A 57,392-nucleotide genomic window follows, 5' to 3' on the forward strand; every position below is an offset into this window, starting at 1 on the left:
GTCGGTGCCGGTACTGCTGTCAAGTGGCCAGTCGGCGTCGGCGGCAAGGGTAACGAAGGCGTCGCCGCCAACGTGCAAAAGATCAAGGGTTCGATCGGCTATGTTGAATACGCTTACGCCAAGAAAAACAAGCTGCAGCATACCCAGCTGAAAAACCGTGACGGTGGTTTCGTGCAGCCGGACGACGAAACTTTCAAGGCGGCGGCAGCTGGTGCCGACTGGGCTAAAACCCCAGGTTTTGCTGTGGATTTCACTGATGCAGCCGGCAAGACCAGCTGGCCTATCACCAGCGCTTCTTTCATCCTGATTCACAAAAGCCAGGCTGATGCCGCCAAGGGCAAGGAAGTGTTGAAGTTTTTTGACTGGGCATACAAGAACGGTGGCGCCTCCGCTACTGAGCTCGATTATGTAGCGATTCCTGCTTCCGTGGTCAAGCTGGTGGAAGAGTCCTGGAAATCCCAGATCAAGGACAACGCCGGTAAAGCGGTCTGGTAATCAATAGTTAGATAGTTGTACGCTGAGACGGAGTTGGGCTGGCTCAACCCGTCTCGCGAATGTTGGTTGTCGTAGATACGTAGATATACAGAGCGGACAATTGATCGGGAAGTGTCGAACAGTTGTCCGTATCGCTGAATATTCTTGATACATCTGATCTTCACGCGCAACATCTCCGGCACGTCGAGCGCGAGTCAAATGTGATTCGCTGCGCTGGAGTTCTCGCTGCCGCATGTTATTCTTCATCGGATATCGCTACTCATGAGTGCAAATATTCCTGTCATGGCACAATCGATCTCACCCCAGTCAATCAGCGCTGAAGAGGCGGGTTTATCGCATCAGAGCTTGCTAGCCACGATGCGTAAGCAACGCATCCAGGATTTCCTGTTCCACAAGGTCACGCTGATATTCTCGCTGCTCGTGCTGGCGGTCTTGCTCGGCATCATCGTCTGCCTGGCGATCGGCGCCTGGCCGGTATTCCGCGAGTTCGGGCCATCCTTCATTACCACCATCGAGTGGGACCCCGTCAACGACCATTATGGCGCGATGATCGCCATCGTCGGCACTCTGGTGACCTCGTTCATTGCCCTGGCGATCGCGTTTCCGGTGAGTTTCGGGATTGCCCTGTTCCTGACGGAAATCTGCCCGGCAAAATTGCGTCGCCCATTGGGTACCGCCGTGGAACTTCTGGCGGGCGTGCCGAGCATCATCTACGGCATGTGGGGTTTGTTTGTATTCGCACCTTTATTTGCCAAGTACGGCCAGCCTTTCCTGTCGAATACGCTCGGCCAGCTGCCGCTGATCGGCACCTTGTTCAGCGGTCCTAAAATGGGCATAGGCTTGCTGACTGCCGGCCTGATTCTGGCCGTAATGATCATTCCATTTATCTCATCCGTCATGCGCGACGTGTTTGAAGTCGTTCCTGCGGTGCTGAAAGAATCAGCTTACGGCTTGGGCTGCACGCGCTGGGAAGTGGTGCGTAAAGTGGTGCTGCCGTATGCTAAAACCGGCGTCGTCGGCGGCGTCATGCTGGGCCTGGGGCGTGCTTTAGGCGAAACCATGGCGGTCACTTTCGTGATCGGCAATGCGCAGCGGCTATCCTGGTCGCTGTTCGCCTCGGGCAACAGCATCGCTTCGACGCTGGCCAATGAAATCGCCGAAGCCTCCACCACGCTGCACGTATCGGCCTTGTTTGCGCTTGGCCTGATCCTGTTCGTGATTACCTTCATCGTGTTGTCGATCGCTAAAATCATGTTGATGGGCATGTCCCGTAAAGAAGGTGCCAAATGAAGAATTCTGCTGATATCCAGCCGGGCTTAGTGGTTAATCCGCGGGCCAACCCGGTTTATCGCAAACGCCTGCTGATGCATCGTTTCGGCATGATCTTGTCTTTCCTGGCGATGGCCATGGGCATCGCGGTGCTGGCCTGGATTCTGGCGACTTTGGTCATCAAAGGTTTTGGCGCGCTCAACCTTGGCATCCTGACGCAAAATACGCCCGCTCCCGGCTCAGGCGCCGGTGGCTTGCTGAATCCGATTATCGGCAGCCTGATGATGGTTGGCATGGCGACGGTAGTCAGTACCCCGATCGGCATCCTGGCCGGCATCTACCTGGCTGAGTATGGCGAGGAAAGCAAGCTGGCGCAGGTGACGCGCTTTGTTACCGACATCATGTTGTCGGCGCCATCGATCGTGATCGGCTTGTTTGTCTACGCCATCTATGTCGCCAAGGTCGGTCATTTCTCAGGCTGGGCCGGTACTTTTGCACTGTCCCTGATTGCCGTGCCGGTGATCGTGCGGACTACCGATAATATGCTGAAACTGGTGCCTGGCAGCCTGCGTGAAGCAGCATTTTCCCTGGGGGCGCCGCGCTGGAAAGTGGCGTTGCTGGTGCGTCTGCGTGCGGTCAAGGCTGGCGTAGTCACGGGTGTGTTGCTGGCGGTGGCGCGGATTGCAGGAGAAACGGCGCCGCTGTTGTTTACCGCATTGAATAACCAGTTCTTCAGCACCAACATGAACAAACCGATAGCGAATCTGCCGGTAGTCATCAGCCAGTTTGCGATGAGCCCGTTTGACAACTGGGTGCCGCTGGCTTGGGGCGGGGCCTTGTTGATCACCTTCAGCGTGCTGGCCTTGAACATCGTATCGCGTTCATTGTTCAGCCAGAAGATTCCGGGCTGACGCACTTGCCTGTAATCATTTAGATATTTAGATTGCCGTCCTTAATGATCACTTGCTGGTCACTCACTGGTCAATAACATGCAAACTTCTACCAAATTGAATCATCTCGATATGCAATCGATGCAGCCGATGCATGCGACTAAGCCGCCAACCATAGAAATCTCGCAGCTGGATTTTTTCTACGGCAATTTCCATGGCTTGAAGAATATCAACCTGCATATCAATGAAAAGAAAGTGACCGCGTTTATCGGGCCGTCCGGTTGCGGAAAATCAACCTTGCTGCGCACCTTGAACCGGATGTACGACCTGTACCCGGGCCAGCGCGCGGAAGGCAAGATCATGTACGCGGGCCGCAACATCCTGGAAGCAGGGCAGGATCTGAACATGCTGCGCGCCAAGGTTGGCATGGTGTTCCAGAAGCCGACGCCGTTTCCGATGTCAATTTACGACAACATCGCTTTCGGGATTCGCCTGTACGAAAACCTGCCTAAGGGCGAAATGGACGAGCGCGTCGAATGGGCGCTGTCGAAGGCTGCCTTGTGGGGTGAAGTCAAAGACAAATTGAACAAGAGCGGCCTGAGCTTGTCCGGCGGACAGCAACAACGCTTGTGCATCGCGCGCAGCGTTGCGGTGCGCCCCGATGTCTTGCTGCTGGACGAACCTACCTCGGCACTGGATCCGATTTCGACCGCCAAGGTGGAAGAGCTGATCAGCGAACTGAAGCAGGACTACACCATCGTCATCGTTACGCACAACATGCAGCAGGCTGCGCGCTGCTCCGATTACACCGCCTACATGTATCTGGGCGAACTGGTGGAATTCGGCGAGACCGATCAGATTTTCATGAATCCGGCGCGCAAGGAAACCCAGGATTACATTACCGGCCGCTTTGGTTAAGGGCAAATTTCTCGACGAAATTGCTGAAACGCATAAGCTGAAATACCTATACTGAATTGCAGAGAACGGAAAGAAATCAGATGACCGGCGAACATTCTTCTAAGCAGTACGACACGGATTTGGAAACCATACGTTCCAAAGTGTTGCTCATGGGTGGACTGGTTGAACGCCAGTTTCAGGAAGCGCTTAACGTTTTCCGCACCGGCAACCTGGATGCTGCGGAAAGAGTCATCAAGGATGACGATCAGGTCAATCGCCTGGAAGTCGAGCTGGATGATGCCTGCAGCCATCTGATCGTGCGCCGCCAGCCGACTGCCAACGATTTGCGGACCGTGATGGCGACCATCAAGGTGATTACCGATCTCGAGCGCATCGGCGATGAAGCGGCCAAGATCGCGCGCACGGCAATTCACTTGCACAAGCGCGGCGCCGGCACCATCGATCATACGGAAACCGTGCGCGTCATCGGCAGCGGCGCAGCTGACATGCTGCACGACGCGCTGGATGCGCTGGCGCGCCTGGATGAGAAACAGGCCACCAGGCTGATTGCGCAAGATGTGGTGATCGACCGCGATTTCCGTTCCATCATGCGCAACCTGATCACCTTCATGATGGAAGATCCGCGCACGATATCGGCCTCGATGGATACCTTATGGGTGGCCAAGGCGATCGAGCGCATCGGCGACCATGCCAAGAACATCGCCGAGTACGTGATTTACATTGTCGAGGGCAAGGATATCCGTCATACCGATTACGCTGCCAGTCAACTCGGTGATGATGCGTAATCGAAACGTAACATTAACCGCGTCTTAAAAAATGGCCGCCGATAAAACATCCATCCTGATTATCGAAGATGAGCCGGCGATTGCCGAATTGATTGGCTTCACGATTAAGGAAGCCGGCTGGAACCCGTCCATCGTGCATACCGCGGCCGACGGTTGGGAATTCGTCCAGCGCCGCACACCGCATCTGGTGCTGCTGGACTGGATGCTGCCGGACCAGAGCGGCCTGCGCTTGTTGTCGCAAATGCGTGCCGATCGCCAGCTGCAGTCGATGCTGATCATGATGCTGACCGCGAAAAGCATGGAAGAAGACAAGATCTCGGGTCTCGACAATGGCGCCGACGATTACATGACCAAGCCGTTTTCGCCGCGTGAACTGACCTCGCGCGTCAAGGCTTTATTGCGGCGCAAAGGCGCGGATGAGGTCCCCGGCATGATGTCGGCCGGCTCGGTGTCGCTCGATCCCGCCAGCTGCTCGGTATGCCTGGAAAACCAGAAAATCGATATTGGCCACGCCGAATATCGTTTGCTGAAATTCTTCATGGCCAACCCGGACCGGGTCTTTTCGCGCAGCCAGTTGCTGGACAAGGTGTGGGGCGACCATGTGGTCATCGAAGAGCGCACCGTGGATGTCCATGTGCTGCGCTTGCGCAAGGCGTTACGTGAATCGGAACACCTGATTCGTACTGTGCGTAGCGTCGGCTACATGCTTTCAGCAAAATAGTAAAATAATTTCAGGCGCGAACCGCCAGCCGGGGCTCGCAGCGGTGAACCTTGCCTCCTTCGCAAAATAGTGATTTATGAATCCACAGATGTTGTTCTGGATCCCGGCATTGCTGCGGATCTTGCTGATCTTTGTCATCTCCGGCATAGTCTGGGGGCTGTTTGGCGCGGTGCCTGGCCTGGCGCTGGGCCTGGTCTTGATGTCGATTGCCGTGGTGGTGCAACTGCACTACCTGTTCCGGCTGAGCGGCTGGCTGGACAATCCGCGCAGTGAAAAACTGCCCGACGGCTGGGGTGCGTGGACCGATATTTTTTCGCGCCTGTACCGCTTGCGGCGCGACGATGAAAAGCATCAGACCGAACTGAGCGAATGGCTGGCGCGCTTTCGCCAAGCCATGCATTTATTGCCGGACGGGGTCGTCATCATGGACGACGTCTTGTTCCTGGAGTGGTGCAACCCGGCCGCCGAGCGGCATCTGGGCCTGCAGCACGGGCGCGACAAGGGAATGCGGGTCACCAATCTGATTCGCACCCCGGATTTCATCGATTACATCATCCTCGGCCGCTACGATCAGCCGCTGACCTTGAGCTTGCGCGAACGTAAGCTTATCGTGCAAATCATCCCGTTTGAAAATCGCCGCCAGATCCTGGTGACCCACGACGCCACCGAATCCGAAAGAATCGACATGATGCGGCGTGATTTCATCGCCAATGCCTCGCACGAACTCCGCACGCCATTGACGGTGATCAACGGCTTTCTGGAGATCGCGCAGGCACAACCGGATCTTGACCGGCAGACCCGTGCCGCCCATCTGCAGTTGATGACGGAGCAGGGCCACCGCATGCAAAACCTGATCGGCGACATGCTTACCTTGACGCGCCTGGAGTCGATCGATTACCCATTGCGTCCCGAGCCGGTGGATATGCGAGCCATGCTGCACAGCTTGTTGCTGGAAGCTGAAGTGCTGTCCGCGGGAAAGCATACGTTTTCCCTGGCGGTCGACGGACCCGACGTCACCGGCAGCAAGGACGAGCTGCGCAGCGCATTCAGCAATCTGATTTCCAATGCGGTCCGTTACACGCCGGCTGGCGGAAAAATCCAGATTATTTGGCAAAATGGCAAATTGGGGCCGCAACTGGTGGTCAAGGATTCCGGCATCGGTATCAGCGGCGAACATATTTCGCGGCTGACCGAACGGTTTTACCGGGTCGATAAGAGCCGCTCACGAGAAACCCAGGGTACCGGTCTCGGCCTGGCCATCGTCAAACATGTATTGTTGCGCCACCATGGTACCTTGGGGGTTGAATCGCGGCCGGGCGAAGGTAGCGTATTTACCGTCAACTTGCCTGCAACTTCAATCGTTGCTGCAGCGAAAGCCTGAAACGGCTGAGCGTTGCCTGAGTATTCTGAAAGCGGCTGAAGTCTTCAACATCAGCTACAATTCTGCGGCGACGCCTTGTCGCCGGCCGCGCTCGTTGTCGATGATTGACAGCGCTCGCGTTTCCCATCCAAGCCCCCCATTGTCATGTCCTTTCCGCGCTTACTGCCTACTCTTACAATCAGTCTCGTTTTATGCGCTTTGCTGGCCGCCTGCGGCAGCAATCCGATTGCGCCGCAGATACCGCCAGTGGCAGTGGTTCCGGTCGCGCAGCCAAAAGTCGCCAGACCGATCAAGATCGGCCTCGCATTGGGTGGCGGCGCTGCTCGCGGTTTTGCCCATATCGGCGTGATCAAGGCGCTGGAATCGCAAGGGATAATGCCGGATATCGTGGTCGGCACCAGCGCCGGTAGTGTGGTCGGTGCAATGTATGCTGCCGGCAATAACGGCTTTGCGCTGCAAAAGATCGCGCTACAAATGGACGAGGCCGCTATTTCGGATTGGTCCGTACCGTTTTTTGCCAAGGTCAGCGGCGTGTTGAAGGGTGAGGCGATCCAGAACTACGTCAACAAGACCGTCCACAATGTGCAGATTGAGAAACTGAAAATCCCGTTTGGCGCGGTTGCCACTGATTTGCATAGCGGTGTCCCCATCCTGTTTCGCCGCGGTAACACTGGTGTGGCGGTGCGGGCGTCTTCGGCGGTGCCGGGTGTTTTCCAGTCGGTGAATGTCGGCGGCCGTCTGTATGTTGACGGCGGCCTGGTGTCGCCGGTGCCGGTGCGTTTCGCGCATGAAATGGGGGCGGATTTTGTGATTGCCGTGAATATTTCCGCCTCGCCGGAGGCCCAGGCCGCCTCAAGCTCGGTCGACGTATTGCTGCAAACCTTTGCCATCATGGGGCAAACTATCAACAGTTATGAGTTGAAAGACGCTGATATTGTCATCCGTCCGGAGCTGGGGGCGATGAAGGGTAACGATTTTGCCGCGCGTAATACCGCGATACTGGCCGGTGAACAGGCGGCAATGGCGCAGATGGCGCTCATCAAGAAGAAATTGAAGGAAAAGCGCGAAGAGTAAGTGCGGTAGGCGTTCCGTACCGGAATCACCTGCGATCTTCTATCTACAAGGAAGAAACTGGCGGCCTGCGAACTGGCAGGGGATAACAGCGCCGATTATTGATGGCTGTAGCTATCCGGTTCCGTATCATTGATGCGACGCGCACCATTGAAGCGCGATTTCCAATAAGCCAGATCCATGCTTTCGATACGCACTTGGCCACCGGCGGACGGGGCATGGATGAATTTATTGTCGCCCAGGTAAATACCCACGTGCGAGAAGCTGCGGCGCAACGTGTTATAGAACACCAGGTCGCCCGGCTTCAAATCCTGCTTGTCGACCTTTTCGCCGCTGCGGCTCAATTCCGCGGCGGTACGTGGGACGTTGACGCCCCAGGCATCCTTGAAGACATAGCGTACCAAACCGCTGCAGTCCAGGCCGTTTTCGGGGCTATTGCCACCATATTTATAATGAATGCCGATCATGCCCATCGCGCTCACGGCCAGGCCCGAGGCTCGATCGGTAAATTGCTGGAGTTTGCTGCGGGTGCTGCTTGCTATCGGCCGCGGATCGATATCGGTGATATCGGAAGCGCGCGCGGGTGTGTACAGCAACAGCGTGGCGATCAGCGCGAAGGCAAGTGCAAATGTCTGGAATAGGGGAAAGGCTTCTTTGATCGACATCGTTATGGGTAGGCTCTGGGACATTACGATCGCACGAATGTAAGTGAATAAGAGGTACCTGTCAAATTTGGCAGGCGGCTGAGCGGTACTGCGTCATGTCACTGTGATAATTAAAGTCGGATAAATCTTGAAAATCGCAGAAATTTTCTTGCAATTGAAGTTTCCGTAAAGCAAATATCAAGCCAGGGTGTCAAGTTGAAATATCGAGTCGGAGTATTAAGCCGGACCACTAAGCCAAAAATGCCGCGCCAGAAATAATCTGCCGGCAAAACGGTCGATGCGGATGCCTATTGCAGAGCACTAAAGTACAATAATCAGTTATTTCACAAGGAGCAAAAATGAAATCGAAACAAGTTTTGACACTCGACGATGTAAAGAAAATTGCGGCAGCTGCTGAGGCTGAGGCGCTCAAGAACCGTTGGGCTGTCACAATTTCGATCGTGGATGACGGCGGTCACCTGCTATGGTTGCAACGCATGGACGGCTGTGCGCCGATTTCGGCCCATATCGCCCCCGCCAAGGCCAAGACCGCGGCCCTGGGCCAGCGTGAATCGAAGATTTACGAAGACATGATCAACAATGGTCGTTTCTCGTTCATTACCGCCCCTAACCTGGAAGGCTTGCTGGAGGGCGGAGTGCCGATCCTGGTTGGCGGCGAATATCTGGGTGCAGTTGGCGTTTCCGGCGTGAAGTCGAGCGAAGATGTGCAAATCGCTAAGGCGGGTATTGCTGCCTTGGGCGCCGCTTAAGTCGGATGATGGAAATGCGGTTAGCCGCGCTGGCCGGCGCTGTTGGATGGTGCAGATCGGCGACGGCAACCGTGTTGTTCGCGCAGGGATTAAGGCAGCTTGCCGGTTCGGCATGCCGAACCGGCAAGCTGCCCATTATTGGCAGTTGGATTGATAACCAAGGCGCTGTTCGTCAGTATTGTTGACAATTAAATCATGGTCATTGATTTTTCATGATTTTTCGTAATTATTTATGCGAAAATCCTCGGCTTGGCGTCTGGCCGGATTGCCGGGCAGGGCGTTGTCGGCTATAATTGCAGGGTTTAGCCCAATTTACTCCGCCGTAGCGCATACCACCATCCATCTCGTCCCAAAAAGACTATAAAAGCCGCCAAATCGTCACTGTTTGGGGTTTCATAGCGGTCGTTTGGCGCAGCGCAGCGGCGGTAACAACATCAGGAGTTACCCCTTGCAGCCATTTTTTTCTGGCCTCACCGTACCGGCCATCCTTGCGCTAGCAGATGGGACGATTTTCAAAGGTATTTCAATTGGCGCCGTTGGTCATACGACTGGCGAAGTCGTATTCAATACCGCCATGACCGGCTACCAGGAAATCCTCACCGATCCAAGCTATAGCCGCCAGATCGTCACCCTCACTTATCCGCATATCGGCAATACCGGCGTCAATAAAGAGGATGTCGAGTCCTCCCGGATTCATGCCGCCGGCCTGATCATTCGCGATCTGCCGCGCCTGGTATCGAATTTCCGTTCCACCCAAACACTCGATGCCTACCTGCAAGAGTCGAATATCGTTGCCATCGCCGGCATCGATACGCGCAAGCTGACACGCATTTTGCGCGAAAAAGGTGCGCAGGGCGGCGCCATCGTCGCCGGCGAGCCGGACATCGCTGCGGCTACCGCAAAAGCGCTGGAACTGGCGCGCGGTTTCCCCGGCCTGGCCGGCATGGACCTGGCCAAGGTGGTGTCGACCGCCAAGGCCTACAGCTGGAGCGAGACTGAGTGGCGTCTCGGCCGCGGCTACGATCAGCAAATCACGCCCAAGTATCATGTGGTGGCGTTTGACTACGGCGTCAAATTCAACATCCTGCGCATGCTGGCGCAACGCGGCTGCAAGATTACCGTATTGCCGGCGCAAGCTTCCGCTGCCGATGCGCTGGCGCTCAATCCGGACGGCATTTTCCTGTCTAACGGCCCTGGCGACCCGGAGCCGTGCGATTACGCGATTGCCGCCGTCAAGGAATTGATCGAGCGCGCGATTCCGACTTTCGGCATCTGCCTCGGCCACCAGATCATGGCGCTGGCATCCGGCGCCAAGACGCTCAAGATGAAGTTCGGCCACCATGGCGCCAATCATCCGGTGCAGGACCTGGATAGCAAGCAAGTGCTGATCACATCGCAAAACCACGGTTTCGCAGTGGATGGCGCAACCCTGCCGGCCAATTGCCGCGTGACGCACGTATCGCTGTTCGACGGTTCGCTGCAGGGCTTCGCCCGCACCGACAAGCCGGCATTCTGCTTCCAGGGCCACCCGGAAGCGTCGCCTGGCCCGCATGACATCGCCCCCTTGTTCGATCGTTTCATTCAGCTGATGAGTCAAACGATGTTGGAGAAAAATAAAAATGCCTAAGCGTAGTGATATAAAAAACATCCTGATTATCGGCGCTGGCCCGATCATCATCGGTCAGGCTTGCGAGTTCGACTACTCCGGCGCCCAGGCCTGCAAGGCGCTGCGCGAAGAGGGTTACAAAGTGATCCTGGTCAACAGCAATCCGGCCACCATCATGACCGATCCGGAAATGGCCGACGTTACCTACATCGAGCCGATCACCTGGCAAGCGGTGGAACGCATCATCGCCAAGGAAAAGCCGGACGCGATCCTGCCGACCATGGGCGGCCAGACCGCGCTCAACTGCGCGCTGGATTTGCATCGCCACGGCATCCTGGAAAAATACAATGTCGAATTGATCGGCGCTTCGCCTGAAGCGATCGACAAGGCCGAAGACCGCTCCAAGTTCAAGGAAGCGATGACCAAGATCGGCCTCGGTTCGGCCCGTTCCGGCGTCGCCCACACCATGGATGAATCCTGGAGTGTGCAGAAGGAACTCGGCTTCCCGGTCATCATCCGTCCTTCGTTCACCATGGGCGGCACCGGCGGCGGCATTGCATACAACGCCGAAGAATTCGAAACCATCTGCCGCCGCGGCCTGGAAGCATCGCCGACCAAGGAATTGCTGATTGAGGAATCGCTGATCGGCTGGAAAGAGTATGAGATGGAAGTGGTGCGCGACAAGGCGGACAACTGCATCATCGTTTGCTCGATCGAAAACCTGGATCCGATGGGTGTGCATACCGGCGACTCGATCACGGTCGCGCCGGCCCAGACCCTGACCGACAAGGAATACCAGATCATGCGTAACGCCTCGCTGGCGGTATTGCGCGAGATCGGCGTCGATACCGGCGGCTCCAACGTGCAGTTCTCGGTCAATCCGGCCGATGGCCGCATGATCGTGATCGAAATGAATCCACGCGTATCGCGCTCTTCGGCGCTGGCCTCCAAAGCCACCGGTTTCCCGATCGCCAAGATCGCGGCGAAGCTGGCGGTGGGCTTTACGCTGGACGAGTTGCGCAATGAAATTACCGGCGGCGCGACACCGGCATCGTTCGAACCTTCGATCGATTACGTGGTCACCAAGATTCCGCGTTTTGCATTTGAAAAATTCCCGACTGCCGACGATCATCTGACGACGCAGATGAAATCGGTGGGCGAGGTGATGGCGATCGGCCGCACCTTCCAGGAGTCGTTCCAGAAAGCCTTGCGCGGCCTTGAAGTCGGCGTCGACGGCATGAACGAAAAGACGCAGGACCGCGAAGTTATCGAAGAAGAACTCGGCGAGCCGGGTCCGGACCGTATCTGGTATGTCGGCGATGCGTTCGCCCAAGGCTTCACGCTGGAAGAAGTGCATCAGCTGACCCACATCGATCCATGGTTCCTGTCGCAAATCAAGGAAATCGTCGATATCGAGCTGTGGCTGGAAAAGAGCCAGACGCTGGAAGCGCTGGACCGCGACACGCTGTTCCGCCTCAAGCAAAAGGGCTTCGGCGATCGCCGCCTGGCCAAGCTGCTGAAGACTACCGATACTGCAGTGCGCAAGAAGCGCCTGGCCTTGAATATCCGCCCGGTCTACAAGCGGGTGGATACCTGCGCCGGCGAATTTTCGACCGATACGGCGTACATGTACTCGACCTACGAGGAAGAGTGCGAATCGAATCCGACCGATAAAAAGAAGATCATGGTGCTGGGCGGCGGTCCTAACCGTATCGGCCAGGGTATCGAATTCGATTATTGCTGCGTCCATGCGGCGCTGGCGATGCGTGAAGACGGCTACGAGACCATCATGGTCAACTGCAATCCGGAAACCGTATCGACCGACTACGACACCTCGGATCGCCTGTATTTCGAACCGGTGACGCTGGAAGACGTGCTGGAAATCGTCGACAAGGAAAAGCCATACGGCGTGATCGTGCAGTACGGCGGCCAGACGCCGCTGAAGCTGGCGCTGGATCTGGAAGCCAACGGCGTGCCTATCGTCGGCACTTCGCCGGACATGATCGACGCCGCCGAAGACCGCGAGCGTTTCCAGAAGCTGCTGCACGACCTGAGCTTGCGGCAACCGCCAAACCGTACCGCGCGTACTGAAGAAGACGCATTGCGCCTGGCGCAGGAAATCGGCTATCCGCTGGTGGTGCGTCCATCCTACGTTTTGGGCGGCCGCGCGATGGAAATCGTCCACGAGCAACGCGACCTTGAGCGCTACATGCGCGAAGCGGTCAAGGTCTCGCACGATTCACCGGTATTGCTGGACCGCTTCCTGAACGACGCTATCGAAGTCGACGTTGACTGCCTGTCCGACGGCGAGCGCACCTTTATCGGCGGCGTCATGGAGCATATCGAACAGGCCGGCGTGCACTCCGGCGATTCGGCTTGTTCGCTGCCGCCTTACTCGCTGTCGCCGGCAACCATCGAAGAGATCAAGCGGCAGACATCGCTGATGGCCAAGGGCTTGAACGTGGTCGGTTTGATGAACGTGCAGTTTGCGATTCAGCAGATCGATGGCAAGGACGTGGTGTTTGTGCTGGAGGTCAATCCGCGCGCCTCGCGTACCGTGCCGTTCGTGTCCAAGGCTACCGGTTTGCAGCTGGCCAAGATTGCCGCCCGCTGCATGGTCGGCCAGTCGCTCGACAGCCAGGGCATCAAGGAAGAGGTCTTGCCGAAATACTTCAGCGTCAAGGAAGCGGTATTCCCGTTCGTCAAGTTCCCGGGCGTCGACACCATTCTCGGTCCGGAAATGAAATCCACCGGTGAAGTAATGGGCGTTGGTAAAACTTTCGGCGAGGCGTTCGTCAAGTCGCAGCTCGGCGCCGGCGTCAAGCTGCCGAGTTCCGGCAAGGTATTCCTCAGCGTCAAGGGCAGCGACAAGCCGCGAGCAGTGCAGGTCGCCAAGGATCTGGTGGCGCTCGGCTTCACGGTGGTGGCGACCAAGGGTACCGCAGCGGCTATCAGCGCTGCCGGGATTCCTGTGGGAACCGTCAACAAGGTGGTCGAAGGACGCCCGCACGTGGTCGACATGATCAAGAACAATGAGATTTCATTGGTGATCAACACGGTCGAAGAAAAGCGTAGCGCGATTGTCGATTCGCGGGCGATCCGTATCTCGGCCCTGGCGGCACGCGCCACGACCTATACCACGATTGCCGGCGCAGAGGCGGCGGTCGAGGGCATGCGTCATCTGGACGAGTTGCATGTCTATGATTTACAAGGGCTGCATAAAACCTTACACTAAGGTCAGATCAGGATGCGCCTAGGCGCATCCTGAATCGCTTCCGGGCTGCATTGGCGTCTGGAAGCCGCCGAAACGTACAATTTAGCTACAGAAGTTCCTGCGGAGGTCATGAGCGCACCCTTTTTTCGGTACGTTTTTGACCTCCGCGACCTTTTATTGCGTGCGTGATAATCCCATTTAAATTTTTTTGAATACCATCCCTATGAGCTCAGTACCTCTTACCAAGCATGGCGCACAATTGTTGAAAGATGAATTACATCATTTGAAAACGAAGGAGCGTCAAGCTGTCATCAAAGCCATCGCAGAAGCACGCGCACATGGCGATCTTTCGGAAAACGCGGATTATGATGCGGCGAAAGAGCGGCAAGGTTTCGTCGAGGGCCGGATTGCCGACCTGGAGGGGAAGCTGGGAGCCGCGCAGGTTATTGATCCGGCAACCCTGGATGCGGACGGGCGCGTGGTGTTTGCCTCTACGGTCGATCTGGAAGACCTGGAATCGGGCGATAAGGTAACTTATCAAATCGTCGGCACCGATGAAGCCGACATCAAGTCGGCCAAGGTTTCCGTGACCTCGCCGATCGCACGTGCGCTGATCGGCAAGACCGCCGGCGACGTGGTCGGCGTGCAAGCGCCATCCGGCATCCGCGAATATGAAATTCTGGAAGTCCGCTACATCTAAAGCTGGTGCGTCGGGCAGCGTCGCATGCGGCTGAAGCCTTGAGAATGCTTTGAGTGTAATTAGAGCGGCTTGATCAGAAACCCGGGAGTGGCAATGCTTGTAGTAAGACTCAGATTGTTAATCGCCACCTTATGGGTGGGTAGTCTGTGGACGGTTGGTTATCTGGTCGCGCCGGCGTTGTTCGCCACCTTGCCCGACCGCGCGCTGGCCGGCACCATCGCCGGCAGCCTGTTCCGGATCGAGGCTTGGTTGACGATAGCCTGCGGCGTAGCCTTGATCCTGTTGTTCAGCTACAGAACCTATGACGATGCAGCACCGTTGCGCAAGACATTGCTGAAGCTGACGCTGGCGATGCTGATTTGTACCCTGGTCGGTTATTTCGGTATCCAGCCATTCATGGCCAGCTTGCGTGAAGCGTCTGCGGCAACCGGCGGTGTGATGAGCGACGGCGCCAGGACGCAGTTCGGGATTCTGCACGGCGTTGCCAGCGGCATCTTCCTGATCCAGAGTTTGTTGGGAGTGGGGCTGATTCTGCGCTTACGCAGTTTGCGCTAGAGCGCCGTCATGGTTGCCGCAGTCGCTGCAGCAACCATAAACGTCAGCATTAACGGCCCAATGCCGATTTCTTGCCGCTTTTCTGACGCGGTTTGGCGCGCTTGATGTTGCCGCCCTGGGTCACGCGTTCATTGCCCTTTACCATGACCTTGGTCACCGATGGCCGCTTGGTGCCGCTGGGGCTTGGTTTGACGATGGTCACTTCGCGCATGCCTCTGCCGCGCGTTTCGCTACGTTCTTTGGCCGCATCTTTTTGCGGGCGGTACAGGACCAGCAGTTTGCCGATGTGTTGTACCGGCGCTGCATTGAGTTTTTCGCAAATAGTTTCGTAGATGGCAATCCGTGCCTCGCGATCATCACCGAATACACGCACTTTAATCAGGCCATGGGCGTTCAGGCTGGCATCGATCTCTTTCATCAGGGATGGTTTTAAGCCATCATCGCTGATCAGGACCACCGGATCCAGTCCGTGGGCTTGGGAACGGAGCTCGCTACGCTCGGCGGATGTAAGTTTCAACATAAAAATTCCTTAAAAACGGTATTCTACGCGAATGGCAAAGAAGAAATTAAACAAAAACTGGTTGCACGACCACATTAACGATCCTTACGTGAAGCTGGCGCAGAAAGAAGGCTATCGTGCGCGGGCGGCTTACAAGCTAAAAGAAATCGACGAAATGGACAAGCTGATCAAGCCTGGCCAGATCATTGTCGACCTCGGGTCCACCCCGGGCAGCTGGTCGCAATACGCTCGCAACAAGCTGGCCGGTCAGGACGGCGGCGGCATCCATGGCATGATCATCGGCCTGGACATCTTGCCGATGGAGCCGATTGCCGACGTGTATTTCATCCAGGGTGATTTCCGCGAAGCGGACAGCTTGCGCCAGCTGGAGCGTTTGCTGGAAGGGCGTAAGGTGGATTTGGTATTGTCCGACATGGCGCCCAACCTGTCCGGCATCGCTATCTCGGATGCGGCCCGGGTCGAGGAAATTATCGATTTGGCAATTGAATTCGCGCAGCAACACATGAAACCAGGCGGAGCCTTGCTGGCAAAATGTTTTAACGGCACCGGTTACAATGAAGTATTGATGAAATTCCGCCAGGAATTCAAAACCGTGGCCTCCAGAAAGCCGAAAGCCAGCCGCGATAAATCGTCAGAAATCTTCTTGCTTGGAAAGATATTGAAGAATCCGCGGTAATTAACAAGTTTTCCTTGATTTATCATGGGTGCGGCCGCATATCCAAACTAGCAAGCCGTACCCATTCCGAGTAAAATCTAAGGAATACCTCGAAGCTGTACCTATGTCAGGCGCGCAGCGCGTCCAAGGAGTTCTAGTGAACAACATGTTTTCCAAAGCCGCCATATGGGTGGTCATCGCCCTGGTGCTTTTCACCGTATTCAAGCAGTTCGACGGGCGCGGACTGGCTAGCGGCGCCGGACCGATCGCCTATTCCGACCTCATCAGCGAAATACGGTCAGGCCATATCACCGATGCCACGATTGAAGATCGCAGCATTGTTGCCACTACTTCGGACGGTAAAAAAGTCAAGACCGCCATCACGTCGCTGGATCGCGGCCTGATCGGCGACCTGGTTAACAATAACGTCAAATTCGAGATCAAGCAGCCGGAAGAACCATCATTCCTGCAGCAGATCTTCATCTCATGGTTCCCGATGATCCTGTTGCTGGGGGTCTGGATTTTCTTCATGCGTCAAATGCAGGGCGGCGGCAAGGGCGGGGCGTTCTCGTTCGGTAAGTCGAAGGCCCGCATGCTGGATGAAAATAGCAATACCGTTACTTTTGGCGATGTTGCCGGTTGCGATGAGGCCAAGGAAGAAGTGTCCGAACTGGTCGATTTTCTGCGTGACCCGACCAAGTTCCAGAAACTCGGCGGCCGCATTCCGCACGGCGTTCTGCTGGTCGGCCCACCAGGTACCGGTAAGACTTTGCTGGCCCGTGCGATTGCCGGTGAAGCGAAAGTGCCGTTCTTTACCATTTCCGGTTCCGACTTCGTCGAAATGTTTGTCGGTGTCGGCGCATCGCGGGTACGCGACATGTTCGAAAACGCAAAAAAACATGCTCCCTGCATTATTTTCATTGATGAAATCGATGCAGTCGGCCGCCATCGCGGCGCCGGCATGGGCGGCGGCAATGACGAACGCGAACAAACGCTGAACCAGATGCTGGTTGAGATGGATGGCTTCGAAGCCAATTCCGGCGTGATCGTGATCGCTGCCACCAACCGTTCCGATGTGCTCGACAAAGCGTTGCTGCGTCCGGGTCGTTTCGATCGTCAGGTGGTGGTTGGCTTGCCGGATATCCGCGGCCGCGAACAGATTCTGAACGTCCACATGCGCAAGGTGCCGATTTCCACCGACGTCAAAGCCGACATCCTGGCGCGCGGTACGCCTGGCTTCTCAGGCGCCGACCTGGCCAATCTGGTCAATGAAGCTGCCCTGTTTGCTGCCCGTCGCGCCAAGCGTCTGGTCGAGATGCAGGATTTCGAGGATGCCAAGGACAAGATCGTCATGGGCCCTGAGCGCAAGTCTGCAGTGATGCGTGAAGAAGAACGCCGCAATACGGCCTATCACGAATCCGGCCATGCGGTGGTAGCCAAGCTGCTGCCGAAAGCCGATCCGGTGCACAAGGTCACCATCATGCCGCGTGGCTTTGCCCTTGGTCTGACCTGGCAATTGCCGGAACACGACCGCGTCAACATGTACAAGGACAAGATGCTGGAAGAAATCGCCATCCTGTTCGGCGGCCGTATTTCAGAAGAGATTTTCATGCACCAGATGTCGACGGGCGCCTCGAACGACTTTGAACGCGCCACCAAGCTGGCGCGGGCGATGGTTACGCGTTACGGCATGTCTGAGACCCTGGGCACCATGGTCTACGAAGATACCGAGCAGGACGCCTACTTCGGCCGCTCGTCCTCGAAAACAGTATCGGAAGCGACCCAGCAAAAGGTCGACGCCGAGATTCGCAGCATTCTCGATCAGCAATATGCCTTGTCGCGCCGCCTGCTGGAGGAAAACAAGGACAAGGTTGAAGCGATGACCAAGGCCCTGCTGGATTGGGAAACCATCGATGCCGATCAGATCAACGACATCATGGAAGGTCTCGATCCACGCCTGCCGAAGGCCGGCAGTTCGGTCCGGAAAGCGCCTAGCGACAATTCATCCGGCGGCGTCTCGCCGACTGCTACCGCACCGGCCTGATCCGGTCCGGCGCGCCTGCCAGGTCAACAGGCCCTGGACGCAGCTTGTGAAATCGTATAAGCAAGGGTGAGGAGCAATCCTCGCCCTTTTTATTTATCTTCGCACGCTTAAAATCCATTCTTTAGATCCATTCCATTTTTCAATATGCAAGAATATTTCCAATGCGGCCGTTACCGGCTCCCGGTCAATACCCCGCAAGCGCGGCCGCTGGTGATGGGTATCCTCAACATCACGCCCGATTCATTTTCCGACGGCGGACAATTTCAGTCACTTGAATTCGCCTTGTCACATGCCGAGCAGATGATTGCGGACGGCGTCGATATCATCGACATAGGCGGCGAGTCGAGCCGCCCTGGCAGTCCGGCGCTATCGCTGGAAGAAGAACTGGACCGGGTCATGCCGGCCATTTACGCTCTGCGCGATTGCGGCAAACCGCTTTCCATCGATACCTATAAGCCGGCCGTAATGCGCGAAGCGCTTGCCGCCGGCGTCGACCTGATCAATGACATTAACGGCTTGCGTGCTCCCGGCGCCTTGGAGGCGGTACGCGACAGTGATTGCGGCTTGTGCATCATGCACATGCAGGCAGATCCGCAAACCATGCAAATCAAGCCGGAATACCAGGATGTCGTGGCAGAAGTCAGCGCTTTCTTGCTGGAGCGGGTGGCGGTGCTGGAACTGGCAGGGATAGCGCGAAATCGTATCAGCATCGATCCGGGCTTTGGCTTTGGCAAGACCTTGGCGCATAATGTTGCCTTGTTGCAAAGCATGGGAGATATTCAACGTGCGCTGGATTTGCCTTTGCTGGCGGGAATCTCGCGCAAAACCATGCTGGGGGAGTTGACCGGCAAACCGGTGGAGCGGCGCCTTGCGGGTAGTCTTGCGGCGGCTTTGGCGGCGGTTTCACAGGGTGCTAAGATGGTCCGGGTGCATGACGTGGCGGAGACGGTAGACGCGCTCAAGGTATGGCAGGCGGCGCAGCGGAAATAAGTAAGCTGTAATACCCAAGCCGCAATATGGCAGTGATTGACTAGAGAATTTGAATGAAGGCTGAGATGACAAGAAAATATTTTGGTACCGATGGCGTGCGCGGTCGTGTCGGCGTAGCGCCGATTACACCGGATTTTGTGATGAGACTGGGTTACGCCGCCGGCAAAGTGCTGGCGCAGGAAAAATCGGGCGCCGCCAGGCCGACGGTGCTGATCGGCAAAGATACCCGGGTCTCGGGCTATATGCTGGAAGCTGCATTGGAAGCCGGTTTTGCCGCCGCCGGCGTCGACGTGATGCTGGCCGGGCCGATGCCGACGCCGGCGATTGCCTACCTGACGCGCGCGCTGCGTTTGTCGGCTGGCGTGGTGATTTCGGCATCGCATAATCCGTATGAAGATAACGGTATCAAGTTCTTTTCGGCGCAGGGCAACAAATTGCCGGACGCAGTGGAAACCGCGATCGAGGCTGCTCTGGAGTTGCCGATGGAGTGCGTGGCCTCCGACAAGCTGGGCAAGGCAAGGCGCCTGGATGACGCTGCCGGACGTTATATCGAATTTTGCAAAAGCACTTTCCCCAACGAACTCGACTTGCGCGGGTTGGCCATCGTGGTCGATAGCGCCCATGGAGCGGCGTATCATATTGCGTCGCACGTATTCCATGAGCTGGGAGCTGAAGTCATTTCCATCGGCAACCAGCCGAACGGTTTCAACATCAATGCCGGCTTTGGCGCCACTGCGCCGGACGCGCTGGCGCTGGCGGTGCGCTCCAACCGCGCGGATATCGGAATTGCGCTGGACGGCGACGCCGATCGCCTGGTGATGGTGGATGACAGCGGCCGCATTTATAATGGCGACGAGCTGCTGTATGTGATGGTGAAGGACCGCTTGAAGATCGGCCCGGTAAAAGGTGCTGTCGGCACCTTGATGACGAATATGGCGCTGGAAGTGGCGTTCCGCAAAATGGGTGTTGAGTTCGCCCGCGCCAACGTCGGCGATCGCTATGTGCTGGAAGTGATGAAAGAGCGCGGCTGGATCCTCGGCGGCGAGGGCTCAGGCCATCTTCTGTGCCTGGATAAGCATACTACCGGCGACGGCATCATATCGGCCTTGCAGGTCTTGTCGGCACTAAAGCGCAACGGGGAAACGCTAGCGCAATTGACCGCCGATATCGCACTTTATCCGCAAACCTTGATCAATAAGAAGGTCGGCGCGGGCTTCGACTGGAAGAACAGCCCGGCGATGGTGGCAGAGAAAGAAGCTGTTGAGCAGGAGCTCGGCGATGACGGACGCGTGTTGATCCGGGCTTCCGGCACCGAACCGCTGATACGCGTCATGGTTGAAGCCAAGGATGCAGATCTGGCGCAAACGATGGCGCGCCGGATTGCCGATAAGGTGTCTACCTGAGTGTCCGCTTAATTATCGACTGCCTACTGAATAGAGTTAATTGCCGATGTCGAAATTTCAAACCCACATTTTGATTGTCGAAGATGAACCCGGCATCGCCGAGCTATTGCGCTTCACGCTCGATGACGCCGGCTTTTCCTGCGAGATTGCGTATAGCGCCAATGAGGCGCGGCAAGCGATCACCGGCATCTTGCCCAAGGCCGTGCTGCTGGACTGGATGCTGCCCGACACCTCCGGCCTGGCGTTATTGCAGGAATGGCGCAGCCAGCCGCGTAGCGCTACCTTGCCGGTCATCATGCTGACCGCCAAGGGCATGGATGAGGACAAGGTGCGCGGACTCAATGCGGGCGCCGACGATTACGTTACCAAACCGTTTTCACCCAAGGAGTTGATTGCACGGATTCAAGCGCTGTTAAGGCGCAAGATACCGGAGCTCGGGCAAAGTCTGCTTAGCCACGGTTTGATTCAGATCGATACCGATCGTTATCAGGTCACCGTCGATAGCCAGGAAATCGAACTGGATCAGGCCGAGTTCAAATTGCTGCGTTTCCTGGTGGCGCATCCGGACCGTATTTTTTCGCGTGCGCAACTGCTCGATAAAGTCTGGGGCGATCATACGTTCATCGAAGAACGCACGGTCGACGTGCACATCATGCGCCTGCGTAAATCGCTTGGCCTCGCCGCCGATTACGTCAAAACCGTGCGCGGCGTCGGCTACAAACTCAACGCCGAGCCCGCAGCGTGACAAGAGCTGCGGCCAGTAGCCGCAACGCGCGCGCATTCTGGGTGCCGGCGCTGCTCTGGTTTGGTTTGCTGGCGCTGGTTGCGGCGGCGGTAGCGGCCATTTACGGCGCCATCATCGGACTGGTGTTCTTTAGTTTGTCGCTGGCGGCATTATTGTTCCTGCAGATGTGGTCGCTATATCAAATCGAATGCTGGCTGGATGCTCCTGTCGGCGCCCGGCGGCCGAAAACCTGGGGCTTATGGGCGCATGCATTCACCGCGCTGGAAGATATCCGGCTGGAGGATGAGCGCTCGCGCAGCGAGATGGCGGAGTGGCTGGCGCGTTTTCGGCAAGCCATGAGTTTGCTGCCGGACGGGGTGGTGATCGTCGACGGCGTGATGCATCTGGAGTGGTGCAACCCGGCGGCGCAAAGCCACCTGGGCCTGGATCTGAAGCGCGACGAAGGGCGTTTGCTGACCAACCTGATACGCTCTCCTGATTTCGTCGATTACATGTTGTCAGGCCGCTTCGAGCAGCCATTGCCCTTCATGCATCACGATAGAAAAATTCTGGTGCAACTGATTTCCTTCGAAAGCCGGCGCCAGATTCTGGTCACTCACGATGTGACGCAAAATGAAAAAACGGATACCATGCGGCGCGATTTCATCGCCAATGCATCGCATGAGCTGCGTACTCCGCTGACGGTCATCAACGGCTTTCTAGAACACGCGCTGAGCAGCGAAATGAGCGAGGAAACCCGCCAGCGCCAGCTGCATCTGATGGCCGAGCAGGGACAGCGCATGCAACGGCTGGTGGCCGATATGCTGACCTTGACCAGGCTGGAGTCCCTGCTGCAGCCGCCGTCCAGCGACGCGGTGCGCATCAAGCCGCTGCTGAACCGCATAGTGGAGGAGGCCAGGGCCTTATCCGGCGGCAAGCACCATATCACCTTGCAAGCGCAGGAAATCGATCTCAAGGGCAATCATGACGAGCTGGAAAGCGCGTTTGCCAATCTGCTCTCGAATGCGGTTCGTTATACGCCAGACGGTGGACGCATCGATGTTAGCTGGGGCATGGAAAACGACTGCGCAAGTTTGACCGTGGTCGATGACGGCATCGGCATCGCAGCGGAACATCTGAGCCGGCTTACCGAGCGTTTCTACCGCGTCGACAAAACGCGCTCGCGCGCTACGCAAGGAACCGGCCTCGGCCTGGCGATCGTGAAACATGTTTTACTGCGCCATCGCGGTCGCCTTGAAATCACTTCGGAATATGGCAAGGGCAGTCGTTTTAAAGTAAGTTTTCAGCGTGCGCAATTAGCGTTGCGGCAGGATTGATTGGGTTTGCAAATTAGTTTGTAAATAATTTCGTAAATAATTTCGTAAATGATTTTGAAGCAGTGATTTGGATAATGCATCGCGTTTTTTCATTGTTTTGCTGATGTTTTAAGCAGAAGTAAAAGAAGAGATAAATTTTTAATGAAATATGCGATTTTCTCTCGCATATTTTTCTAAATTCTGGTCTAATTCGTCTCTCAAGTTTTTCAGCAGATAAGCTTTTGGCGGTGCCGTTATTGGGTTGGTTTTTGCAGCAAAATTTCAAAATTTTCCTGTATAAAAATTTGACAAAAATCGGAATACTGTTTATTATCTTGCTTCTCGGAGTGTAGCGCAGCCCGGTAGCGCACCTGGTTTGGGACCAGGGGGTCCAAGGTTCGAATCCTTGTACTCCGACCAAAAAATAAGCGGGTTGTCTTCGGACAGCCCGTTTTTCATTTGTGGTTGATGAAAATCAATCACGGCACTTGAAGATCTCGCGATCGGAATCAAAGCATCACTTGGCGCATGAATCCGGCCGTAGCTCAACTGGATAGAGCATTCGGCTTCTACCCGAAATGTTGGGGGTTCGATTCCCTCCGGCCGGACCAGTTTTCTGCCTATCCTCACCGCACTATCCTGTAGTCAAATTCCATATTTGCAATATTTCGTCTGCGACATAAACATGTTCGCGGATTTCTTCTGTCCGTTTTGCTTTTCTGAAATTCTCTCTCATTCAAGTCAGGCGCACGCTTATTGGCTGATTTGTCCGGCCAATCTCGTGCTGTGTTGCTGGTATTTTTATGACGCGCCTGAGCCTCGCTGCAGGCCGTAGCGCAGATAACCCCATCTCGACCTGAGCAGAGCGTATGACTGAATCCGGGAGAGTTGCATGACGTCTAAATCCGCTGCGGATCGCGTTCATGTCAGGGAAATGCTGGTGTGGCGAATTTGCTGGATGGCATGTCGATGAGAACGCTTTTCTTGGCCTCATCGATATGCGCTATTTGTTACGCGGGGTATTCGGCGATGCCGCTTGATGCGGCATCGCACTGGTTTTAGCGCGGATTGGTTTGCTTAGTCAGGCTTAGCGACCGCGTCCGCCCGAGCGGCGCGGAGCCGCGGGACGTGCTTGGGTTCCACTAGCGCCGCCATGGCCGCGGGAAGGGCCCTGGGCTGGTTTAGCGCCGGGTGCCGCGCCTTGCGAACGTCCGCGTCCGCCGCCACCGCCGGCGCCACGATTGCCGCCGCCACCGCTACGCAGTTGTATCGGCTGGGCACGTGCGTTAGGATCCGGTTCAAAACCGGCAACCACTTCTTTCGGCAACTCGCGCTTGATCAGTTTCTCGATGTCTTTCAACATCTGGTGCTCATCCACGCACACCAGCGATACCGCTTCACCGGTGGCGCCGGCGCGGCCGGTACGGCCGATCCGGTGGACGTAGTCTTCCGGCACGTTAGGCAGGTCATAGTTGACCACGTGCGGCAGTTGATCGATGTCGATGCCGCGCGCGGCGATATCGGTTGCTACCAGCACCTGCAGGCTGCCATCCTTGAACTCGGCCAGCGCGCGGGTGCGTGCCGACTGGCTCTTGTTGCCGTGGATCGCCATGCCGCTGATGCCGTCTTTTTCCAGTTGCTCGACCAGTTTGTTGGCGCCGTGCTTGGTGCGGGTAAATACCAGCACTTGCGACCATTGATGGGTCTTGATCAAATGCGCCAGCAGCGGGTGCTTGCGGTCGCGATCGACCGGGTGAATCTTTTGCTGGATCACTTCCACCGTGGAATTGCGGCGCGCTACTTCGATCATGGCCGGCGAGTTCAGCAAATTGTCGGCGAGGATCTTGATTTCGTCCGAGAAGGTGGCGGAGAACAGCAGGTTCTGGCGCTTCTTCGGCAGTACCGCAAGAATCTTCTTGATGTCGCGGATAAAGCCCATGTCCAGCATGCGGTCAGCTTCGTCCAGGATCAGGATTTCCACGTGGTTCAGATTGACGGTGCCTTGCTGCATATGATCCAGCAGGCGGCCCGGAGTGCATACCAGGATATCAACGCCATGCTTGAGCACCTTGATTTGCGGATTGATGCCGACGCCGCCAAAAATGACGGCCGAGGTCAGCTTCAGATACTTGCCGTAGAGGCGAACGCTCTCTTCGACTTGTGCCGCCAGTTCGCGCGTCGGCGTCAGCACCAGCGCACGGATCGGACGTTGGCTGCCGGTCGGGTTGGTAGCCGAGGTCGACAGGCGATGCAGCACGGGCAGGGTAAAGCCGGCGGTCTTGCCGGTGCCGGTCTGGGCGCCGGCCAGCAAATCGCCGCCCGCCAATACCGCAGGAATGGCCTGGGTCTGGATCGGGGTAGGGGTGGTGTATCCATGTTCGGTTACGGCACGAACGATGGCTTCGGACAAGCCGAGTTCAGAAAAAGACATGACAACTCAATAGAATAATATCGGCCTGTCGCCTTTTATAAGGCGCCAGTCGCAGGCAAACGGGATTAGAGGAGATTGGAGTCGTTTCGACTCCCGGGAGGCTGTCAGCCTCCTTAACAGCAGCATTTGACTGGAGAATGTGCTGTGTCGCCGGAGAGTATAACAACGGCGCGCTACAGGCAAGCAATTCCGGCGTGTTATCCACTATCGCGGGGCTATGCGGGCTGTACGCCATGAAATCCGGGTTGGCGATCCGCTTGGGATGTAAGGCGGATCGCCATTTGATGAATGCGTGCCAGGCAAACGCCGGTTGGTCGGATTATTTCATGGCGGCAGCGGCGCGCTCGCGTATTTCTTCTTCCGAGTAGTCGGCGATATGCGTGCTTACGGTCCAGACGTGGCCGAATGGATCTTTCAGGGTGCCGGAGCGGTCGCCATAAAACTGGTCCTGCAGTGGCCGCAACTCAGTGCCGCCGGCTGCGATTGCCTGCGGGTAAAGTACATTCGCATTGTCTACGTACAGCACAATGCTGACGCCGGCTCCGCCCAGCGTTTTCGGGCTGCGGATTTCCATCTCCGGGCATTCGTCGGCCAGCATGATGTGGGAGTCTCCGATTTTAATTTCTGCGTGCCCGATTCTTTTATCGGGGCCTTCCATGCGCAGTACTTCCACAGCGTTGAAAGCTTTTTGATAAAACGCGATGGCCTTGGCGGCGCCGTCTACAACAAGATAGGGGGTGACGGATGTGTAACCGTCCGGAATTGGTTTGACTGCCATATTGTTCTCCTGCGTGAGATCGTTGTTGAGAGTGTCCAATTACGCTGATGCGCATGAATTGTAGTCTCTGGCCTACGCAGTTGAAATGACAAAAAGCGGAGTTTTTATTGCTCGCAGCAAGGGAAGTTTCCCCTTGTGCTGGCAATTAACTGACAACTAGTTTATTTTTTGGCAAACGGCGACAGTAAACCAACCATTTGCGCAAACACCTTCGGGCTGCCCGCTAGCACGTCACCCTTGTACAAATAATCGGATTCGCCGGTGAAATCGCCGACGATCCCGCCCGATTCGCTGATCAGCAACGAGCCGGCAGCGATATCCCAAGGCTTCAGGCCTTTTTCAAAGAAGCCGTCAAGGCGGCCGGCGGCGACATACGCCAGGTCGAGGGCGGCAGCGCCGGGGCGGCGCAGGCCGGCGCAGCTTTGCGTCATGATGCGGAACATTTTCATGTACTCGTCCATCGCCGGACCTTCGGTTTCACGGAACGGGAAGCCGGTGCCGATCAGGGCGTCGGCAATCTTGTCGCGCTTGCCGACGCGAATCCGTTTTTCGTTCAGATAAGCGCCGGAACCCTTGGTGGCGGTGAACAAGTCGTTGCGGGTCGGGTCGTAGACCACGGCTTGGGTGATCTGGCCGCGGTGTTGCAATGCGATCGACACGCAGTATTGCGGGAAGCCGTGGATAAAATTGGTCGTGCCATCGAGCGGATCAATGATCCAGACGTTTTCGTTGTCGTCGTGCAGATTGGCGGAAGCGCCGGATTCTTCGGCCAGGATGGCGTGGTCCGGGTAGGCATTCTTCAATACATCAATGATCGCTGCTTCAGCAGCCTGGTCGACTTCGGTAACAAAATCGTTATGCTGTTTTTTTGTTACTTTCAGCAAATCGAGGTCGAAAGAAGCGCGCGAGATAACCTTGGCGCCGTTACGGGCGGCCTTGATGGCCGTATTGAGCATTGGATGCATGGTCGGGTTCCGTTAAAATGGCGGCACTGTGCCAACCGGGAACAGGACCACCTATATGAATGAGAATGAACGAAGCGGACGTTTCAGGTGAGTATTTTGATAAATAAACAACTTTTTGTAAAGAAAGTCCACGTAATGGCGCTATTTTAAATGAAGCTGGCAAAAATCGACACGTCTCTTTTCAAGCGCCTGCGCTTTGTGCTGGTTGAAACCAGCAGCCCCGGCAATGTCGGCGCGGCTGCGCGCGCTATCAAAACCATGGGGTTTTCCGAGCTGATCCTGGTGAATCCACGTTTTCCCGATGTGTTACAGCGTGACGAAGCCATTGCATTTGCCAGTGGCGCGCAAGACGTTCTGGCGGCAGCACGGATTGTCGATAGCGTGGAACAGGCGCTGGAAGGCTGCAATTTCGCTGCGGCGCTGAGTGCACGTTTGCGCGAATTTTCTCCGCCGTTGACTGGACCGCGCGCCTTGGCGGCCCAGCTTGCGGGCGATGCCAGCCTGAACGCGGCAGTCATATTCGGTAGCGAACGTTATGGCTTGCCCAACGAGGTCGTCGAGAAATGCAACGTGCTGTTGAGCATTCCCGCCAATCCGGAATACTCGTCGTTGAATCTGGCGCAGGCGGTACAAGTGCTGGCCTATGAATGCCGGGTCGCGGCGAGCGAAGAGTTGCCGCCGGTAGCTGGCGCGGAAATCGGTTTTCAGGGAAATACGGCCAGTCTGGCCGATATCGACGGCATGTTTGCTCATCTCGAAAAGGCCTTGATAGAAATCGAATTTCTCGACCCGGCCAGCCCGAAAAAATTGATGCCGCGCTTGAAACGATTGTTTTCGCGTACTCAGCTGGAAACTGAAGAGGTCAATATCCTGCGCGGCATCGCCAGTCAGATCCTGACCAAGCGCCGCCGCCTCGATCGCTCCTGAATCTGGCGCACTGCGTCCGCATCCAATTCAATTCATCAGGCCCAGCTGCGCAGCAGGCCCACTGCAAGTCCTTCCAGCACGAAATCCTCCTGCTTGGATGTCACGATAATCGGCTCAAAATCAGGATTTTCCGGGAGCAGCTGGATCACGGAGCCGGATTTTTGATAGCGCTTGACCGTGACGTCGTCGCCCAGGCGAGCCACGACGATCTGGCCGTTGCGGGCGCTGTCGGCTTTTTTTACTGCCAGCAAGTCGCCATCGAGGATGCCGGCGTCACGCATCGACATGCCGCGCACCTTCAATAAATAATCCGGCTTGGCGCTGAACAAGGCGGGGTCGACGTTATAGCTGGCCTGGATGTGTTCCTGGGCCAGGATCGGCGACCCGGCGGCGACTCTTCCAACCAGCGGCAGGCTGAGTTGCATCAGGGCCGGGTGCGGCAGCGCAAGCTGCGTGCCCTGGTTGCGGTGGGCGCTTTCGGTAAGCCGGATTCCGCGCGAGGTGCCGGGAGCGATCACAATGGCGCCCTTGCGCGCCAGAGCCTGCAGATGTTCTTCTGCCGCATTGGCCGAGCGAAAACCCAGCTCGGTAGCGATTTCAGCGCGCGTCGGCGGGAAGCCGGTATTGTCGATGGCGTCCTTGATCAGATCGAGGATTTGTTGCTGACGGGCGGTCAATTTGATCATGGCGTGTATTTGGCGTAGAAAGTACTGGAAAGCGCTAGAAAAAACAGCAGGGCCGCGCTGCTGCGGCTGGTCAATGCTGTGCATAACAACAGTCTGTATTTTTGTACAGTATTTGTGCAAATGCAAGATAATTTGCTGCATTTAGCCCACTTCTTAGCTATTCCTTACCCGTCCTTTAGCCACATTTTTGACCTGACTCGGGCCTAAGCACCTGAAAGCGTTGAGTTTTGTTGCAATTGCGAGTACTATTGCTGGTTTTCCTCTTCCCACACTCGTCTTGACGCCGAGGTGGGCGATTCTTCAATCCGTCCAAAAGGAGCTTACATGCGTCATTATGAAATCGTATTTATCGTCCATCCAGATCAAAGCGAGCAAGTGCCTGCAATGATCGAACGCTACAAAGGTATCGTCACCACTCGTGGCGGCACCGTACATCGCGTGGAAGACTGGGGCCGCCGTCAACTGGCATACCTGATCCAGAAACTGGCTAAAGCACATTACGTCTGCCTCAACATCGAGTGCGACAGCGAAACTCTGGCTGAAATCGAAACCGGCTTCAAGTTCAATGATGCAGTGTTGCGTCATCTGACCGTCAAGCTGAAGAAGGCCGAAACCGGTCCTTCGCCAATGATGAAGGCCGTGCAGAAGGAAGATGCTGCCAAGAGCCATCGTACTGAAGCGCCGGCTGCCTGATTTACCAGCTAGCTACCAGCATTCATTGCATAACCATTGAGTTCATCGGGAGTGGATCAACCCAATAACGTGTTTCAACTGGTTGCCGACGTTGCCGAACGTGAAGTCATACGCTACACCCCGGCAGGCATCCCGATCGTATCTGCGATATTGCAGCATCGCTCGGAACCGATTGAAGCAGGTATCAAACGTTTGATTGAATTCGAAATTGCCGCGCTGGCCGTAGGCGAGATTTCGGGAAGGTTCAGCAAAGCGCCATTGGGCAACACGTTCTGGTTCACGGGATTCATGGCACGCAAGAGTCGCAACGGTAGAAGCCTGGTATTTCACATCACGGATTTCGCTGCAATAGAAGCAAATGCTTCCTCGGGAAACAAAGCTGAAATTGCAGATTAATTATTAAGCAAAATTTGAATACAGGAGCCAAAAATGGCATTCGGTAAAAAGTTCGATAAAAGCAAACTGAAAAACAAGCGTCAACAACAAAATCCGCTGTTCAAGCGTAAGAAATTCTGCCGTTTCACCGCAGCTCACGTAGCTAGCGTTGATTACAAAGATGTCGACACGCTGAAGGATTTTGTTCAAGAAAACGGCAAGATCATGCCAGCACGTCTGACCGGCACCAAGGCAATCTATCAACGTCAAGTGGACACTGCGATCAAGCGCGCGCGTTTCCTGGCGCTGCTGCCATACACCGATCTGCACAACGCTTAATTGACGACTTGAAATAGGAGAAAAACATGCAAGTCATTCTGTTGGAAAAAGTCGTTAATCTCGGCAATCTGGGTGAAGTTGTTCGCGTCAAGGACGGTTACGCACGTAACTTCCTGATTCCGCAACGTATGGCACGTCGTGCTACAACTACTGCTATCGCTGAATTCGAAGCGAAGCGCGCTGATCTGGAAACTGCAGCAGCTGCCAAGCTGGCAGTGGCTCAGGGCCAGGGCGAAAAACTGAGCGGCCTGACCGTGCAGATTTCGCAAAAATCGGGTGTTGACGGCCGTTTGTTCGGTTCCGTGACCAACTTCGATATCGCTGAAGCGTTGTCCAAGCAAGGTTTCGCAGTTGAAAAATCGCAAGTGCGTCTGCCTAACGGCCCGCTGAAGATTACTGGCGAGCACGCTGTTGCTGTTGCCTTGCATACCGATGTCGTGGTTGACATCGTTATCGCGGTGATCGGCGAGCACGTCTAAGCAGGTTTGGCGCACTGCTGGTAAATAGTTGTTGTTGTATTAAAAAGCCGGGTTTTCCCGGCTTTTTTTATGTCCTTTTTTTGGGAGGCAGGGGCAAGACGGATAGTAGAAGCAGGTATAATTCGCGCCATGAAAGCACCTTCCAAAGCACCGTCCGATCCGCAGTTAGATTCCCTCCGCGTACCACCCCATTCAATCGAAGCAGAGCAGTCCGTTTTAGGTGGATTACTGCTGGATAATGCGGCCTGGGACAAGATCGCCGACTTTGTGAACGCCGACGATTTCTATCGTTACGACCATCGCATCATTTTCCAGCACATGGTCAAGCTGATCAACGGCAGCAAACCGGCTGACGTGATCACTGTCTATGAGTCGCTAAGCGGCACCGGCAAGGCTGAAGAAGTCGGCGGCCTCAGCTATCTCAACGCACTCGCTCAAAACACGCCGTCCGCCGCCAATATCCGCCGCTACGCAGAAATCGTGCGCGACCGCGGCGTATTGCGCAAACTGATTACCGTTGCCGATGAAATTTCCGGCCAGGCTTTCAGCCCGCAGGGCAAGGAAGTCAAGCAGATGCTGGACGAGGCCGAATCCAAGATTTTTGCGATTGCCGAGGAAGGTGCGCGCGGCGCCCAGGGTTTCCAGGAAATCCAGCCTTTGCTGACGCAAGTGGTGGAGCGCATCGACGAGCTTTACAATCGCGACAACCAAAGCGACATCACCGGCGTATCGACCGGCTTCATCGATCTCGACAAGATGACCTCCGGCCTGCAGAAGGGCGATCTGGTCATCGTCGCGGGACGGCCGTCCATGGGTAAGACGGCGTTCTCGGTGAATATCGGTGAAAACGTCGCGATCGACAGCGGTTTGCCGGTAGCAATTTTTTCGATGGAAATGGGCGGCACCCAGCTCGCCATGCGTATGCTGGGTTCGGTCGGCAAGCTCGATCAGCACCGTTTACGCACCGGCCGCCTGAACGACGAAGACTGGCCGCGCCTGACGCATGCGATCCAGAAGATGAACGATGCCCAGCTATTCATCGACGAAACCCCGGCCCTGAGTTCGATCGAGTTGCGCGCGCGGGCGCGCCGCCTGTCGCGCCAGTGCGGCACGCTCGGTTTGATCATCATCGACTATTTGCAGCTGATGTCGGCCAATAACGCTGGTGAGAACCGGGCTACCGAAATTTCTGAGATCTCGCGTAACCTGAAGGGCCTGGCGAAAGAGCTGCAGTGCCCGGTGATCGCGTTATCGCAGTTGAATCGTTCGCTGGAACAGCGCCCCAACAAACGTCCCGTGATGTCCGATTTGCGCGAATCCGGCGCTATCGAGCAGGATGCCGACGTGATCCTGTTTATTTATCGCGACGAGGTGTATAACCCCGACTCTCAGGAAAAGGGCACCGCCGAGATCATCATCGGCAAACAACGTAACGGCCCGATCGGCAGCGTGCGGCTAAGCTTCCTCGGTCAATACACTAAATTCGACAATTACGTTGGTAATTTGGACGCGCCGTACGGCGGCGATTAAAGTCGTTGTAATCCTTGCTGCCATTTTGTTGCAATAACGCAAAACCTGTAAAACCTGTTTAGCGACCTTAAGGCGAGCCTGATATATTTCAGTCTCGTGACATTTGTTTGCTTTAAATTAAGAAGTACCGTAAGTAGATTCAGCTTAACCCTCAGAAGAGAGAATAAACATGTTTGGACGATTGATGCCCACCGAGGGCAAATTCTTTGAGCTCTTTAACCAGCACGCAGAGCTATGCGTCAAGGGCGCCAAGGAAATGGTGGCGTTGATGACTAATTTCGACGATCTGGAAATTCGCGTGCATGCGATAGAAGGCATAGAAAAGCAGGCCGATCAGGTCACGCATCATGCTATCGACATGTTGCACAAGACTTTCATTACACCTATCGATCGCGATGACATCCATCAGCTGATCACGCGCATGGATGACATTCTGGACCTGCTGGAAGATGCAGCGCAGACCATTTCCCTGTACGACATCAAGGCGATCACGCCAGAAGCAAAACGCCTGGCCGAGCTGTGCCTGGGTTGCGCTGAGAAGGTCAAGGCCGCGGTAGGCCTGCTGCACAATATGGATAACTCGCGTGAAATCCTGGCGATCTGCGTCGAGATCGACCGCCTGGAATCGGATGCCGATCATGTGATGCGCGCCGCCATGTCGAAGCTGTTCCGCGACGAGCCCGATGTACGTACCTTGATCAAGCTGAAAGCCATTTACGAACTGCTGGAAACGGTCACCGACCGTTGTGAAGATGTGGCCAACATCATCGAAGGCATTATCGTAGAAAACGCCTGATCCATGCACACTCTTCAAATCAGTATCTACGTTCTTGTTTTCCTCATTGCACTGGCGCTGGTATTCGATTTCATGAACGGCTTCCATGATGCCGCCAATGCTATCGCTACCGTGGTCTCCACCGGCGTCCTGAAGCCGCAACAGGCGGTCGCCATGGCGGCGCTGTTCAATTTCATCGCGATTGCGGTGTTCCAGCTGCACGTTGCCGCGACGGTGGGCAAGGGCACTATCGATCCCAATGTGGTCGATCATTACGTCGTCTTCGGCGCATTGGTCGGTGCTATCTGCTGGAACATCCTGACCTGGTATTACGGCATCCCGTCGTCATCCTCGCACGCCTTGATCGGCGGCCTGGTCGGCGCTGCTGTGGCCAAGGCCGGCACCGGTTCGCTGATCTCGGCTGGCCTGATCAAGACGATTGCATTTATCGTGCTGTCGCCGCTGCTGGGTTTCGTATTCGGCTCCATCATGATGGTGCTGGTTTCCTGGATTTTCGTACGTTCGACGCCGCGCAAGGTCGATAAATGGTTCCGCCGTTTGCAACTGCTGTCGGCCTCCATGTATAGCCTGGGGCACGGCGGCAACGATGCGCAGAAGACCATCGGCATCATCTGGATGCTGTTGATTGCGACCGGATTTTCACAGGCGAGCGACAGCTTGCCGCCATGGTGGGTAATTATTTCCTGCTATAGCGCGATCAGCCTGGGTACCTTGTTCGGCGGCTGGCGCATCGTCAAGACCATGGGCCAGAAAATCACCAAGCTGAAACCGGTGGGCGGCTTTTGCGCTGAAACCGGCGGCGCCATCACCTTGTTCCTGGCTACCATGCTGGGCGTGCCGGTCTCGACTACCCACACCATCACCGGCGCCATCGTCGGTGTCGGTGCGGCGCGCCGGGTCTCCGCGGTGCGCTGGGGCGTGGCGGGGAATATCGTTTGGGCTTGGGTTCTGACGATTCCGGCCTCGGCCTTCATGGCAGCGATAGCCTGGTGGATCGGCAAGCATATTCTGTAGACGGATCTGTCGCAAAGCAAACGGGCGATACATAATCAAATATGTATCGCCCGTTTTTATTTTACGATCTGTTTTCTTCCGTCTTACTACGTATCTATTACTTCTTATTTCTTGTCCCCAGCCTGATCGCCGATATTCAATCCTAGTGCGCGCCGCCGGCATCGACCGGCACGCTGGAACGTGAGGGCTTGGTCAGCCATACCAGCGCAATCAATATCATGAACAATACCGCCGAGATCCAGAAAATATCGGTGGCGCCCTGCGTGGCGGCTTTCACTGTAATCAGGCGCTCGATAGTGGCCCAGGCGGCCGGTTCCGGCATGCCTTGGGCCGTCAGGCTATGTACCGCCTCGTTGAATGCCGGGCTATGCGGGCCGCTGAATTCAGTCAGTTGCGAGTGATGCAGGGATGTGCGCCGGTCCCATAAGGTACTGGTGATCGAAGTGCCCATACCGCCGAACATGATACGCACGAAATTGGACAAGCCGGCCGCCGACGGGATTTTTTCCGGCGGCTGGCCAGACAGGATGATCGAGGTCAGCGGGATAAAGAACATGGCCATCGCCGCACCCTGGATGATGGTGGGAATCATCAGAGTGAAGGTGTCGACGTTTTCGGTGAATTGCGAGCGCATGTAAAACACCACCGCAAAGACCAGGAACGCGGTGCTGGCAACCCAGCGGGCATCGACCTTGGGCAGGATTTTGCCGATGAACGGCGACAGGAGGATGGCAAAGATCCCGACCGGCGCCATCACTTCACCCGCCAGCGTCGCGGTATAGCCAAGCGTGGTTTGCAGCCACAGCGGCAGGATCACCAGGCCGCCGAACATCAGCCCGTAGCCGACCGAGATCGCAATCACGCCGCCGCTGAAGTTGCGGCCTTTGAACAAGGTCAGGTCGACTACCGGGTGATCGTCGCCGAGTTCCCAGATGACGAAGTAGATAAAGGCAACCAGCGCGATCGCGCCCAATATCACAATGGTCGAGGAATTGAACCAGTCGAGCTCCTTGCCCTTGTCCAGCATGATCTGCAACGAGCCGACCCAGATCACCAGCAAGCCAAGGCCGATTTTATCGATCGGCAGCTTGTATGTCGCCGACTCGCGCTTATGATAGATCGACCAGGTGGCCCAGGCAGCAAACACGCCAACCGGGATATTGATGTAGAAAATCCATGGCCAGGTGTAATTGTCCGAAATCCAGCCCCCCAGCAACGGCCCCATGACCGGCGCCACCAGCGTGGTCATGCCCCAGAACGCCAGGGCCATGCCGCTCTTGGCGGGAGTGTAGCTGGAGAGCAGCAGCGATTGCGACAAGGGAATCATCGGTCCCGCGACCGCGCCTTGCAGCACTCGCGCCGCAATCAGCACTTCCATGCTGGGAGCCAGCCCGCACAGGATGGAGGACAGCACGAACAGGATGATCGATGTGATAAACAGGCGGACCTGGCCGAAGCGCTGGGTCAGCCAGCCGGTCAGCGGCACCGAGATCGCGTTGGCGACCGCAAACGAAGTGATGACCCAGGTGCCTTGTTGCGGCGATACACCCAGATCGCCCGAGATGGCCGGGATGGAAACGTTGGCAATCGACGAATCGAGTACGTTCATGAACACCGCTAGCGAGAGTGCTACCGTGCCCATGATTAGCTTGCCGCCGGTCAGCGGCGGCAGTGGTTGCGATGGCGGCCGCGCTGGCGTCGCCGGTTTTGGGGAACTCATGAAGGCATTCCGGTAAAGGTTCGCGTAGCGGATGCTGTCGCGACGACAGCATCCGGCAGAGTGGACAGCGTGGCAGGCCGCAGAAGCTTAGTGTGCTGCAGCTGCATTGTTATTGGCGGCGATGATGCTGGCGATACGCGCATCGGCTTCCTGGCCGCTCTTGTCGAAGACGTCGGTGGTATAGGCCGGCGCAGTACGCGCGGTGCCTGCGGTCAGCGAAGTGCCTTCGGTCTGGGCCACGTCGACAGTGACATCCATCGATACGCCGATACGCAGCGGATGGGTTTCCAGATCTTTCGGATCCAGCGAAATACGCACGGGAATCCGCTGCACGATCTTGATCCAGTTGCCGCTGGCGTTTTGCGCCGGCAGCAGCGCGAAAGCCGAGCCGGTGCCGGCCGCCAGGCCGACCACCTTGCCGTGGTACTCGATCTTGGAGCCGTACAAGTCGGATTTCAAGGTCACCGGCTGGCCGATCCGCATATTGTTGATCTGCACTTCCTTGAAGTTGGCGTCAACCCACAGCGCGTTCAGCGGCACGATCGACAGCAGCGGGGTGCCGGCAGCAACGCGCTGGCCGACCTGCACCGAACGCTTGGCGACATAACCGGTGGTTGGCGCCAGCAAGGTGGTGCGGGCCAGATTGATATAGGCATTGCGTAGCTGGGCAGCGGCGTTGAGCACATTCGGATGCTGGTCGACCGTAGTGCGGTCAGTCAATACCTTGTTCGACGCCAGTTGCTCGCGGGTGGCCTGCAACGCGGCTTCCGCGCCTTGTACTGCCACTTTAGCGTGTTCCAGTTCTTCCTTGGATACGGCGCCGGTGCTGATCAGTTGCGAGCGGCGCGCCAGATCCGAGCGCGCCCGTTCCAGTTCCGAAGTGCGGGCGATGACATTCGAAGCCAGGGCATTGTTGTTGACAAACAGCGTGCGCACCTGGCGCACAGTTTGCGCCAGCTGGGCTTCGGCTGAAGCCAATGCTACCTTGGCGTCGGCCTGGTCCAGTTCCACCAGCGGTTTGCCGGCCTGCACCAGCTCGGTATCGTCGGTGTTGATGGCCAATACCGTGCCGCCAACCTGCGGCGTGACCTGGACCACGTTGCCGCCGACATAAGCGTCGTCGGTGCCTTCGTAGTGGCGGGCATAGATGAACCACCAGATGCCATAGGCGATCAGGACAATGATAAGCGCGATAGTGACGCCGATCAGCAGGCCGCGGCGTTTGCCGTTGCCGGCGACAGGTGCCGGCGCAGCGGCGGATGGTTCTTGTGGAGTTTGATTTGGTGTTGTCATGATGCGGGTTTCGCAATAAGTGAACGGTTTATTTAGTGGATCAGTCAGCAGTTATCAGTTTGCCGTGCTTGCCTGAGGGCTGGCAGAGCTTGCCGCGGTGCTGGCATTAGCGGCGGCAGGATTGAGCCCCTCGGCCGTAGCATCAAAGCCGCCACCCAGCGACCTGATCAGGTTGACGCGCAAATCGGCTCTTCGGGCGCGCACGTCAAGTTCGGTTTTACGCTGCGCCAGCCAGCCGATTTGAGTGCTTACCACTTGCAGCATGTTGCCGGTGCCGACCTGTTGCCGTTGCTCAGCCAGTTTCATGCCGCGTTCGGCTGCATCGACTGCCGCCTGTTGATTCTTGTCCTGCATTTCAGCGGCATGCAGCGATTGCACGCTATCCGCTACTTCATGGAAAGCGTCATTCAGCGCCTGGTTATAAGTTGCCACCGCGCCGTCATAGGCTGCGACCCGGCCCTTGAGCTGGGCGCGCAATGCGCCGCCTTCGAAGATCGGCAAATGGATCGCCGGACCGATGCCGACTACCTTGCTGCCCTGAGTCAGGAACTGTGAAAAACCGAGGCTGGAAAAACCGGCCATGGCTGACAGGTTGATGTTCGGGTAGAACTCGGTCTTGGCGACCTTGATATCGCTTTGCGCGGCCTCGACTTGCCAGCGTGCGGCGACCACGTCAGGGCGCCGTCCCAGCAACCCCAGCGGCAACTGGTCAGGCAGGGCAATGCTGCTATCCGCAGGCAGCGTCGGCACCGGGATTTTCAAACCGCGATCGGGACCTTGTCCCATCAGCGCTGCGATCTGGTTGCGGGTCAGCGCGATCGCTTCCTGCCATTGCGACTGCTCTGCACGCAAATTAGCCACCTGTTGCCGGCTCTGTTGATTATCGGTTTGCGTATCGAGACCGGCGGCGAAGCGCTGCTGCGTCAGCTTGTCCAGCTTGTCGCGCAATGCCAGCTGTTGATTGCTCAGGTCCAGTTGCGCATACTGGCGTCCCAGTTGCAGCCAGGCTTTCGAGATGCCCGCAGTCAGCGCCAGGCGTGCCGCGTAGTGTTCGGCTTCCGCGGCTTTGCTTTGCGATATCGCGGAGCTTAGCTGCGCGCTGTGCTTGCCCCAGAAATCCAGGTCGTAAGAAAAATTCAGCGCGGTTTCATAATCCGTCACATACATGCCGCCGAATGGCGGCGGGTAAATGCTGTTCTCGGTGAAGCGCTGGCGGGTTGCCGACAGACTGGCGCCGACCTGCGGTTTACTGCTTGCGCCAGCCGCTTCCACCATGGCGCGCGATGCTGCTATGCGGGCGGCGGCGGCTTGCAGATTGGGATTGCCTGCCAGCGCTTCGTCGACCAACTGTTGTAGCTGGCTGCCGCCTATGCTGCTGACCCAGGAGCTGGCTGGCCACATGCCGCCTTGTCCAGGCAAGGATGATGTCGATGCATAGTCGTCCGGATTGTTGGAGTGGGCAGTACTGTGGATGCCGCTGAAATTGGCGCAAGCGGCCAGCAGTAGAGCGGCGGCGCTGATGGCAAGGCGCTGGGTGCCGAGTTTTGGCAAGCGGCGTCGGGCTGGAGATGGATGAGAGTTCATGTCGATGTTGATGTGACTGGTTGGTTTAGCGGCCATGGATAGAGCGACTACGAATAACACCAAGAAGGCCGTTTGCTTAAAAGTAATATTGAATAAATTAATCTTGCATAGTCAATGTGTTTTGTCTGGTGGCGCATTAGAAACATTGCTCGCCAACAAGCGCCTTAGCATCGATTTCAAAAAGCCGATTTCTTCCGCGCTAAACTCTGAAAAATGTTTGTTCAGTACGCCGCAAAATGCCTGCGGCATCAATTTCGACAACGCCACGCCATCTGCAGTCAGATGCAATTTCATCAAACGCCTGTCGTGCGCACATGGCTCACGCTTGATCAGGTCGCGCGCTACCAGGCGGTCGATCATGCGCTTGGTAGAGGCTGCATCGGTATACGTCTCACGCGCCAGATCGGCTGCAGTTGAATATTTTCCCGTTGATAACATCAGGAGAATGGCGCCTTGTGCATGGGTTATCCCGTATTGCGCCAGGGATTCATCCGAGCTTTTGACCAGCATGGCACGCGAGCGGGCCAATAAATAGCCTATGCTTTCCTCAATCTGATAGGTATCCAGAGTGAATAGTGGTGGTGGATTGCTCACGATGTCTTCAACTTTTTTCAACTTGGTGCTTACTTTAAAGCATTAATATTCATTGCCTAGGCAAGAATATACTGCAAAATAAAATTCCTTGCTGACGACACTCTAGAATTGTTGTTCAAATCTTGCCGGCGGCTTCTTCGTCCGGGGCAGTTGCAATGGCGGGCAATTGCAGCAATACGGCCAGGCCGCGCTGCTGCTCGCCGGCGGCCAGCGTTACCGTGCCTTGTGCTGCGATCACAATTTCCTTAACGATGGCGAGGCCGAGGCCGGTGCCATCCTGGCCTGGCGCCGCGTTACGGAAAAAGCGCTCGAACACGCGGTTGCGCACCTCGGCCGGAATGCCCGGGCCGTTGTCGCTGACGGTGATGTCGACTTGCTCGTGACTGGCCGCGATGGCTACGGTGACCTTGCCGTTGACGGGGGTATAGCGGATGGCGTTGTCGACCAGGTTCATCATCATGGCGGTGAACAAGGCCTCGTTTCCCATCACCCAGGCGTGCTGTATTTTGGTCTCAAGTCCAAGGTCGATATTCTTGCGCTGGGCCAGGTCGACAATCTCTTCCAGCACAGCTGCCGAGACCGCCATCAAATCTACCGGCTGCCTGAGGAATGCCGTGGTATTGGAGGCTTCGGCCTGCGACAACAGCAGCAACTTGTTGGTCAGCTCGGTCATGTTGCGGCTGCTTTCCTGCATCGCTTGCAGCACTTCGCTGCGCCGGTTTTCATCGTTCAGGCGTCGGGCAAACTGGATCTGCGAATCGAGCAAGGTCAGAGGCGTGCGCAATTGATGGGCGGCGTCCGTGATGAAGCGCTTTTGTGCCGCTACCTGTGTGTTCAGGCGCTGGATGGTCTGGTTGATGGCTTCGACGATAGGCCGCAGTTCCAGTTGCAACTGGCCAGCCTTGATCGGCGACACAGAAGTTGAATCGCGAGAAGCCAGCTGATCTTTCAAGTGCATCAACGGCCGCAGCTCCATGCTCAGGCCAAGCACTACCAGTAGCGCTGCCAATAACAACATGGCGATCTGACGGTGCAGGGAAGGGCGCCACAGGTCCGCCAGCATCTGGTCATGGGCGCGGGTGGTCTGGCCCACCAGGACGGCAATCTTGTGCAGCTGGCCCGCGTTGTACAGCGTGCGTACCTGGCTGACCACGCGCAGCACCTGGCCATGGTAGTCAATCGTGCGGAATGCCGGCGTGCTCAGCGGAAAGCGCAGCGCCTGCGGAAAATCGGGGCGGCCGGCCAGCAAGCTGTCGTGGTCGGTAATCACCTGGTAATACACCTGGTCCTGTTCCGGCGAGACCAGCGATTCCAGCGCCGCCGGCGGTATGCTGGCATGCGGTACGCCGTCCAGCCATTGGATCTCGCCGGCAATCACCTGCGCCGACGCCAGCAACGCATGGTCTTGAACCAGATCCGCGGTCTGCCGCGCGCTGCGATACGACAGCGCGGCGCTGATGGCGACAAACAAGGTCAGCGGAATCAGCAACCACAACAGTAAGCGCAGGCGCAGGCTGATGATCAATTGAGGTCTTTCTTTTTAAGTAAATAACCGAGTCCGCGCAAGGTCATGATGGCGGCCTGGCAGTGTTCCAGTTTCTTGCGTAAGCGGTGGATATAGATTTCAATCGCGTCGGCGCTGGGTTCGTCATCGAGTCCGAATACGCCATCCATCAAGGCGCTCTTGGAGACGGTCTTGCCTTGTTTTAGCATCAGGATTTCGAGTACGTCATGCTCGCGTCCGGGCAGCGCCAGCAACTGGCCGGCAATCGAAAATTGCCGCGTGTTGCTGTCATAGCGCAGGTCGGCGCAATGCATTTCTGCTGCCTTGTCGGGCGTTTGACGGCGGATCAGGGCCTTGATCCTGGCCACCAGTTCGCGCACCTCGAACGGCTTGACCAGATAGTCGTCGGCGCCGGCGCCGAGGCAATCGACTTTCTCGTCAATCGAGCCGCTGGCGGTGAGAATCATGACCGGTACGTTGTTATGCCGCTCGCGCAAGCGGCGCAAGACGCTTTTGCCGCTCATTTTCGGCAACTGCAGGTCGAGCAAGACCACATCGTAGTTTTCGCTTTGCAGCAGGCGGTCGGCGGCTTCGCCATCGGTGGCGACATCGATGGTGAACTTGTCTTCCTTGAGTATCTTGCTTAGCCATAGCGCAAGCGGCGGATTATCTTCGATCAGGAGTAATTTCATGGGAGCATGGGTAAATTTGTTATGTTGCACTGCAAGTTAAATAACACGAATTTGGAAAGCTGGATGAAAGTTAGCGCACTCTAGAATACGCTCAAGACTGGAACAATGGCACCCGCCACATGTATCCGGTCATTATCCCAAAAATAAATGGAGACAACACAATGCATACCCTCATCCGTGGATCACTGATTTCCGCTTTGCTCGTCGCTGCCGGTGTGGTTGGCGCAAGCCAGGCAATGGCAGCCGATTCAGGAAAAATCACTATCATGGTCGGCGGCATCACCAAGATGATCTACCTGCCGGCCAAGCTCACCGAGCAGCTGGGGTATTTCAAGGAAGAGGGACTGGATGTCGAGCTGCAGTCGCAGCCGGCTGGCGTGGATGCCGAGAATGAGTTGCTGGCTGGCGCAGTTCAGGCGGTAGTCGGCTTTTATGACCATTCCATCGACTTGCAAAGCAAGGGCAAGGAAGTTACCGCGATCGTGGTTTTCGGCCAGGTTCCCGGCGAAGCCGAAATGGTGGCGACCAAATCCGCCGATTCCATCAAGAGCATGGCAGACGTCAAAGGCAAGACGTTGGGGGTGACCGGACTCGGTTCATCGACCAATTTCCTGACACAGTATCTGGCTGCCAAGCAAGGCATTACTTCCAGCCAATATTCGGTGTTGCCTGTGGGGGCCGACAATACTTTCATCGTGGCGATCAAACAGGGCCGTATCGACGCCGGGATGACTACCGAACCGACCATTTCGCAGCTGCTGAAGACTGGCGAAGCAAAGGTTCTGGTCGACATGCGTACGGTCGAAGGCACAGTCAAGGCGCTGGGCGGCATGTATCCTGCATCCAGCCTGTACGTTCAACGTCCATGGCTGAATACGCATAAGGTGGAAGCCGCCAAGCTGGCGCGCGCCTTCGTCAAGACGCTCAAATTCATCAATACTCATAGCGCTACGGAAATCGCGGACAAGATGCCTAAGGATTACTACGGTAATGACAAGGCTATGTATGTACAGGCCCTGCAGAATTCCCTGCCGATGTTTTCAGCGGACGGCAAAATGCCTGCCGGCGGCCCGGAAACAGTACTGTCGGTTCTGTCCGGGTTCAATCCGAACGTCAAGGGCAAGCATATCGATCTTGCTAAAACCTATACCAACGAGTTTGTCGGTCAAGCCAAGTAAGGCTGATAGCGCACAAGCTTAACAACTAAGAGCTTAGCAACAATCAAGTGAGTGGACCGGGGTCGCGTAGCGGCTCCGGTGACGAGACTCGCGCCAACCGAACACTTCGGGTTGGCTCCGATGTAGACAAGAAGGAAATTCAAATGACTCAAGCAACGATTCAGGCAACATCGGCAACAAACACGCAAGCTGCGGCATCGTCGTCAGCGCCCCAGGTTTTACGGGATACGCCCGCCATCGAATTACGCAACGTTTCCTGCCGCTTCATCTCCCCCGACGGCAAGGCCACGGTGGCCTTGCGTGATTTCACCATGAGCGTGGCGCGCGGCGAGTTCGTCGCTATCGTAGGGCCAACCGGCTGCGGTAAATCGACGACGCTGAGCATGATCACCGGGTTGCTCAAGCCGACCGTGGGCGAGGTGCGCATCATGGGCGAACCGGTCAGCGGCATCGATCCGCGGATTGGTTTTGTATTCCAGAACGATGCGGTATTCCCTTGGCGCAGCGTGCTGCACAACGTAGCAGCCGGACCGCTGTTTCGTGGCAAGCCGAAAGACGCTGCTTATGCCCTGGCCGAAGAATGGATACGCCGTGTCGGCCTCGACAAGTTCGCCAATCACTACCCGCATCAATTGTCCGGCGGCATGCGCAAGCGCGTCGCCCTGGCGCAGACGTTTATCAACAGCCCTGAGATCCTGTTGATGGACGAACCTTTCAGCGCGCTCGACATGCAGACCCGCACCCTGATGCAAGACGAGCTGCTGCAATTGTGGTCGTCGCAAGCCGGCTCGGTGGTATTCGTCACCCATGATCTGGAAGAGGCGATTGCGCTGGCGGACAAGGTCTATGTCCTGACCGCGCGTCCCGCGACCTTGAAGAGTGTTTACGAGATCGATCTGCCGCGCCCGCGGGTGATGTCGGAAGTGCGCTATGAACAGCGTTTCATCGATATCTCGCGCAAGATCTGGGCCGATCTGCGGGAAGAAGTGCACATCAGCTAATCCTTGGCTCTATCCATTTACATACCGTCGCCTGGGTTGCGATCGATAGCAATAGCAATCCAGGCGGAAGCAAAAAGGCAATTATCATGAATCAAGTACAAGCAATCGACAAGCTCAGCGCTGCCAGCCTGGCCGCAGTCGAACAAGAGGCGCAACGAAAAATCAAGCAACGCTATTGGCTGGTGACGTCGCTGCGCATCGCCATCCTGGTGTTTACGCTGGGCGGCTGGGAGCTGGCGGCAAGACTGCACTGGATAGATCCATTTTTCTTTTCACAACCTTCGCTGATCGTGGTGCAAATCTATGACTGGATCATGGAAGGCACCTCGCAAGGTCCGTTATGGACCCAGGTGCTGGTGACCCTGGAAGAAACCGTGCTGGGATTCCTGATCGGTGCAGTGGCCGGCGTTATTTGCGGTATTTTGCTAGGCCGTAACAAATTGTTATCCGATGTCTTCAGCATTTATATCCAGGTTGCCAATTCGATTCCACGGGTTGTGCTGGGCTCGATTTTCGTCATCGCGCTGGGTCTGGGGATGGCCTCCAAAGTTGCGCTGGCGGTGGTGATGGTGTTCTTTGTGGTGTTCGGCAATGCCTTCCAAGGTGTGCGTGAAGCGGACCGTTACATGATTGCCAATGCGCAGATTCTCGGCGCGTCGCCGCGCCAGGTCACGATGTCGGTGGTGATTCCTTCCGCATTGAGCTGGATCCTGGCGAGTCTGCACGTGAGTTTCGGTTTTGCTCTGGTGGGCGCGGTGGTGGGTGAATTCCTCGGCTCCAAGCAAGGTATCGGTCTGTTGATATCAACAGCACAAGGCGCTTTCAATGCCAGCGGCGTGTTTGCAGCGATGATCGTGCTGGCGGTGGTGGCTCTGGCTGCGGATTATTTGCTGACGACCCTGGAAAAACGTTTGCTTAAATGGCGTCCTGTGGCATTCTGAGTTCTAGCAGTGTCTTAAGGTTGCGGCGCATCGTGTTCGATGCGCCGTTTTTTTTTGCCCTCGATTTTGCTCAGAGTCTTGCTCAGATTCTTCCTGTCGACAGCCATCTCGCCCAGTCGCTGCTGCCGTTCCTCAGCGCCGTGGCGGCTGCCTTGTGGTGGTCGTAGCTGATATTGAGATGCCTGACATTCCAGCCATGAGCGGTTTTTTCGCAAATGGCATAACGGGCATGCGGGCTGCCGTTCTCTATGGTGTGGAAGTAGGGCTGGTCGTCGTCGTAGGCTTGCAAGCCGACACTGCCGGGGTTGACCACCAGGCGTTCGCCGGAGATCGCATGGGCGCGTGGCTTGTGCGTATGCCCACAGATGATCAGGCTATGCGTGATGCCCGCGGCACGACTCTCGATATCAGCAGCGGCGGCCATGCGGCAGCCATGCTGGTCGACCTGCTCAAGGAAGTAAATCAAATCGCCGGCCGGCGTGCCGTGGCACATGAAAACGTCGTCGGAAATAACCAGTGTGCCTGGCAAACCTTTGAGCCAGTCGCGGTGCGCCTGCGTCGTGTGTTCAAACGCAAACTGATCGCTGGGATGGCCGGCTTGCTGTTCGCAGGCGAGCAACTGGCGCTCGTGGTTGCCGCGAATGGTCGGCAACTGCAGCGGCATCAGTAAATCTGCGGTCGCAGCCGGTTCCAGCGGTCCCGAGAGGATGTCGCCGGCGTTGACGATCAAATCCACCCCTTGCTTCTTGATGTCGGCCAGAACGGCTTCCAGGGCCCAGATGTTGGCATGAATGTCGGAAAGAATGGCGAGTTTCATGGCGTGATTCTTCATGGAAGATGGCGGGATATCACATCATCAAATAAAAACGGGTGCAATTCAACCGAAATTGAATTGCACCCGTTCAGCCATCCGGCCAGCGCATCGCTGCGCTAGCTGTCAGCTGCTCTTACAACACTTTTTACAATACATCGCTGGCATGATCCGCCAGACGCGAGCGTTCGCCGCGCGCCAGCGTCACATGGCCGCTATGCGACCAGCCCTTGAAGCGATCGACGACGTACGTCAGGCCGCTGGAGCCTTCGGTCAGGTAAGGCGTATCGATCTGGGCAATATTGCCGAGGCAGATGATCTTGGTGCCCGGACCGGCGCGCGTGACCAGCGTTTTGATTTGCTTCGGCGTCAGGTTTTGCGCTTCGTCGATGATCAGGAACTTGTTGACGAAAGTGCGGCCGCGCATGAAGTTGAGCGACTTGATCTTGATGCGCGAACGAATCAGATCCTGAGTGGCGGCGCGACCCCATTCGCCGGCATCCGAATCGGATTTGTTGAGCACTTCCAGGTTGTCGTCGAAGGCGCCCATCCATGGCCCCATCTTCTCTTCTTCGGTACCTGGCAGGAAACCGATATCCTCACCGACCGGCACCGTGACGCGGGTCACGATGATTTCGTTGTAAGTTTTGGTTTCCAGCACCTGGGCCAGCCCGGCTGCCAGCGCCAGCAAGGTTTTGCCGGTGCCGGCCTGACCCAGCAAGGTGACGAAGTCGCAGTCCGGATTCATCAGCAGGTTCAACGCAAAATTCTGCTCACGGTTGCGCGCGGTGATGCCCCACACACTGTTCTTGGCGTGGCCGTAATCGCGCAGGGTTTGCAGCACCGCCGTCTTGCCGTTGATCTGTGTGACTTGTCCGTAGAACGCGGGTTCGCCGTTTTTCGGTTCAATGAAGACGAACTGATTGACCAGCAACGACGGCACCAGCGGCCCACTCAGACGATAGTAGGTATAGCCGCTGCCATGCTTGTTTTCCTGCCAGGACTCGATACCCTTGCCGTGCTTGATCCAGAAATCGTCCGGCAATTGCTGAATGCCCGAATACAGCAGATCGGTGTCTTCCAGCACATGGTCGTTGAAGTAATCTTCCGCCGGCAACCCCATGGCCCGCGCCTTGATGCGCATGTTGATGTCTTTCGACACCAGCACCACGGCACGGCCGGGTGACTCGGCTTCCAGTCCGCGCACCACGCCGAGAATCTGGTTGTCGGCTTTACCAACCGGCAAACCTTCAGGCAGGTCGGCATTTTGCAGCTTGGTCTGGAAGAACAGGCGGCCCTTGGCGTCCTTGTTGCCGAGTTTCGACAATAGAATGCCATGGTCGATCTGATCGTCGACCACGTCGCCCACCAGCGCATCCAGCGAGCGCGATACCTGGCGTGCGTTACGTGCAACTTCCGACATGCCTTTCTTGTGATTGTCGAGTTCCTCCAGCGTCACCATCGGCAGATAGATGTCATGTTCTTCAAACCGGAACAGGGACGTTGGATCGTGCATCAGCACGTTGGTGTCCAGCACGAACAATTTGGTCACGCCGGTTTTATCGGCTGCGCGGCTGGTGCTTGACTTCGGGCGGAGGTGGCCGTCAGCCGGTTTCGTGGATTTGTCGGCCACGGCACGCGAATTTTCCGCGGGGGCCTTGTCGGTTTTGCGGTTTTCTACTGTTTTGTTGCGCGCTTGCGGAGCAGCTTCTTTATTACGGGTAATCGGTTCAACAACGGCGATACGTGGTTTGACGGCTTTGCCGGCTTCCGCTTTTGGATAATCTTGAACGGACAGTAAAGCAGCGGGTTTGGTCGGTAATTTTGGTAAGGGCATCAGAACCTCGCTTTAAAGATGAAAAAAGTGTTCGCTTTGGTGATAACACGAACCGGACCAAACGGGTGAAGCTACTGCACTACAACTAAAAACAACAAAAATATATTTAGAAAACATCAATGGATAACAGGCTCGGATAGGAATTTACAAATTAAAAAGCAAAAAAGCCGTTTGGGAAGGCCCTCAGGCCTTGTCCGCAAACGGCTTCCAGAAATAATTTTTTTTGAATTCAATGACTTACAAACTCCAATACTTCCTCAACATGCGATGGCACCTTCACTCCACGCCATTCTTTCACCAATGTGCCGGCGGCGTCAATCACAAACGTACTGCGCTCGATGCCGCGCACCTGCTTGCCGTACATATTTTTCATTTTCATGACATTGAACATGGCGCATAGGGTTTCGTCGGGATCGGCAATCAGGTCGAACGGCAGCCCCAATTTCCCCTTGAAACCTTCGTGAGAGCGAATGCTGTCGCGGCTGACGCCGAATATCAGGGTGTTGTTGCGCTGGAATTCCGCGTACAGGTCGCGGAACTGGATGGCCTCGGTGGTGCAGCCTGGGGTATTGTCCTTGGGATAAAAATACAACACTATTTTTTGACCGTGATAGTTCGACAACTTGAATGCCTGTTCGCCGGTCATGGCTGCAGAGAAGTCGGGCACCGTCATGTTGATGATGGAAGGATTGTCAGCCACTGTATCGTCCTGTTCATTAAGTTTTGATGAATCGGTTGCCAATCAGGGTCTTGGGCCTCGCCTTGCACTGATCAGCTGTTGCTTGCCTGTGGCTGCATGATCATCTCACCCGATCGTCCCGGCAACTCCGCCCATGTGAGAGGGACAGCGGGCAACTCCTGGTCTTTGACGTGTCGATAATAATCCTCCATCGCAACCAGATCATAGCCCTGCGCTTGCCAGCCCTGCAGCAATTGTTCAAATATGGGGGCGAGTTTTTGGCCTTCAAGCTCCGCATGCAGAGTAAATACATGATCGCGCGGCGTTGCGGTCAAGGCCAGGATATGGGCGGCGATATTTGCCGGCGTAAGCTCAACGCCGTTGACGCTTCTGCCCAACAATTCATCCAGTGTCGGCAGGGTGGTTGGCAATTGTATGCATGCCAGCGTCTTGCCATTCACCTGCAAGCGATGCGGTCCGGCCGCCGCGTCGGCCAGGGCGCCGTCATCATTGAGCATGGCGCGGCCATCGGAGGAATAGGCGATGCCGAATTTTTCCAGTTGCTCGAAGGCGTAGGGATTCATTTGCCAGCCGGCGGCGCCGTGGGTTTTCGGCGCTTTGCCGAAAATCTGCGTGAAGCGATCGAACGAGCGCTGCATCTGCCCGCTGGTCCAGTCGGCGCCGCGCTGCCGCACATGGTCTTGCCACACACGGTGATCCCAGGTGTGGACGCCGCATTCGAAGCCGGCGTCGCGTACCGCTTGCATGTAAGTCGCACAAGTCTTGCCGATATCCGGAGCCGGCAGCAGCACGCCGTACATCAGGGTCTTGAGGCCGTAATGTTCGACCACCGAAGTGCGCGACACCTTTTGGAAAAAACCAGGGCGTAGCACTTGTTTCAATGCCCAGCCGGTATGGTCGTACCCTAGCGAAAACAGAAAAGTGGCGCGAGCCTGGTATTTGCCCAGCAGGCGCACCAGGTTCGGTACCCCTTCACGGGTGCCGCGATAGGTGTCGGCGTCGATTTTTAAGGTGAGGAGGGGCAAGTTGTTTGGGCTAGTAGCAAGGATTGGAACACGTGCGCCGAGTCATTTAACCCCTTGTCATCCCCGCACGCGCGGGGACGACGCAAGAGGTACTGGAGATAAGGTTTAATCCATCAAGGCGCGAGCTTCGGCCACCTGGCCGCGATACGCATCAAAAATATTGCGCAAGGTGTCGGCCATGGTGGTGGTCGGCTGCCAGTTCAGTTCATCGCATGTGTTGGTGATTTTCGGCACGCGATTTTGCACGTCTTGATAACCTTTGCCGTAATACGCAGCTGAAGTGGTCTCGATCAGCTTGACCTTCTTCGCCGAGTCGGCGTATTCAGGATATTCGGCAGCCAGTTTCAACATCATGTCGGCCAGGTCGCGGATCGAGTAGTTGTTGACCGGATTGCCGATGTTGTAGATCTTGCCGCTGGCAATGCCATCCTTGTTGGCGATGATCTTGATCAGGGCGTCGATGCCGTCATCGATGTAAGTGAACGCACGTTTTTGCTGGCCGCCATCGACCAGGGAGATATTCTCGCCGCGCACGATATGGCCGAAGAACTGCGTGACTACGCGTGAGCTGCCTTCCTTCGGCGTATGGATCGAATCGAGGCCGGCGCCGATCCAGTTGAACGGACGGAACAGCGTGAAATTCAAGCCTTCTTCCATGCCATAGCCCCAGATCACGCGATCCATCAATTGCTTGGCGCAGGAGTAGATCCAGCGCGGCTTGTTGATCGGGCCGCAGATCAGTTCGGATTGCTCCGGATCGAATTCCTCGTCATGGCACATGCCATACACTTCCGAAGTCGACGGGAATACCAGGTGCTTGCCGTACTTGGCAGCCGAACGCACGATAGGCAGGTTGGCTTCAAAGTCCAGTTCGAATACGCGCAGCGGCTGCTTGACATAAGTGGATGGCGTGGCGATCGCCACCAGCGGCAGGATCACATCGCATTTCTTGACATGGTACTCAACCCATTCCTTGTTGATGGTGATGTCACCCTCGAAGAAATGCATGCGCGACTTATAGGCATCGTTGTCCAGCAGATCGCGGATGCGGTCGGTCATCATGTCCATGCCGTAGACGTGCCAGTCGGTGGTTTCCAGGATACGCTTGGACAGGTGGTGGCCGATGAAACCGTTGACGCCGAGGATGAGGACTTTTTTCATAGTGATCTATTGTTGTTGGATTGGAATTCCGCGAGGCGGAATTTCAAACGCCGCAGTTCTTGGCGGGCAGCTTGCCCGCAGAATCATGCAGCCGGTTTTATAACAGGATGTTTTGTAATGCTTCTGGCGTAACGGTCCGACCATCCGCCAGCAATTCGTTAATCAACAGCGCGCGGCCATCGCCGCAAACGCCAACAATGCGATTATCCACTACCGCCAAGCCGCGCGGCAAATTTGCAGGCAGATTTTCGGTCAAGTTGGCTGGTAATTGTGCCTTTCCGATAATAAAAGTGCGCTCTTTGACAATAGTCCATGCGCCGGGGTAGGGCGGCGCAACCGCGCGATACAGGTTGTAGACTTCATGCGCAGGCTGGTTCCAGTCGATTTTGCCGTCTTCCGGTTTGCGGCCGCCGAAATAACTGCCTTGCGACAGGTCGTTCGGCAATGTGGGGATGTTCCCTGCCAACATGGCAGGCAGCACGTTCCACAGTGTCTGTTCGGCGGCAACCACGACCTTGCCGAATACTTCGTAGGCGGTGTCGTCGGGAAGAATCGGCACCGAGGTTTGCGCGACAATTGCGCCGGCGTCGGGCTTGGCGGCCATTTCATGCAGCGTGGCGCCGGTTTCGGTTGCGCCATGCAAGACCGCCCAATTGATGGGCACCCGGCCGCGATATTTCGGCAGCAGCGAGCCATGCATATTGTAAGCACCGTGTTTGGCCAGCGCCAGCAAGGCGACCGGCAGCATATGGCGGTAATAGAAACTGAAGATGAAATCCGGTTGCAAGGCAGCAACCCGGGCCAGCAATTCAGGCGCGGCAGGATCGCTCGGGGCGATCGCTGGAATCCCGTGTTGCTTGCACAATTCAGAGACCGATTCGAACCAGATGGTTTCCTGCGGATTGTCCTCGTGGGTGACGACCAGCGCGATGTCGACGCCGCGCGCCAGCAAGACTTTCAGGCAGCGCACACCGACATTGTGATAGGCGAAAACGACTGCTCTCATGATGTCTCTTTATCCTCGGCCGAGGATTGCTCCAGCATGGCTTGCACCACAAAACGCGGCCGTGCCCGCACTTGCTGATAAATACGGCCGACGTATTCGCCGACCAGGCCGATGCCGAACAGGATCATGCCCATCAGGAAGAAGGCAAACGCGAACAGCGTAAACACGCCTTGCACCTCGGCGCCGAACAGGAAGCGACGCATCACCAGAACCGCAAACAGCGCCGCGGAAGCGAACGAGAGGATGATCCCGATCAGCGAAAACAGCTGCAAGGGCACAATCGAAAAGCCGGTCACCAGATCGAAATTCAGGCGGATCAGGCTATACAGCGAGTACTTCGATTCGCCGGCCGAGCGCTCTTCGTGCTCGACCACGATTTCGGTGTCCTTGCGGGCGAAGGTGTAAGCCAGCGCCGGCACGAAGGTGTTGACTTCCTTGCATTGGTTGATCAGGTCGACCACGTTGCGGCCATAAGCACGCAGCATGTTGCCCTGATCCGTCATCTTGATGCCGGTGATTTTTTCGCGCAGCACATTCATGGCCTTGGAGGCAATCGTGCGCCAGGCTGAATCCTGGCGTTTGCGGCGGATCGAGCCGACGTAATCGTAGCCCTCGCGCATCTTGGCGACCAGGTTGCCGATTTCTTCCGGCGGATTTTGCAGGTCGGCGTCGAGCGTCACGACAATTTCGCCGCGGCTGGCTTCAAAGCCGGCCAGTATCGCCATATGCTGGCCGAAATTGCCGTTGAACAGGACCACCCTGGTTACGTCCGGGCGCAAGCGGAATTGCTCGGCCAGCAGCGCCGCCGATTTGTCGCGGCTGCCGTCGTTGACGTACAGGATTTCATAGCTGATGCCAAGTGCGTCAAGCGCCGGGTAGAGGCGTTCGAACAGTTTGGCGAGGCCCGATTCCTCGTTGTATACCGGGATGACGACGGAAAGTTCTGGTTTCATCAAGCGCTTGTCAGTTTTGTTGAAGCACGGATTTTACCGCCGAAACTGCACGTTCGACATCGTTCTTCGTCATCACATTAAACATTGGCAGCGAGACGATCAGACGGCCGACCTTTTCCGCGACCGGGAACATGCCTTCCTTGAAGCCGCGTGCGCGGTACATGCTGAGCAGGTGGATCGCCGGATAGTGGTAGCCGATGCCGATGCCGCGCTCCTGCATCTGCTCCATGAAGCTGGCGCGCGCCGGCTTGCCGTCCTTGCGCTCCGGCAGCACCAGCTGAAACATGTGCCAGTTGCTGTTGTCGAAATCGGCGACCGGCAGCTGAGCGCCGTACTTTGCTTCAAAATCGCTGCCGAAACAGCTGAAGTAGTACTGTGCCAGTTCGCGCCGATGGGCTGTAATCGCCTCGATATGGGCAAACTGGCCGAGGCCGATGGCTGCCGCAACGTCGGTCATGTTGAATTTGCCGCCCAGGACATCGACATCGAGACCATCGTAGCCGCTGCGGGTAACGCCTTGCAGGCGGTATTTTTCCGCCAGGCGCGCTTCTTCGGCATTGTTCAGCACCAGGCAGCCGCCTTCGGATGAGGTGATGTTCTTGTTGGCCTGGAAGCTGAACGAGACAAAATCGCCGAAAGAGCCGATGCGTTTGCCGTTCCAGGTCGATCCCAGCGCTTGCGCGGCGTCTTCCACCACGCGCAAATCATGTTTTTTTGCCAGCGCGTACAGGCGATCCATATCCACCGGCAGACCCGACAGGTAGACCGGAATGATGGCCTTGGTGCGCGGCGTGATCGCGGCCTCGACCTGGGCCAGGTCGATATTGCGGGTGACCGGGTCGATGTCGGCGAACACCGGCGTGGCGCCGGTTTCAATAATCACGTTGGCCGTGGCAACCCAGGAAATCGGGGTGGTGATGACTTCATCGCCGGCGCCGATGCCAGCGATGCGCAAGGCGATTTCCATGGTGCAGGTGCCGGAATTGAAGGTGCGCACCGGACGGCCGCCGAAATACTCGGACAGTTGCGCTTCGAACGCCTGCACCTTGGGGCCGCTGGTAATCCAACCGGAACGCAAGACATCGCCGACCGCTGCGATCGTGGCTTCGTCGATGGTGGGTTTGGCAAACGGCAGGAAGGGTTGTTGGCTCATATTGGTTGTGAAATCCGATGTAAGTTTGGCGGAAATGGCGGCGAAATCAGTGGCGAACTAATCGACAGCTTATGTAAATACAAGTTTAACTGCGGGTCAGCATCACCACGCCGACGATAATGACGCCGATTGCCATCAGCCGTTGCGCCGATACCGCTTCGCCCAGGAAATACCAGGCGCCCGCGGCGCTGATGATATAGCCCAGCGACAGCATGGGATAGGCGATGGTGACGTCAACCCGCGACAGGCCGATGATCCAGACCACCACCGAGATGACGTAGCAGGTCAGGCCGGCGAGGATCGGCAACTGGGTGGCCAGCTTGATGCCGGTGGCAAACCAGTTTTGCGGCGTCAGGCTGATGACGCCGACCGCGTTGGTGCCGGCTTTCAGCAAGAGTTGCGCAGCTGCGTTGAGGCAGACGCCGGCGAAGATAAAGGCAAATGTGGTCAGATTCATGTGTGTCGCTGGTTAGTAAGGCGTGGCAGGTGCAGAAGATGCCGGGGCTGCCGCAGGCGCAGGTTCAGCCGCTGCCGCGGGAGCCGCCGCCGCCGGAGCCGCCGCCGGAATCCCCTGGTTGGTCACCACGACACGGCGCGGATCCTGGCCGATGACACGCATCGGTACGCCGCGTTGTTCCAGCTCGCGGTAGTTTTCCGGGCGAATGATGGCGATATCCTTCTTGCCGGCAGCGTGATCGGCAGTCCATTTGGTGACGAAGGCATCAATAGTCGGAATCCACAATTCCGGTTGCTGGCCGATGCCGAACTCCAGTTCATCCATATGCTGCACCATGGTCATGGTGCGGCGCAGGTAGAACGGCAGCGCCTGCTCGTATTTGCCGACCACGTAAAACGTGGTTTGCGGCGTCATTTCGGCATTGATGGCTGGCACCAGGTCGATCCCGGCGGAATAGCGTCCTTGTGGATCATGACCGTACATCAACAGCTGGCCACCGATGAAACCGCTGGCAGCGAGGGCGACGATGGCCCATTCCCGTTGACGGCGTACCAGCAGTAATGCCGCGATGGCGCCGATGAAGGCGACTACGGATGCGGCGAAAACCCAAGGCACGTGGGCTTGCAGCAATGGCAGGGAGTAAGCGTCCTTGGCCAGCGTCGGGATTTTTGAGGACAAGGCCAGGCCGGCGATAGCCGGCGCCAGCAGCAGCCAGGCCGAGGCTTGTACCGACTTGTTGCTTGCGTTGTCCAGGTGGCAGGCAATCAACAGCGCCAGCGCCGGGAAGATCGGCAGGATATACGACGGCAGCTTGGAATCGGAAATGCTGAAGAAGACGAAAATGAATATGCTCCAGATCAACAGCATTTTTTTCGGCTGGAAGCCGGATGCCGCGCTACGTTCGTGCGCGCCGTTCCACAAGCTTTGGAACAAGACGCCAAGCCACGGCACCACGCCCAATATCAGGATAGGGACAAAATAATAGGGCGGGCCATAGCGGTTGTGAATCTTGCTGGTGAAACGCTGGAATTGTTCATGGATAAAAAAGAATTGCGGAAATTCCGGGTTTTTCAGCGAAATCAAAACGAACCACGGTGTCGTGATGAGAAAGAACAGGATCAGGCCCAACACCAGATGCAAGCGCTTCCAGATTGACCAGTCGCGCGAAAACAGGGTGTACAACACCAATACCGCACCGGGCAAGAGCAGGCCGATCAAGCCTTTCGACAATACCGCCAGCGCCATGCCGGCCCAGCACAGCAGCATCCAGTTGCGCTGTTCGCCATGGCTTATTTCGCTGCGCTGGGCCAGCAACAGGGCGCACAAGGAAATCGTCATCATGCCGGACAATCCCATATCCAGCGTGTTGATATGGCCGAGCCCAGCCCACAGGAAGCTGGAGCCCAGCACCAGCGCCGCATAGAAACCGATGCGCGGCGAGAACATGCGGGTGCCGGTGAACGCCACCAGCACCACGCCCAGCAAGCCGCACAAGCCAGTCCACAAACGTGCCTGCCATTCGCCCAGGCCAAACAGCTCGAACGTGAGCGCATTCATCCAGGTTTGCAGCGGGGGCTTTTCAAAGTATTTGAGTCCGTTCAGCCGTAAGGTGATCCAGTCGCCGGTGGCGACCATTTCACGCGCCATTTCGGCGTAGCGGCCTTCATCGGTCGGCACCAGCGTACGGGCGCCAAGCATGTAAAACCAGATGATGCAGAACAGCAGGAACAGCAGCCAGACGAAAGTTTTTGATTTGTGCAGTTCACGCATCTTGGGCGGTTTCCTTGTCGGTATCGAAAATCAGGGCCAGGGCGACTTTGCGTCCCTCGGCCATCAAAATATTGTAAGTCCGGCAAGCGGCCTGGTTGTCCATGCACTCGACGCCGATGCGGCGCGAGGTCAGCACCGCAGTCAGTTTCGGGTGCGCGAACCGTTGCCGCGCGCCGGTGCCCAGGATCACGACATCGGGCCGGGTGCTGTCTATATGCGTAAAATGTTCGGCATGGAGGGCGTCGAAATTGCTGACCGGCCAGGCCACCGGCGCCGCTTCCGGCAGCACCAGCAGGCTGTACTCGTAGCGGACGGCGTTGATTTCCACGCCCTTGTCGTCGTAGGCCGTGACTGTCTGATACTGTTGGGTCGAGGTGGTATGTAGCTTCATGGCATTATCTTTACACGTTGAGGGGTGAATCCTGCTCGGCATTCGCCAACAAAAAACCAGCAAAACCGCAGGATAGACCGCAGACGATGTGCAAATTTCCGGAAAATGGAAAATAAAGTGCTGCATTGTAGCGTTTTCCGTCGCGGAACTTGCGTTATTGATTGATAAAACCCCACGCTTTCGGCAGAATGGGTGGTTCGGGCAGTGATTTGTGCACTGCCAGAAAGCTGTCTGAAAAGTCGTGAAATAGCTTGGACGGCCCTTACGAGGGGCTGTTGCTGGCATTTGCTGCGGCGCACGTAATCAAGTGTGACGATACCTCAATTTTCCAGACAGCTTTTTAAAGCTCGATAATGTTGTGTAAAATACAAGGAATTGTGCTGTGCGACCGATTCAAAAATCGAAAAAACTAGATGACGTTTGTTATGACATTCGCGGCCCGGTGTTGGAAAAGGCGCGGCAAATGGAAGAAGAGGGTCATAAGATCATCAAGCTGAACATCGGCAACCTGGCCGTGTTCGGTTTCGAGCCGCCCGATGAAATCGTGCAGGACATGATTCTCAACATGGGCAACGCTTCCGGCTATACCGATTCCAAAGGCATGTTCGCGCCGCGCAAGTCGGTGATGCATTATTGCCAGCAAAAGCAGATCCAGGGCGTCACGATTGACGATATCTACCTGGGCAACGGCGCTTCGGAGCTGATCGTGATGAGCGTGAATGCCTTGCTCAACACTGGCGATGAAGTGCTGGTGCCTGCGCCGGACTATCCGCTTTGGACCGCAGCGGTCAGCCTGTCCGGCGGCACCCCGCGTCATTATGTTTGCGACGAGCAAGCCGGCTGGTTTCCTGATATCGAAGATATCAAAAAGAAAATCAATTCGAATACCCGCGCAATTGTCGTCATCAATCCGAATAATCCTACCGGCGCCTTGTATCCGGTGGAGCTGCTGCAACAGATCGTCGATCTGGCGCGCCAGCATCAACTGATCATTTTTGCCGACGAAATCTACGACAAAGTGCTGTATGACGGCGCGACCCATACCTCGCTGGCCTCGCTGGCCGACGACGTGCTGTTCATTACCTTCAACGGCTTGTCGAAAAACTATCGTTCCTGCGGCTATCGCGCCGGCTGGATGGTGGTGTCGGGCGAGAAAAAACATGCCAAGAGTTATATTGAAGGCTTGAATATGCTGGCGTCCATGCGCCTGTGCGCCAATGTGCCTGGCCAGTACGCGATCCAGACGGCGCTGGGCGGCTACCAGAGCATCAATGACCTGGTCGGGCCGCACGGCCGTCTGACGCGCCAGCGCGACATGGCCTACAAGTTGCTGACCGATATCCCTGGCGTTACCTGCGTCAAGCCGAAGGCTGCGCTGTACATGTTTCCGCGCCTGGACCCGAAGATATATCCGATTGCAGACGACCAGGATTTCGCCTACGAATTGCTGGCCGAGCAGCGCGTGCTGATTGTGCAAGGCACCGGCTTCAACTGCCCGACGCCGGACCATTTCCGCGTGGTGTTCCTGCCCAACACCGACGACCTGGAGGAGTCGATGGGGCGCATTGCGAATTTCCTCGAAGGTTATCGCCGGCACCACGGCACGGCCTGAGATAGGGTTTAGAGTTTTTAATACGTCGGACTGGCGTAGCTGCCAGCCCGGTATCATCAGTTTTTTTCACAGACAGCAGAGATCATGAAATCCATCAAGGTAGGTTTGCTTGGCATAGGTACGGTCGGTTCCGGCACGTTCAACGTATTGAAGCGTAATCAGCAAGAAATTGCAGCGCGCGCAGGGAGAGCTATTGAGATTACGATGGTGGCCGATCTCGACGTCGAGCGCGCCAAGCAGCTGACCAACGGCGAAGTCGCCGTGGTGAACGACGCCAGACTGGTGGTCGACAATCCCGATATCGACATCGTCATCGAATTGATCG

55 protein-coding genes and 2 tRNA genes (2 of these 57 running past the window's edge) are annotated in these 57,392 nt (G+C 56.5%); 34 read left to right on the top strand and 23 right to left on the bottom strand.

From position 1 onward, the window contains the following. The 8 genes from pstS to BLV81_RS01080 form a co-directional block, all read left to right on the top strand. On the top strand, positions 1-495 hold the 3' portion of the coding sequence (gene pstS, locus BLV81_RS01045; protein WP_092351530.1) for a phosphate ABC transporter substrate-binding protein PstS. Its footprint begins 549 nt before the window's first position; only the last 495 of its 1,044 coding nucleotides appear in the window; its start codon lies beyond the left edge, outside the window; the stop codon is at positions 493-495. 261 nt (positions 496-756) lie between these two features. Further along, positions 757-1,785, top strand: a complete 1,029-nt coding sequence (gene pstC / locus BLV81_RS01050) for a phosphate ABC transporter permease subunit PstC (RefSeq protein WP_092351532.1) — start codon at positions 757-759, stop codon at positions 1,783-1,785. Then, positions 1,782-2,675 (top strand): phosphate ABC transporter permease PstA, encoded by an 894-nt coding sequence (gene pstA, locus BLV81_RS01055; RefSeq protein WP_092351534.1) that lies wholly within the window; start codon positions 1,782-1,784, stop codon positions 2,673-2,675. Before pstC ends, pstA begins: the two co-directional genes overlap by 4 nt. 111 nt (positions 2,676-2,786) lie before the next feature. After that, on the top strand, positions 2,787-3,572 hold the full coding sequence (gene pstB / locus BLV81_RS01060; RefSeq protein ID WP_092351754.1) for a phosphate ABC transporter ATP-binding protein PstB: 786 nt from the start codon (positions 2,787-2,789) through the stop codon (positions 3,570-3,572). 80 nt (positions 3,573-3,652) lie between these two features. Next, positions 3,653-4,357 carry a phosphate signaling complex protein PhoU gene (gene phoU / locus BLV81_RS01065; protein WP_092351536.1) on the top strand — a complete coding sequence of 235 codons (705 nt, stop codon included), beginning with the start codon at positions 3,653-3,655 and terminating at the stop codon, positions 4,355-4,357. A gap of 31 nt (positions 4,358-4,388) precedes the next feature. Continuing rightward, on the top strand, positions 4,389-5,078 hold the full coding sequence (locus tag BLV81_RS01070) for a winged helix-turn-helix domain-containing protein (RefSeq protein WP_092351539.1): 690 nt from the start codon (positions 4,389-4,391) through the stop codon (positions 5,076-5,078). A 76-nt stretch (positions 5,079-5,154) separates the two neighbouring features. Further along, a complete protein-coding gene (gene phoR / locus BLV81_RS01075) occupies positions 5,155-6,459 on the top strand; it encodes a phosphate regulon sensor histidine kinase PhoR (protein WP_092351541.1) in 1,305 nt (434 codons plus the stop codon). Positions 6,460-6,603: 144 nt separating this feature from the next. Then, the gene (locus BLV81_RS01080) at positions 6,604-7,533 is read left to right on the top strand and encodes a patatin-like phospholipase family protein (RefSeq protein ID WP_092351543.1); all 930 of its coding nucleotides are present in this window, start codon (positions 6,604-6,606) and stop codon (positions 7,531-7,533) included. Positions 7,534-7,628: 95 nt separating this feature from the next. Here BLV81_RS01080 and BLV81_RS01085 read toward each other — a convergent pair whose 3' ends face one another. Further along, positions 7,629-8,195 carry a C40 family peptidase gene (locus BLV81_RS01085; RefSeq protein WP_092351545.1) on the bottom strand — a complete coding sequence of 189 codons (567 nt, stop codon included), beginning with the start codon at positions 8,193-8,195 and terminating at the stop codon, positions 7,629-7,631. A 338-nt stretch (positions 8,196-8,533) separates the two neighbouring features. On the opposite strand from BLV81_RS01085, the gene BLV81_RS01090 reads away from it, so the two are divergent. From BLV81_RS01090 to BLV81_RS01110, 5 genes are all read left to right on the top strand, one after another. Further along, positions 8,534-8,944 (top strand): GlcG/HbpS family heme-binding protein, encoded by a 411-nt coding sequence (locus tag BLV81_RS01090; protein WP_092351547.1) that lies wholly within the window; start codon positions 8,534-8,536, stop codon positions 8,942-8,944. A gap of 448 nt (positions 8,945-9,392) precedes the next feature. After that, complete coding sequence (carA, locus tag BLV81_RS01095) at positions 9,393-10,571, top strand: glutamine-hydrolyzing carbamoyl-phosphate synthase small subunit (RefSeq protein WP_092351756.1); 1,179 nt, start codon at positions 9,393-9,395, stop codon at positions 10,569-10,571. Beyond that, positions 10,564-13,785, top strand: coding sequence for a carbamoyl-phosphate synthase large subunit (gene carB, locus BLV81_RS01100; protein WP_092351549.1), 3,222 nt, complete (start codon positions 10,564-10,566; stop codon positions 13,783-13,785). The genes carA and carB overlap by 8 nt, the downstream gene beginning before the upstream one ends. 202 nt (positions 13,786-13,987) lie before the next feature. Continuing rightward, positions 13,988-14,464, top strand: coding sequence for a transcription elongation factor GreA (gene greA, locus BLV81_RS01105; protein WP_092351551.1), 477 nt, complete (start codon positions 13,988-13,990; stop codon positions 14,462-14,464). 93 nt (positions 14,465-14,557) lie between these two features. Continuing rightward, entirely contained in the window at positions 14,558-15,019 is a 462-nt protein-coding gene (locus BLV81_RS01110) for a DUF4149 domain-containing protein (RefSeq protein ID WP_092351553.1), read from the top strand. A gap of 49 nt (positions 15,020-15,068) precedes the next feature. Here the strand turns inward: BLV81_RS01110 and BLV81_RS01115 are convergent, their stop codons facing one another. Beyond that, a complete protein-coding gene (locus tag BLV81_RS01115) occupies positions 15,069-15,539 on the bottom strand; it encodes a YhbY family RNA-binding protein (protein WP_092351555.1) in 471 nt (156 codons plus the stop codon). A gap of 31 nt (positions 15,540-15,570) precedes the next feature. On the opposite strand from BLV81_RS01115, the gene BLV81_RS01120 reads away from it, so the two are divergent. From BLV81_RS01120 to BLV81_RS01155, 8 genes are all read left to right on the top strand, one after another. Then, positions 15,571-16,215, top strand: a complete 645-nt coding sequence (locus tag BLV81_RS01120) for an RlmE family RNA methyltransferase (RefSeq protein WP_092351557.1) — start codon at positions 15,571-15,573, stop codon at positions 16,213-16,215. Positions 16,216-16,351: 136 nt separating this feature from the next. Further along, positions 16,352-18,238 (top strand): ATP-dependent zinc metalloprotease FtsH, encoded by a 1,887-nt coding sequence (gene ftsH, locus BLV81_RS01125; protein WP_092351758.1) that lies wholly within the window; start codon positions 16,352-16,354, stop codon positions 18,236-18,238. 144 nt (positions 18,239-18,382) lie between these two features. After that, a complete protein-coding gene (gene folP, locus BLV81_RS01130) occupies positions 18,383-19,228 on the top strand; it encodes a dihydropteroate synthase (RefSeq protein ID WP_092351559.1) in 846 nt (281 codons plus the stop codon). 65 nt (positions 19,229-19,293) lie between these two features. Further along, on the top strand, positions 19,294-20,631 hold the full coding sequence (glmM, locus tag BLV81_RS01135) for a phosphoglucosamine mutase (RefSeq protein ID WP_092351760.1): 1,338 nt from the start codon (positions 19,294-19,296) through the stop codon (positions 20,629-20,631). Positions 20,632-20,677: 46 nt separating this feature from the next. Continuing rightward, the gene (locus BLV81_RS01140) at positions 20,678-21,376 is read left to right on the top strand and encodes a winged helix-turn-helix domain-containing protein (RefSeq protein ID WP_092351562.1); all 699 of its coding nucleotides are present in this window, start codon (positions 20,678-20,680) and stop codon (positions 21,374-21,376) included. Beyond that, positions 21,373-22,692 carry a phosphate regulon sensor histidine kinase PhoR gene (gene phoR / locus BLV81_RS01145; RefSeq protein WP_092351564.1) on the top strand — a complete coding sequence of 440 codons (1,320 nt, stop codon included), beginning with the start codon at positions 21,373-21,375 and terminating at the stop codon, positions 22,690-22,692. Before BLV81_RS01140 ends, phoR (BLV81_RS01145) begins: the two co-directional genes overlap by 4 nt. A gap of 322 nt (positions 22,693-23,014) precedes the next feature. After that, positions 23,015-23,091, top strand: a tRNA-Pro gene (locus tag BLV81_RS01150). Positions 23,092-23,205: 114 nt separating this feature from the next. Next, positions 23,206-23,282 (top strand) — tRNA-Arg (locus tag BLV81_RS01155). A 476-nt stretch (positions 23,283-23,758) separates the two neighbouring features. Here BLV81_RS01155 and BLV81_RS01160 read toward each other — a convergent pair. From BLV81_RS01160 to BLV81_RS01170, 3 genes are all read right to left on the bottom strand, one after another. Next, entirely contained in the window at positions 23,759-25,102 is a 1,344-nt protein-coding gene (locus tag BLV81_RS01160; RefSeq protein ID WP_092351566.1) for a DEAD/DEAH box helicase, read from the bottom strand. A gap of 319 nt (positions 25,103-25,421) precedes the next feature. Then, complete coding sequence (locus BLV81_RS01165; RefSeq protein ID WP_092351567.1) at positions 25,422-25,880, bottom strand: VOC family protein; 459 nt, start codon at positions 25,878-25,880, stop codon at positions 25,422-25,424. A 161-nt stretch (positions 25,881-26,041) separates the two neighbouring features. Further along, positions 26,042-26,845, bottom strand: a complete 804-nt coding sequence (locus BLV81_RS01170) for an inositol monophosphatase family protein (RefSeq protein ID WP_092351569.1) — start codon at positions 26,843-26,845, stop codon at positions 26,042-26,044. Positions 26,846-26,995: 150 nt separating this feature from the next. On the opposite strand from BLV81_RS01170, the gene BLV81_RS01175 reads away from it, so the two are divergent. After that, a complete protein-coding gene (locus tag BLV81_RS01175; RefSeq protein ID WP_092351570.1) occupies positions 26,996-27,772 on the top strand; it encodes an RNA methyltransferase in 777 nt (258 codons plus the stop codon). A 35-nt stretch (positions 27,773-27,807) separates the two neighbouring features. Here the strand turns inward: BLV81_RS01175 and lexA are convergent, their stop codons facing one another. Then, positions 27,808-28,458 (bottom strand): transcriptional repressor LexA, encoded by a 651-nt coding sequence (lexA, locus tag BLV81_RS01180; protein WP_092351762.1) that lies wholly within the window; start codon positions 28,456-28,458, stop codon positions 27,808-27,810. 324 nt (positions 28,459-28,782) lie between these two features. Between lexA and rpsF the strand changes: the two genes are divergently transcribed. The 7 genes from rpsF to BLV81_RS01215 all read left to right on the top strand — a co-directional run bounded on the left by rpsF (position 28,783) and on the right by BLV81_RS01215 (position 33,684). Continuing rightward, positions 28,783-29,151 (top strand): 30S ribosomal protein S6, encoded by a 369-nt coding sequence (rpsF, locus tag BLV81_RS01185; RefSeq protein ID WP_038488331.1) that lies wholly within the window; start codon positions 28,783-28,785, stop codon positions 29,149-29,151. Between the two features lie 69 nt (positions 29,152-29,220). Then, a complete protein-coding gene (gene priB / locus BLV81_RS01190) occupies positions 29,221-29,547 on the top strand; it encodes a primosomal replication protein N (protein WP_092351764.1) in 327 nt (108 codons plus the stop codon). Between the two features lie 33 nt (positions 29,548-29,580). Then, positions 29,581-29,865 carry a 30S ribosomal protein S18 gene (rpsR, locus tag BLV81_RS01195; protein ID WP_038488337.1) on the top strand — a complete coding sequence of 95 codons (285 nt, stop codon included), beginning with the start codon at positions 29,581-29,583 and terminating at the stop codon, positions 29,863-29,865. 26 nt (positions 29,866-29,891) lie between these two features. After that, positions 29,892-30,344, top strand: coding sequence for a 50S ribosomal protein L9 (gene rplI, locus BLV81_RS01200; protein WP_092351572.1), 453 nt, complete (start codon positions 29,892-29,894; stop codon positions 30,342-30,344). A gap of 129 nt (positions 30,345-30,473) precedes the next feature. Continuing rightward, a complete protein-coding gene (locus tag BLV81_RS01205) occupies positions 30,474-31,874 on the top strand; it encodes a replicative DNA helicase (RefSeq protein WP_092351574.1) in 1,401 nt (466 codons plus the stop codon). 169 nt (positions 31,875-32,043) lie between these two features. After that, positions 32,044-32,670 carry a DUF47 domain-containing protein gene (locus BLV81_RS01210; RefSeq protein ID WP_014006461.1) on the top strand — a complete coding sequence of 209 codons (627 nt, stop codon included), beginning with the start codon at positions 32,044-32,046 and terminating at the stop codon, positions 32,668-32,670. 3 nt (positions 32,671-32,673) lie between these two features. Further along, a complete protein-coding gene (locus BLV81_RS01215) occupies positions 32,674-33,684 on the top strand; it encodes an inorganic phosphate transporter (RefSeq protein ID WP_092351576.1) in 1,011 nt (336 codons plus the stop codon). A 142-nt stretch (positions 33,685-33,826) separates the two neighbouring features. Here BLV81_RS01215 and BLV81_RS01220 read toward each other — a convergent pair whose 3' ends face one another. The 6 genes from BLV81_RS01220 to BLV81_RS01245 all read right to left on the bottom strand — a co-directional run bounded on the left by BLV81_RS01220 (position 33,827) and on the right by BLV81_RS01245 (position 41,071). Beyond that, a complete protein-coding gene (locus tag BLV81_RS01220; RefSeq protein ID WP_304441227.1) occupies positions 33,827-35,404 on the bottom strand; it encodes a DHA2 family efflux MFS transporter permease subunit in 1,578 nt (525 codons plus the stop codon). An 87-nt stretch (positions 35,405-35,491) separates the two neighbouring features. Continuing rightward, positions 35,492-36,697, bottom strand: a complete 1,206-nt coding sequence (locus BLV81_RS01225; protein ID WP_092351578.1) for an HlyD/EmrA/EmrK family protein — start codon at positions 36,695-36,697, stop codon at positions 35,492-35,494. A gap of 54 nt (positions 36,698-36,751) precedes the next feature. After that, positions 36,752-38,317: an efflux transporter outer membrane subunit gene (locus BLV81_RS01230; protein WP_092351580.1), complete on the bottom strand. Its 1,566-nt coding sequence runs from the start codon at positions 38,315-38,317 to the stop codon at positions 36,752-36,754. Positions 38,318-38,392: 75 nt separating this feature from the next. After that, positions 38,393-38,875 carry a MarR family winged helix-turn-helix transcriptional regulator gene (locus tag BLV81_RS01235; protein ID WP_092351768.1) on the bottom strand — a complete coding sequence of 161 codons (483 nt, stop codon included), beginning with the start codon at positions 38,873-38,875 and terminating at the stop codon, positions 38,393-38,395. A gap of 115 nt (positions 38,876-38,990) precedes the next feature. Then, entirely contained in the window at positions 38,991-40,400 is a 1,410-nt protein-coding gene (locus BLV81_RS01240; RefSeq protein WP_092351582.1) for a sensor histidine kinase, read from the bottom strand. Further along, positions 40,397-41,071: a response regulator transcription factor gene (locus tag BLV81_RS01245; RefSeq protein WP_092351584.1), complete on the bottom strand. Its 675-nt coding sequence runs from the start codon at positions 41,069-41,071 to the stop codon at positions 40,397-40,399. The genes BLV81_RS01240 and BLV81_RS01245 overlap by 4 nt, the downstream gene beginning before the upstream one ends. Before the next feature lie 161 nt (positions 41,072-41,232). Here BLV81_RS01245 and BLV81_RS01250 point away from each other — a divergent pair, with 161 nt between their 5' ends. The 3 genes from BLV81_RS01250 to BLV81_RS01260 all read left to right on the top strand — a co-directional run bounded on the left by BLV81_RS01250 (position 41,233) and on the right by BLV81_RS01260 (position 44,191). After that, positions 41,233-42,249, top strand: a complete 1,017-nt coding sequence (locus BLV81_RS01250) for an ABC transporter substrate-binding protein (RefSeq protein ID WP_092351586.1) — start codon at positions 41,233-41,235, stop codon at positions 42,247-42,249. Between the two features lie 143 nt (positions 42,250-42,392). Continuing rightward, the gene (locus tag BLV81_RS01255; protein ID WP_255364850.1) at positions 42,393-43,250 is read left to right on the top strand and encodes an ABC transporter ATP-binding protein; all 858 of its coding nucleotides are present in this window, start codon (positions 42,393-42,395) and stop codon (positions 43,248-43,250) included. An 86-nt stretch (positions 43,251-43,336) separates the two neighbouring features. Continuing rightward, complete coding sequence (locus tag BLV81_RS01260; RefSeq protein ID WP_092351588.1) at positions 43,337-44,191, top strand: ABC transporter permease; 855 nt, start codon at positions 43,337-43,339, stop codon at positions 44,189-44,191. Between the two features lie 82 nt (positions 44,192-44,273). Here BLV81_RS01260 and BLV81_RS01265 read toward each other — a convergent pair whose 3' ends face one another. The 11 genes from BLV81_RS01265 to BLV81_RS01315 all read right to left on the bottom strand — a co-directional run bounded on the left by BLV81_RS01265 (position 44,274) and on the right by BLV81_RS01315 (position 55,455). Continuing rightward, complete coding sequence (locus BLV81_RS01265) at positions 44,274-45,008, bottom strand: metallophosphoesterase family protein (RefSeq protein ID WP_092351772.1); 735 nt, start codon at positions 45,006-45,008, stop codon at positions 44,274-44,276. A gap of 142 nt (positions 45,009-45,150) precedes the next feature. Then, the gene (locus tag BLV81_RS01270; protein ID WP_092351590.1) at positions 45,151-46,839 is read right to left on the bottom strand and encodes a PhoH family protein; all 1,689 of its coding nucleotides are present in this window, start codon (positions 46,837-46,839) and stop codon (positions 45,151-45,153) included. A gap of 229 nt (positions 46,840-47,068) precedes the next feature. After that, entirely contained in the window at positions 47,069-47,539 is a 471-nt protein-coding gene (locus tag BLV81_RS01275) for a peroxiredoxin (protein ID WP_092351774.1), read from the bottom strand. Positions 47,540-47,610: 71 nt separating this feature from the next. Beyond that, on the bottom strand, positions 47,611-48,564 hold the full coding sequence (locus tag BLV81_RS01280) for a polysaccharide deacetylase family protein (protein WP_092351592.1): 954 nt from the start codon (positions 48,562-48,564) through the stop codon (positions 47,611-47,613). Between the two features lie 105 nt (positions 48,565-48,669). Beyond that, the gene (locus BLV81_RS01285; protein ID WP_092351594.1) at positions 48,670-49,725 is read right to left on the bottom strand and encodes a bifunctional UDP-4-keto-pentose/UDP-xylose synthase; all 1,056 of its coding nucleotides are present in this window, start codon (positions 49,723-49,725) and stop codon (positions 48,670-48,672) included. A 97-nt stretch (positions 49,726-49,822) separates the two neighbouring features. Next, entirely contained in the window at positions 49,823-50,731 is a 909-nt protein-coding gene (locus tag BLV81_RS01290) for a formyltransferase (protein WP_092351596.1), read from the bottom strand. Continuing rightward, positions 50,728-51,684 (bottom strand): glycosyltransferase, encoded by a 957-nt coding sequence (locus BLV81_RS01295; RefSeq protein ID WP_092351598.1) that lies wholly within the window; start codon positions 51,682-51,684, stop codon positions 50,728-50,730. The genes BLV81_RS01290 and BLV81_RS01295 overlap by 4 nt, the downstream gene beginning before the upstream one ends. A gap of 10 nt (positions 51,685-51,694) precedes the next feature. Then, complete coding sequence (locus BLV81_RS01300; RefSeq protein WP_092351600.1) at positions 51,695-52,837, bottom strand: DegT/DnrJ/EryC1/StrS family aminotransferase; 1,143 nt, start codon at positions 52,835-52,837, stop codon at positions 51,695-51,697. An 85-nt stretch (positions 52,838-52,922) separates the two neighbouring features. Beyond that, positions 52,923-53,294, bottom strand: coding sequence for an EamA family transporter (locus BLV81_RS01305; protein WP_092351602.1), 372 nt, complete (start codon positions 53,292-53,294; stop codon positions 52,923-52,925). A gap of 12 nt (positions 53,295-53,306) precedes the next feature. After that, positions 53,307-55,064 carry an ArnT family glycosyltransferase gene (locus tag BLV81_RS01310; RefSeq protein ID WP_092351604.1) on the bottom strand — a complete coding sequence of 586 codons (1,758 nt, stop codon included), beginning with the start codon at positions 55,062-55,064 and terminating at the stop codon, positions 53,307-53,309. Continuing rightward, positions 55,057-55,455 carry an Mth938-like domain-containing protein gene (locus BLV81_RS01315; protein ID WP_092351606.1) on the bottom strand — a complete coding sequence of 133 codons (399 nt, stop codon included), beginning with the start codon at positions 55,453-55,455 and terminating at the stop codon, positions 55,057-55,059. The genes BLV81_RS01310 and BLV81_RS01315 overlap by 8 nt, the downstream gene beginning before the upstream one ends. A 382-nt stretch (positions 55,456-55,837) precedes the next feature. Between BLV81_RS01315 and BLV81_RS01320 the strand changes: the two genes are divergently transcribed. Then, positions 55,838-57,067 (top strand): pyridoxal phosphate-dependent aminotransferase, encoded by a 1,230-nt coding sequence (locus BLV81_RS01320; RefSeq protein ID WP_092351607.1) that lies wholly within the window; start codon positions 55,838-55,840, stop codon positions 57,065-57,067. Between the two features lie 84 nt (positions 57,068-57,151). Then, a protein-coding gene (locus BLV81_RS01325) for a homoserine dehydrogenase (RefSeq protein ID WP_092351609.1) crosses the window boundary here: on the top strand, positions 57,152-57,392 show its 5' portion. The gene runs 1,070 nt beyond the window's last position; only the first 241 of its 1,311 coding nucleotides appear in the window; it begins with the start codon at positions 57,152-57,154; its stop codon lies beyond the right edge, outside the window.

It is taken from the genome of Collimonas sp. OK242, from assembly GCF_900107095.1.
In the GTDB taxonomy this organism is placed as follows: domain Bacteria; phylum Pseudomonadota; class Gammaproteobacteria; order Burkholderiales; family Burkholderiaceae_D; genus Collimonas.

Bases quoted from the DNA above. Each gene is read 5' to 3' on its own strand.
- pstC (WP_092351532.1), top strand. From the start codon at position 757: ATGAGTGCAAATATTCCTGTCATGGCACAATCGATCTCACCCCAGTCA.
- pstA (WP_092351534.1), top strand. From the start codon at position 1,782: ATGAAGAATTCTGCTGATATCCAGCCGGGCTTAGTGGTTAATCCGCGG.
- pstB (WP_092351754.1), top strand. From the start codon at position 2,787: ATGCAATCGATGCAGCCGATGCATGCGACTAAGCCGCCAACCATAGAA.
- phoU (WP_092351536.1), top strand. From the start codon at position 3,653: ATGACCGGCGAACATTCTTCTAAGCAGTACGACACGGATTTGGAAACC.
- BLV81_RS01070 (WP_092351539.1), top strand. From the start codon at position 4,389: ATGGCCGCCGATAAAACATCCATCCTGATTATCGAAGATGAGCCGGCG.
- phoR (WP_092351541.1), top strand. From the start codon at position 5,155: ATGAATCCACAGATGTTGTTCTGGATCCCGGCATTGCTGCGGATCTTG.
- BLV81_RS01080 (WP_092351543.1), top strand. From the start codon at position 6,604: ATGTCCTTTCCGCGCTTACTGCCTACTCTTACAATCAGTCTCGTTTTA.
- BLV81_RS01085 (WP_092351545.1), bottom strand. From the start codon at position 8,195: ATGTCGATCAAAGAAGCCTTTCCCCTATTCCAGACATTTGCACTTGCC.
- BLV81_RS01090 (WP_092351547.1), top strand. From the start codon at position 8,534: ATGAAATCGAAACAAGTTTTGACACTCGACGATGTAAAGAAAATTGCG.
- carB (WP_092351549.1), top strand. From the start codon at position 10,564: ATGCCTAAGCGTAGTGATATAAAAAACATCCTGATTATCGGCGCTGGC.
- greA (WP_092351551.1), top strand. From the start codon at position 13,988: ATGAGCTCAGTACCTCTTACCAAGCATGGCGCACAATTGTTGAAAGAT.
- BLV81_RS01110 (WP_092351553.1), top strand. From the start codon at position 14,558: ATGCTTGTAGTAAGACTCAGATTGTTAATCGCCACCTTATGGGTGGGT.
- BLV81_RS01115 (WP_092351555.1), bottom strand. From the start codon at position 15,539: ATGTTGAAACTTACATCCGCCGAGCGTAGCGAGCTCCGTTCCCAAGCC.
- BLV81_RS01120 (WP_092351557.1), top strand. From the start codon at position 15,571: ATGGCAAAGAAGAAATTAAACAAAAACTGGTTGCACGACCACATTAAC.
- folP (WP_092351559.1), top strand. From the start codon at position 18,383: ATGCAAGAATATTTCCAATGCGGCCGTTACCGGCTCCCGGTCAATACC.
- glmM (WP_092351760.1), top strand. From the start codon at position 19,294: ATGACAAGAAAATATTTTGGTACCGATGGCGTGCGCGGTCGTGTCGGC.
- BLV81_RS01140 (WP_092351562.1), top strand. From the start codon at position 20,678: ATGTCGAAATTTCAAACCCACATTTTGATTGTCGAAGATGAACCCGGC.
- BLV81_RS01160 (WP_092351566.1), bottom strand. From the start codon at position 25,102: ATGTCTTTTTCTGAACTCGGCTTGTCCGAAGCCATCGTTCGTGCCGTA.
- BLV81_RS01165 (WP_092351567.1), bottom strand. From the start codon at position 25,880: ATGGCAGTCAAACCAATTCCGGACGGTTACACATCCGTCACCCCCTAT.
- BLV81_RS01170 (WP_092351569.1), bottom strand. From the start codon at position 26,845: ATGCATCCAATGCTCAATACGGCCATCAAGGCCGCCCGTAACGGCGCC.
- BLV81_RS01175 (WP_092351570.1), top strand. From the start codon at position 26,996: ATGAAGCTGGCAAAAATCGACACGTCTCTTTTCAAGCGCCTGCGCTTT.
- lexA (WP_092351762.1), bottom strand. From the start codon at position 28,458: ATGATCAAATTGACCGCCCGTCAGCAACAAATCCTCGATCTGATCAAG.
- rpsF (WP_038488331.1), top strand. From the start codon at position 28,783: ATGCGTCATTATGAAATCGTATTTATCGTCCATCCAGATCAAAGCGAG.
- rpsR (WP_038488337.1), top strand. From the start codon at position 29,581: ATGGCATTCGGTAAAAAGTTCGATAAAAGCAAACTGAAAAACAAGCGT.
- rplI (WP_092351572.1), top strand. From the start codon at position 29,892: ATGCAAGTCATTCTGTTGGAAAAAGTCGTTAATCTCGGCAATCTGGGT.
- BLV81_RS01205 (WP_092351574.1), top strand. From the start codon at position 30,474: ATGAAAGCACCTTCCAAAGCACCGTCCGATCCGCAGTTAGATTCCCTC.
- BLV81_RS01210 (WP_014006461.1), top strand. From the start codon at position 32,044: ATGTTTGGACGATTGATGCCCACCGAGGGCAAATTCTTTGAGCTCTTT.
- BLV81_RS01215 (WP_092351576.1), top strand. From the start codon at position 32,674: ATGCACACTCTTCAAATCAGTATCTACGTTCTTGTTTTCCTCATTGCA.
- BLV81_RS01220 (WP_304441227.1), bottom strand. From the start codon at position 35,404: ATGAGTTCCCCAAAACCGGCGACGCCAGCGCGGCCGCCATCGCAACCA.
- BLV81_RS01225 (WP_092351578.1), bottom strand. From the start codon at position 36,697: ATGACAACACCAAATCAAACTCCACAAGAACCATCCGCCGCTGCGCCG.
- BLV81_RS01230 (WP_092351580.1), bottom strand. From the start codon at position 38,317: ATGGCCGCTAAACCAACCAGTCACATCAACATCGACATGAACTCTCAT.
- BLV81_RS01245 (WP_092351584.1), bottom strand. From the start codon at position 41,071: ATGAAATTACTCCTGATCGAAGATAATCCGCCGCTTGCGCTATGGCTA.
- BLV81_RS01250 (WP_092351586.1), top strand. From the start codon at position 41,233: ATGCATACCCTCATCCGTGGATCACTGATTTCCGCTTTGCTCGTCGCT.
- BLV81_RS01255 (WP_255364850.1), top strand. From the start codon at position 42,393: ATGACTCAAGCAACGATTCAGGCAACATCGGCAACAAACACGCAAGCT.
- BLV81_RS01260 (WP_092351588.1), top strand. From the start codon at position 43,337: ATGAATCAAGTACAAGCAATCGACAAGCTCAGCGCTGCCAGCCTGGCC.
- BLV81_RS01265 (WP_092351772.1), bottom strand. From the start codon at position 45,008: ATGAAACTCGCCATTCTTTCCGACATTCATGCCAACATCTGGGCCCTG.
- BLV81_RS01270 (WP_092351590.1), bottom strand. From the start codon at position 46,839: ATGCCCTTACCAAAATTACCGACCAAACCCGCTGCTTTACTGTCCGTT.
- BLV81_RS01285 (WP_092351594.1), bottom strand. From the start codon at position 49,725: ATGAAAAAAGTCCTCATCCTCGGCGTCAACGGTTTCATCGGCCACCAC.
- BLV81_RS01290 (WP_092351596.1), bottom strand. From the start codon at position 50,731: ATGAGAGCAGTCGTTTTCGCCTATCACAATGTCGGTGTGCGCTGCCTG.
- BLV81_RS01295 (WP_092351598.1), bottom strand. From the start codon at position 51,684: ATGAAACCAGAACTTTCCGTCGTCATCCCGGTATACAACGAGGAATCG.
- BLV81_RS01300 (WP_092351600.1), bottom strand. From the start codon at position 52,837: ATGAGCCAACAACCCTTCCTGCCGTTTGCCAAACCCACCATCGACGAA.
- BLV81_RS01305 (WP_092351602.1), bottom strand. From the start codon at position 53,294: ATGAATCTGACCACATTTGCCTTTATCTTCGCCGGCGTCTGCCTCAAC.
- BLV81_RS01310 (WP_092351604.1), bottom strand. From the start codon at position 55,064: ATGCGTGAACTGCACAAATCAAAAACTTTCGTCTGGCTGCTGTTCCTG.
- BLV81_RS01315 (WP_092351606.1), bottom strand. From the start codon at position 55,455: ATGAAGCTACATACCACCTCGACCCAACAGTATCAGACAGTCACGGCC.